The 56,539-nt window shown below is 67.8% G+C and carries 46 protein-coding genes and 1 riboswitch (1 of these 47 running past the window's edge); of the genes, 27 read left to right on the top strand and 19 right to left on the bottom strand.

Features of this window, described 5'->3' with window-relative positions; all coding sequences use genetic code 11:
* Positions 1 to 289: 289 nt before the first annotated feature.
* From BN1263_RS02245 to hemH, 4 genes are all read right to left on the bottom strand, one after another.
* On the bottom strand, positions 290 to 2,395 hold the full coding sequence (locus BN1263_RS02245; protein ID WP_058979281.1) for a methyl-accepting chemotaxis protein: 2,106 nt from the start codon (positions 2,393 to 2,395) through the stop codon (positions 290 to 292).
* Between the two features lie 14 nt (positions 2,396 to 2,409).
* A complete protein-coding gene (locus tag BN1263_RS20660; RefSeq protein ID WP_186008946.1) occupies positions 2,410 to 2,559 on the bottom strand; it encodes a hypothetical protein in 150 nt (49 codons plus the stop codon).
* Between the two features lie 126 nt (positions 2,560 to 2,685).
* Positions 2,686 to 3,540, bottom strand: a complete 855-nt coding sequence (locus BN1263_RS02240) for an alpha/beta fold hydrolase (RefSeq protein WP_058979279.1) — start codon at positions 3,538 to 3,540, stop codon at positions 2,686 to 2,688.
* Positions 3,537 to 4,499 (bottom strand): ferrochelatase, encoded by a 963-nt coding sequence (gene hemH, locus BN1263_RS02235; RefSeq protein ID WP_058979277.1) that lies wholly within the window; start codon positions 4,497 to 4,499, stop codon positions 3,537 to 3,539. The genes BN1263_RS02240 and hemH overlap by 4 nt, the downstream gene beginning before the upstream one ends.
* A gap of 165 nt (positions 4,500 to 4,664) precedes the next feature.
* On the opposite strand from hemH, the gene BN1263_RS02230 reads away from it, so the two are divergent.
* From BN1263_RS02230 to tatC, 4 genes are all read left to right on the top strand, one after another.
* Entirely contained in the window at positions 4,665 to 5,555 is an 891-nt protein-coding gene (locus BN1263_RS02230) for a lipid-binding SYLF domain-containing protein (protein ID WP_058979275.1), read from the top strand.
* A 75-nt stretch (positions 5,556 to 5,630) separates the two neighbouring features.
* A complete protein-coding gene (tatA, locus tag BN1263_RS02225) occupies positions 5,631 to 5,858 on the top strand; it encodes a Sec-independent protein translocase subunit TatA (RefSeq protein ID WP_058979273.1) in 228 nt (75 codons plus the stop codon).
* A gap of 15 nt (positions 5,859 to 5,873) precedes the next feature.
* The gene (tatB, locus tag BN1263_RS02220) at positions 5,874 to 6,335 is read left to right on the top strand and encodes a Sec-independent protein translocase protein TatB (protein ID WP_019661771.1); all 462 of its coding nucleotides are present in this window, start codon (positions 5,874 to 5,876) and stop codon (positions 6,333 to 6,335) included.
* Complete coding sequence (tatC, locus tag BN1263_RS02215; protein WP_058979271.1) at positions 6,332 to 7,081, top strand: twin-arginine translocase subunit TatC; 750 nt, start codon at positions 6,332 to 6,334, stop codon at positions 7,079 to 7,081. Before tatB ends, tatC begins: the two co-directional genes overlap by 4 nt.
* 107 nt (positions 7,082 to 7,188) lie before the next feature.
* On the opposite strand, the gene BN1263_RS02210 is transcribed toward tatC, so the two are convergent.
* From BN1263_RS02210 to BN1263_RS02200, 3 genes are read right to left on the bottom strand one after another with little or no spacing between them, the layout of a single operon-like run.
* Positions 7,189 to 8,100: a BPSS1780 family membrane protein gene (locus BN1263_RS02210; protein ID WP_058979268.1), complete on the bottom strand. Its 912-nt coding sequence runs from the start codon at positions 8,098 to 8,100 to the stop codon at positions 7,189 to 7,191.
* A 49-nt stretch (positions 8,101 to 8,149) separates the two neighbouring features.
* Positions 8,150 to 8,896: a glutamine amidotransferase gene (locus BN1263_RS02205; protein ID WP_058979266.1), complete on the bottom strand. Its 747-nt coding sequence runs from the start codon at positions 8,894 to 8,896 to the stop codon at positions 8,150 to 8,152.
* Complete coding sequence (locus BN1263_RS02200) at positions 8,868 to 10,703, bottom strand: GspE/PulE family protein (protein ID WP_058979262.1); 1,836 nt, start codon at positions 10,701 to 10,703, stop codon at positions 8,868 to 8,870. The genes BN1263_RS02205 and BN1263_RS02200 overlap by 29 nt, the downstream gene beginning before the upstream one ends.
* A gap of 83 nt (positions 10,704 to 10,786) precedes the next feature.
* Between BN1263_RS02200 and glyQ the strand changes: the two genes are divergently transcribed.
* From glyQ to BN1263_RS02180, 4 genes are all read left to right on the top strand, one after another.
* Positions 10,787 to 11,698, top strand: coding sequence for a glycine--tRNA ligase subunit alpha (glyQ, locus tag BN1263_RS02195; protein ID WP_019661767.1), 912 nt, complete (start codon positions 10,787 to 10,789; stop codon positions 11,696 to 11,698).
* A gap of 73 nt (positions 11,699 to 11,771) precedes the next feature.
* Positions 11,772 to 13,847 carry a glycine--tRNA ligase subunit beta gene (glyS, locus tag BN1263_RS02190; RefSeq protein ID WP_058979259.1) on the top strand — a complete coding sequence of 692 codons (2,076 nt, stop codon included), beginning with the start codon at positions 11,772 to 11,774 and terminating at the stop codon, positions 13,845 to 13,847.
* Between the two features lie 206 nt (positions 13,848 to 14,053).
* Positions 14,054 to 15,850 (top strand): autotransporter assembly complex protein TamA, encoded by a 1,797-nt coding sequence (locus BN1263_RS02185; protein WP_019661765.1) that lies wholly within the window; start codon positions 14,054 to 14,056, stop codon positions 15,848 to 15,850.
* On the top strand, positions 15,847 to 19,701 hold the full coding sequence (locus BN1263_RS02180; RefSeq protein WP_058979257.1) for a translocation/assembly module TamB domain-containing protein: 3,855 nt from the start codon (positions 15,847 to 15,849) through the stop codon (positions 19,699 to 19,701). Before BN1263_RS02185 ends, BN1263_RS02180 begins: the two co-directional genes overlap by 4 nt.
* 51 nt (positions 19,702 to 19,752) lie before the next feature.
* Here BN1263_RS02180 and BN1263_RS02175 read toward each other — a convergent pair whose 3' ends face one another.
* A complete protein-coding gene (locus BN1263_RS02175) occupies positions 19,753 to 20,853 on the bottom strand; it encodes a hypothetical protein (RefSeq protein WP_058979255.1) in 1,101 nt (366 codons plus the stop codon).
* Positions 20,850 to 21,626, bottom strand: coding sequence for a hypothetical protein (locus BN1263_RS02170; protein ID WP_058979253.1), 777 nt, complete (start codon positions 21,624 to 21,626; stop codon positions 20,850 to 20,852). The genes BN1263_RS02175 and BN1263_RS02170 overlap by 4 nt, the downstream gene beginning before the upstream one ends.
* A 122-nt stretch (positions 21,627 to 21,748) precedes the next feature.
* Between BN1263_RS02170 and BN1263_RS02165 the strand changes: the two genes are divergently transcribed.
* Positions 21,749 to 23,896, top strand: coding sequence for a S46 family peptidase (locus tag BN1263_RS02165; RefSeq protein ID WP_058979251.1), 2,148 nt, complete (start codon positions 21,749 to 21,751; stop codon positions 23,894 to 23,896).
* A gap of 206 nt (positions 23,897 to 24,102) precedes the next feature.
* The gene (locus BN1263_RS02160) at positions 24,103 to 27,549 is read left to right on the top strand and encodes a hybrid sensor histidine kinase/response regulator (protein ID WP_058979249.1); all 3,447 of its coding nucleotides are present in this window, start codon (positions 24,103 to 24,105) and stop codon (positions 27,547 to 27,549) included.
* Positions 27,550 to 27,705: 156 nt separating this feature from the next.
* On the opposite strand, the gene mntP is transcribed toward BN1263_RS02160, so the two are convergent.
* From mntP to acs, 3 genes are all read right to left on the bottom strand, one after another.
* A complete protein-coding gene (mntP, locus tag BN1263_RS02155; RefSeq protein WP_058979247.1) occupies positions 27,706 to 28,281 on the bottom strand; it encodes a manganese efflux pump MntP in 576 nt (191 codons plus the stop codon).
* A gap of 88 nt (positions 28,282 to 28,369) precedes the next feature.
* A riboswitch (yybP-ykoY riboswitch) is annotated at positions 28,370 to 28,459 on the bottom strand.
* Positions 28,460 to 28,691: 232 nt separating this feature from the next.
* Complete coding sequence (locus tag BN1263_RS02150; protein ID WP_006477308.1) at positions 28,692 to 29,357, bottom strand: response regulator transcription factor; 666 nt, start codon at positions 29,355 to 29,357, stop codon at positions 28,692 to 28,694.
* A 79-nt stretch (positions 29,358 to 29,436) separates the two neighbouring features.
* Positions 29,437 to 31,380 carry an acetate--CoA ligase gene (acs, locus tag BN1263_RS02145; RefSeq protein WP_058979245.1) on the bottom strand — a complete coding sequence of 648 codons (1,944 nt, stop codon included), beginning with the start codon at positions 31,378 to 31,380 and terminating at the stop codon, positions 29,437 to 29,439.
* Positions 31,381 to 31,625: 245 nt separating this feature from the next.
* Between acs and BN1263_RS02140 the strand changes: the two genes are divergently transcribed.
* From BN1263_RS02140 to xth, 4 genes are all read left to right on the top strand, one after another.
* Positions 31,626 to 33,053 (top strand): DcaP family trimeric outer membrane transporter, encoded by a 1,428-nt coding sequence (locus tag BN1263_RS02140; RefSeq protein ID WP_058979243.1) that lies wholly within the window; start codon positions 31,626 to 31,628, stop codon positions 33,051 to 33,053.
* 113 nt (positions 33,054 to 33,166) lie between these two features.
* Complete coding sequence (locus BN1263_RS02135) at positions 33,167 to 34,828, top strand: MFS transporter (RefSeq protein ID WP_058979241.1); 1,662 nt, start codon at positions 33,167 to 33,169, stop codon at positions 34,826 to 34,828.
* Between the two features lie 214 nt (positions 34,829 to 35,042).
* Positions 35,043 to 36,452 (top strand): coniferyl aldehyde dehydrogenase, encoded by a 1,410-nt coding sequence (locus tag BN1263_RS02130; RefSeq protein WP_058979239.1) that lies wholly within the window; start codon positions 35,043 to 35,045, stop codon positions 36,450 to 36,452.
* Between the two features lie 109 nt (positions 36,453 to 36,561).
* A complete protein-coding gene (gene xth, locus BN1263_RS02125) occupies positions 36,562 to 37,329 on the top strand; it encodes an exodeoxyribonuclease III (RefSeq protein ID WP_058979238.1) in 768 nt (255 codons plus the stop codon).
* Positions 37,330 to 37,399: 70 nt separating this feature from the next.
* Here xth and BN1263_RS02120 read toward each other — a convergent pair whose 3' ends face one another.
* Positions 37,400 to 37,651 carry a GlsB/YeaQ/YmgE family stress response membrane protein gene (locus BN1263_RS02120; RefSeq protein WP_005411656.1) on the bottom strand — a complete coding sequence of 84 codons (252 nt, stop codon included), beginning with the start codon at positions 37,649 to 37,651 and terminating at the stop codon, positions 37,400 to 37,402.
* A gap of 84 nt (positions 37,652 to 37,735) precedes the next feature.
* On the opposite strand from BN1263_RS02120, the gene BN1263_RS02115 reads away from it, so the two are divergent.
* From BN1263_RS02115 to BN1263_RS02080, 8 genes are all read left to right on the top strand, one after another.
* Positions 37,736 to 38,335, top strand: a complete 600-nt coding sequence (locus BN1263_RS02115; protein ID WP_058979236.1) for a 4'-phosphopantetheinyl transferase family protein — start codon at positions 37,736 to 37,738, stop codon at positions 38,333 to 38,335.
* Positions 38,336 to 38,374: 39 nt separating this feature from the next.
* Positions 38,375 to 39,013, top strand: coding sequence for a 16S rRNA (guanine(527)-N(7))-methyltransferase RsmG (gene rsmG, locus BN1263_RS02110; RefSeq protein ID WP_014648885.1), 639 nt, complete (start codon positions 38,375 to 38,377; stop codon positions 39,011 to 39,013).
* Positions 39,014 to 39,125: 112 nt separating this feature from the next.
* A complete protein-coding gene (locus BN1263_RS02105; protein WP_019661751.1) occupies positions 39,126 to 39,923 on the top strand; it encodes a ParA family protein in 798 nt (265 codons plus the stop codon).
* A complete protein-coding gene (locus tag BN1263_RS02100; RefSeq protein ID WP_005411652.1) occupies positions 39,923 to 40,846 on the top strand; it encodes a ParB/RepB/Spo0J family partition protein in 924 nt (307 codons plus the stop codon). Before BN1263_RS02105 ends, BN1263_RS02100 begins: the two co-directional genes overlap by 1 nt.
* An 85-nt stretch (positions 40,847 to 40,931) precedes the next feature.
* Positions 40,932 to 41,897 carry an NAD-dependent epimerase/dehydratase family protein gene (locus tag BN1263_RS02095; RefSeq protein ID WP_019661750.1) on the top strand — a complete coding sequence of 322 codons (966 nt, stop codon included), beginning with the start codon at positions 40,932 to 40,934 and terminating at the stop codon, positions 41,895 to 41,897.
* A 90-nt stretch (positions 41,898 to 41,987) separates the two neighbouring features.
* Positions 41,988 to 42,710: a glycosyltransferase family 2 protein gene (locus tag BN1263_RS02090; RefSeq protein WP_049415938.1), complete on the top strand. Its 723-nt coding sequence runs from the start codon at positions 41,988 to 41,990 to the stop codon at positions 42,708 to 42,710.
* On the top strand, positions 42,710 to 43,057 hold the full coding sequence (locus tag BN1263_RS02085; protein WP_058979230.1) for a lipid-A-disaccharide synthase N-terminal domain-containing protein: 348 nt from the start codon (positions 42,710 to 42,712) through the stop codon (positions 43,055 to 43,057). Before BN1263_RS02090 ends, BN1263_RS02085 begins: the two co-directional genes overlap by 1 nt.
* 252 nt (positions 43,058 to 43,309) lie before the next feature.
* On the top strand, positions 43,310 to 45,082 hold the full coding sequence (locus tag BN1263_RS02080; protein WP_058979228.1) for a DUF885 domain-containing protein: 1,773 nt from the start codon (positions 43,310 to 43,312) through the stop codon (positions 45,080 to 45,082).
* A 133-nt stretch (positions 45,083 to 45,215) separates the two neighbouring features.
* On the opposite strand, the gene BN1263_RS02075 is transcribed toward BN1263_RS02080, so the two are convergent.
* The 5 genes from BN1263_RS02075 to BN1263_RS02055 form a co-directional block, all read right to left on the bottom strand.
* A complete protein-coding gene (locus tag BN1263_RS02075; RefSeq protein ID WP_058979226.1) occupies positions 45,216 to 48,425 on the bottom strand; it encodes an efflux RND transporter permease subunit in 3,210 nt (1,069 codons plus the stop codon).
* Positions 48,426 to 48,435: 10 nt separating this feature from the next.
* Positions 48,436 to 49,641, bottom strand: a complete 1,206-nt coding sequence (locus tag BN1263_RS02070) for an efflux RND transporter periplasmic adaptor subunit (RefSeq protein ID WP_058979225.1) — start codon at positions 49,639 to 49,641, stop codon at positions 48,436 to 48,438.
* Positions 49,638 to 50,891: a TolC family protein gene (locus BN1263_RS02065; RefSeq protein ID WP_058979224.1), complete on the bottom strand. Its 1,254-nt coding sequence runs from the start codon at positions 50,889 to 50,891 to the stop codon at positions 49,638 to 49,640. Before BN1263_RS02065 ends, BN1263_RS02070 begins: the two co-directional genes overlap by 4 nt.
* Positions 50,892 to 50,947: 56 nt before the next feature.
* Entirely contained in the window at positions 50,948 to 51,286 is a 339-nt protein-coding gene (locus BN1263_RS02060; protein WP_058979222.1) for a hypothetical protein, read from the bottom strand.
* A 233-nt stretch (positions 51,287 to 51,519) separates the two neighbouring features.
* On the bottom strand, positions 51,520 to 51,918 hold the full coding sequence (locus BN1263_RS02055; protein WP_058979220.1) for a RidA family protein: 399 nt from the start codon (positions 51,916 to 51,918) through the stop codon (positions 51,520 to 51,522).
* A gap of 108 nt (positions 51,919 to 52,026) precedes the next feature.
* Between BN1263_RS02055 and BN1263_RS02050 the strand changes: the two genes are divergently transcribed.
* Positions 52,027 to 52,920 carry a LysR family transcriptional regulator gene (locus BN1263_RS02050; RefSeq protein ID WP_058979218.1) on the top strand — a complete coding sequence of 298 codons (894 nt, stop codon included), beginning with the start codon at positions 52,027 to 52,029 and terminating at the stop codon, positions 52,918 to 52,920.
* Positions 52,921 to 53,087: 167 nt separating this feature from the next.
* On the top strand, positions 53,088 to 53,597 hold the full coding sequence (dnaQ, locus tag BN1263_RS02045; RefSeq protein WP_058979216.1) for a DNA polymerase III subunit epsilon: 510 nt from the start codon (positions 53,088 to 53,090) through the stop codon (positions 53,595 to 53,597).
* Between the two features lie 13 nt (positions 53,598 to 53,610).
* Here dnaQ and BN1263_RS02040 read toward each other — a convergent pair whose 3' ends face one another.
* Positions 53,611 to 54,825: a glycosyltransferase gene (locus tag BN1263_RS02040; RefSeq protein ID WP_058979213.1), complete on the bottom strand. Its 1,215-nt coding sequence runs from the start codon at positions 54,823 to 54,825 to the stop codon at positions 53,611 to 53,613.
* Positions 54,826 to 55,103: 278 nt separating this feature from the next.
* Between BN1263_RS02040 and rpmB the strand changes: the two genes are divergently transcribed.
* The 3 genes from rpmB to cls form a co-directional block, all read left to right on the top strand.
* The gene (rpmB, locus tag BN1263_RS02035; protein WP_005411638.1) at positions 55,104 to 55,340 is read left to right on the top strand and encodes a 50S ribosomal protein L28; all 237 of its coding nucleotides are present in this window, start codon (positions 55,104 to 55,106) and stop codon (positions 55,338 to 55,340) included.
* 10 nt (positions 55,341 to 55,350) lie between these two features.
* A complete protein-coding gene (gene rpmG / locus BN1263_RS02030) occupies positions 55,351 to 55,518 on the top strand; it encodes a 50S ribosomal protein L33 (RefSeq protein ID WP_169411268.1) in 168 nt (55 codons plus the stop codon).
* Positions 55,519 to 55,818: 300 nt separating this feature from the next.
* Positions 55,819 to 56,539 carry the 5' portion of a cardiolipin synthase gene (gene cls / locus BN1263_RS02025; RefSeq protein ID WP_058979211.1) on the top strand. Its footprint extends 698 nt past the window's final position, so 721 of the gene's 1,419 nt are visible here — the first part of the coding sequence; the start codon lies at positions 55,819 to 55,821; its stop codon lies beyond the right edge, outside the window.

Below are 56,539 nucleotides of genomic sequence, written 5' to 3'. Positions count from 1 at the left end.
AAAACCCCGCTGCTCACGCAGCGGGGTTTTTCTTTGTGCGCGGTAAACACCGGGTAGTGCCGGCCGCTGGCCGGCAACCCGACGGTGTTACATCGCCCGGTAGATCCACGCCATCCGTGGATCCCCCTGCGAGGAACAGCGGCGCCAACCAAGGTTGGCCGCTACCAACAGCAGGCCCACACAGCAATCGGTTGCCGGCCAGCGGCCGGCACTACCAGGGGCAGGTTACGCATAAAAAGACGGCGCCCTGCGGGCGCCGTCTTGATCAGGATCGAATGGAAGGCCTGGATCAGGCGGCCCGCGAGACCCCATGTGCTTCCTGCTGGCGGAAGACCGACACCGCTTCAGTCAGCGTCCCAGCCTGCGACTGCAGCTCACGTGCGGCAGCGGTGGCCTCCTCCACCAGCGCCGCGTTCTGCTGCGTGGCCTGATCCATCTGCACGACGGTCTGGTTGATCTGCTCGATGCCAACCGACTGCTCCTGAGAGGCCGCCGAGATCTCGTGCATCAGGTGGCTGACATTCTCAACGCCCCCGACAATGCCCTGCATCCGCTGGCCCGCATCGGCCACCAGCTGGGCACCTTCGCCCACCTGGCGACCCGCCTCATCGATCAGCTTCTTGATTTCCTGTGCGGCGGCGGCGGAGCGCTGCGCCAGCACGCGCACCTCGCTGGCCACCACCGCGAAGCCGCGGCCCTGCTCGCCGGCACGGGCGGCCTCCACTGCCGCGTTGAGCGCGAGGATATTGGTCTGGAAGGCGATGCCATCGATCACGCCAGTGATGTCGCCGATCCGCTTCGAGGCTCCCTCGATCGCCTGCATGGTGTCGACGACCCGCTGCATGGCGACGTTGCCGTCGCTGGCGGCGCTCTGGGTGGTGATCGCCAGCTGGCTCGCCTCGCGCGCATGGGCAGCGTTCTGGCGCACGGTGGCGGTCAGCTCTTCCATCGAAGCGGCGGTTTCCTGCAGGTGCGCTGCCTGGCGCTCGCTGCGCTCGGACAGCGCGCCATTGCCCGCAGCGATTTCGCTCGCAGCGGTGCTGATCGAGGACGCGCACTGCTGGATACGGCCCACCATGCGCGCCAGCTGGCCGGCGGTGGCGTTGGCATCGCGCTGGATCGCGGCAAAGGCGCCGTGATACTCGCCATGCATGCGTCGATCGAGATCGCCGCTGGCCAGCGCCGAGAGCATCTGCCGCACCTCGTCAACCGTACTGCCCAACGTATCCAGCAACTGGTTGATGCCACCGGTGAGGCCATCGAGGAAGCTGGCACCTTCGGTTGCCTGCAGGCGCTGGTCGAGGTCGCCGGCGGCGGCGGCCGCGACGATGCCGGCGACGGCGTTCTCCAACGCGAGCTCATGGGTACGGTCATGCCACTCCACGGCGAAGCCCAGGCGCACGCCCTGTGCGTCGAAGACCGGAGTAACCACCTGTGCGAAGTGCACCGGGCCGATCTGTACCTTGCCGTTGTGGCTGACCTGCAGGCCATTGAGGATGGCGCGGATCCGGTCCGGGTTGGCGTGGAAGCGATGGATGCTGCTACCGACCAGGCGCTCGGCATCGAAATCGGGGAAGGCCTGGCGCAACGTTGCCTGCTGGTTACGCAGCAGGGCCACCACCGAGCGGTTCACGTAGCGGATCACGTGATCGTTGTCGGCAATCATCATCGCGGTGCGCGAGGCATCGAGGGCCTGGCGGATCTGCGCGTTCTCGGCGTGTGCCTCCGCTTCGCGCCCACGCTGGGCCTGCACATGGCGTGCGGTGTCGGCCAGCGCATGGGCCAGCGAACCTGGTGCGTAGGCGGTGGTGTCAGCATGTGCACCAAGATCGGCGCCGGTGGCGATGTCGCGCGCCAGCGCGGCCAGCCGGCGGGGACCGTGGCCGAGTGCTTCGGTCTGCTGGCGGAGCCGCAGTGCGACCTGGCCAAGGAACAGGGTCAGGCCGGCCAGCATCACGGCCTGCAGCAGCGCCGGCCACAGCGCAGTACCGTCCAGCAGCGGTGCCAGCAGGGAGAGCGTACCGACGCCACCGGCCAGCCACACCGGAAGGCGATCACGGTGGCCCAGCAGCACGCCCAGCAGCAGGGCAATCGGCAATGCCGGTGACAGGCTGATGATCGCGCACAACACGGCCAGTTGCAGCGACAACAGCAACGCCAGACCGTTGCGGGCGACGGCCCGGCCCGCCTGGGGGCCGCCCAACCACGCGGCTGGCAATACGGCGACGGCCGCCAACGCGGCGGCTTGTGCCTGCGGCCCACGCAGCGCCAGCACCAGGGCAGCCATAGCCAATATCCCGCTGCCGATCAGCAGGCGGCGGTCAGCGCGGCGCGCGAGCTGCTGCAGATGCGACAGGCGGGCGGTATCGGGGGGACGGGAGGATGCAACGGACATCGGCGACTCCTGGGTCAGCTAAAGACAACGGCCACGCCGCAACGCACGCAGCAGGGCGTGACGAGGGCGGGTGCCGGGAATTCGGGGAATGCGACGCGATAAGCGACGCGCAGACGGGGCACCGTGGCCACATCCTGTGGATGACGGTGCAGCAGAGCGGGCATGCGGACTTCCTTGCAGGACCAGACACACGCCGCAGGCCCGACCGGGTCCGCGCGCGGCGGGCGCAGGGGCCCGCAACTGATGTATCGGCCGCAACTGCGCGGAGTGAAGTGCGCGGACGCCGCGACTCAGCCGGAGTTGTCGTTGCTGAAGAAGTGCAGGATCACGTCTGCGATCTGTTCCGGATCTTCCATGTGCAGGTGATGGTTGCCGGGAAACACCGCCAGACGGCCATCGCGCAGATGCTGCAGGCGATCGCTGCGCATCGGCTCGGGATAGTACGACTGTGCCGGCGTGGCATAGATCACCTGCGTCGGGCAGGCGATGGCCTGCAGCAGGTTGTCGATCTGGCCTTCGCTGAGGCGGATCGCGGTGGGCAGCATCAGCCGCGGATCGCTGCACCAGCGGTAGCCGCCCTCGACCGGTTCCACGCCCCGCTCGACCAGCAGCCTTGCGCATCCTTCGCTGAGCTGGTTGGTCATCATCCGCGCACGGATCGGCGCGGCCAGGTCGGGGAACACGCGCAGCTGCTTGCGTGCCAGTCCCCGCGTGGCGTTTACATGTTCGCGCAGACGGTTGGCCGTGTCTTCCTCGGGGCCACGCAGGCCGCCCAGTGCTTCGATCGCTACCAGCCGCTCCACGCGGTCGCTGACCGAGGCGGTGAGACTGGCGATGCCGGCGCCCATTGAATGACCGAGCAGGCTGAAGCGGTCCCAGCCCAGCGCGTCGGCCACATCAAGCACGTGGCAGATCGCGGCCGCCGTGGTGTAGCTGGCACCGGCCGGCAGGTGCGCGCTGTGGCCATGCCCGGGCAGGTCGATGGCCACCAGCTGCAACGGCGACAGGTGCGGCGCCAGCGGCACGAAGCTGGCCGCATTGTCGAGCCAGCCATGCAGGGCCAGCACGCGCGGGCCGTCGCCGTGATTGCGCAGGCCGGCGACGCGCGCGCCACCGACCTCCAGTTCAAACGGCTGCAGACTCATGCCAGCGAGGCCACGGCCAGCCGCGCCAGGGCGCGAGCGTGTTCCGGATCGGCGTTGAGGCAGGGGATGTAGCGCATCGTCGCGCCGCGCTCGGCCAGCGTCTCGGTGAAGCCCAGCGCCACTTCCTCCAGCGTTTCCAGGCAATCGGTGGCAAAGCCCGGGCAGACCACGTCGATCTGCTTCACGCCGGATTCGGCCAGCGCCCACAGGCTGGGCTCGGCATACGGCTGCAGCCAGCGCTCGCGGCCGAAGCGCGACTGGTAACCCATCTGCCAGTCGTCCCTGCCCAGGCCCAGTGCGTGGGCGATGGCCTGCGCGCTTGCCTCGCAGCGCTGCGGATACGGGTCGCCCGCGTCGGCCAGGCGCTGCGGGATGCCGTGGAAGGAGAACATCAGCTTCTGGCCACGGCCGTGCTGTTCCCAGTACCGGCGGATCGAGCCGGCAACGGCGTCGACCCAGCCCGGATCGACCGAATAGTCGCGCACCAGGCTCACCGTCACGCCCGGATTGCGGCGCTGCCACGCATCGACGCGGTCTTCGACCGAGGCGGTGGTGGTGGTGGAGTACTGCGGGTACAGCGGCAGCACCACGATGCGGCGCGCGCCGTCGGCTGCCAGGCGGTCGAGCTCGCTGGCCAGCGCCGGTTCGCCGTAACGCATCGCATGGCGCACTGTCAGGGTCGGCAACAGGGCCTGCATGGTCTGCGCCAGCTGGCGTGTATGCACCATCAGCGGTGAGCCGTCGGGCAGCCAGACCTGGGCGTACTTGGCCGCCGAACGACTGCTGCGCAGGGGCAGGATCAGTCCGCGCAGCAGCGGCTGCCACAGCAGTGGCGGGATCGCGACCACGCGGCGGTCGGACAGGAATTCGGCCAGGTAACGGCGTACGGCGGGGGCCGTCGGCGTCTCGGGCGTGCCTAGGTTGACCGCCAGCACGGCGGTATCGGGTGCGTCGAGCATGGGCGGTATTGTCGCCGATCCGGCGCCGTGCCGGGATGCAGGGTTCGGATTGCAGGCATAGCGCGCATCAATGTGAGCAGGGAACGCTCATTGGGGATTCATGACAACGCTACTAATTTCAGTCACTTGCTATATCTTCCTATGGACTGACTTCTGGAGCCTGCCATGCGTCGCCCGATCCAAGCCCTGCTGATCGCCGCCAGCCTGCTGTCCAGCCAGGCCATGGCCGGACCGCAGGAAGACCAGCGTGCGCGCAATGCCGTGCGCGTGCTTGCTGAAATCCAGGAAATCCCCGAACAGGGCATTCCGGACAAACTGCTCGACGAAGGCCGCGCGGTCATCGTCATTCCCGACACGATCAAGGCCGGTCTGGTCATTGGTGGTCGTCGTGGCCACGGCCTGATGTCGGTGCGCATGCCCAACGGCGCCTGGTCCAATCCGGTGTTCGTGAAGCTGACCGGCGGCAGCATCGGCTTCCAGGCCGGCGTGCAGTCCTCGGACGTGGTGCTGGTGTTCCGCAACGACCGCAGCCTGGACAACCTGGTCAATGGCAAGTTCACGCTGGGCGCCGATGCCGGTGTCGCCGCCGGCCCGGTCGGCCGCAATGCCGCCGCTGCCACCGACGGCCAGCTGAAGGCCGAGATCTGGTCCTGGTCGCGCGCGCGCGGCCTGTTTGCCGGCGTCGCGCTGGATGGTGCGGTGCTGCAGATCGATGATGCCGCCAATCTGGATGCCTACGGCAGCAACACCACGCCGCGCATGATCTTCGAAGGCCGCGCTGCCGGTTCGCCGTCGATGGATGTGGTGGCCTTCCGTGACCGCCTGGAAGAGGCCACCTACGCTGCACGCAACAACCGCAGCGGCAACGGCAGTGCACCGCGTCCGGCAGCGGCCCCGGCGGTTGCGCCGGCGCCTGTTCAGGCAGCACCGGCCGCCCCGGCGGAAGCCACCACGGCGCCGCTGCAGAACGTGCCGCAGACCCCGCCACTGCAGCAGCAGGGCTTCCAGCCGGTCAATGACGGCGAAATCCGCACGGAAACGCTGGGCGGGAACTGACTTTCGTCACGCGCGCCGGCTTACAGCCGGTGCGCTATGCTCGACAGCCTGATCACTAACGTAACGAGCGTCTTTATGGGCAGTTTCAGCATCTGGCATTGGTTGGTCGTGCTGGCCATCGTCCTGCTGGTGTTCGGCACCAAGCGCCTGACCAGTGGCGCCAAGGACCTCGGCTCGGCGGTCAAGGAATTCAAGAAGGGCATGCGCGACGACGACAAGGCGAACGCGCAGCTGGGCGACGAGTCGCGCAGCCAGGATGCCTCGCGCACCGTGCAGGACGAGCACGACCGCAACCCACGCTGATCCGGAGCGGTCGCGGTGTTCGATATCGGCTTCAGCGAACTGCTGGTGATTGCCGTGGTCGCTCTGGTGGTGCTCGGTCCCGAGCGCCTGCCCAAGGCGGCCCGCTTCGCCGGCCTGTGGGTGCGTCGTGCCCGCAACCAGTGGGATTCGGTGAAACAGGAACTGGAGCGCGAGCTGCACGCCGAAGAGATCAAGCGGCAGATGCAGGACGTGCGCCAAGGCATGCAGGACACCGAGAACCAGCTGCGCGCCAGTGGCGAAGCGCTCCGTCGCCAGGCCCAGCAGGCGCGGCAGCAGGGCGACGATCTGGCGCAGGAAGTGCGAGCACCGGCGCAGGCCGATCTGCCGCCGCACATGATTGCCCAGCCCGGCGTGGACCCACCGGCCCAGGCTGGCGCCGTTGCCGGGGCGGCTGCAGACGCGCCCGCTGAAGCAGCCGCGACACCGCCGCCGCAGAGCACGGAGCGCCAGCCATGAGTGAACAGGATTTCGGCGAAAGCTCGCTGGTCGAACATCTGGTGGAACTGCGCGGCCGCCTGGTGCGCGCATTGCTGGGCCTGGGCGTGGTGCTGCTGGCGCTGCTGCCGTTTACCCAGAAGCTGTACAACGCACTGGCCGAACCGCTGGTGTCGCAGCTGCCGAACGGGCAGACGATGATCGCCACCAACCCGGCCGGCGCCTTCTTCGCCCCGCTGAAGCTGACCTTCTTCGTCGCCCTGTTCGTGGCGGTGCCGTGGCTGCTGTACCAGTTGTGGGCGTTTGTTGCCCCGGGTCTGTACGCGCGTGAGAAACGCCTGGCCGTACCGCTGCTGGTGTCGTCGGTGCTGCTGTTCTACATCGGCTGCGCCTTCGCCTACTTCCTGGTGCTGCCGGCGGTGTTCCACTTCCTCACCACCTTCAGCCCGGACGTGATCGCGATCACCCCGGATGCGAACGCCTACCTGGATTTCGTGCTGGCGATCTTCTTCGCCTTCGGCGGCAGCTTCGAACTGCCGGTGGCGATGGTGATCCTGGTGCTGCTGGGCTGGGTGACGCCGCAGCAGTTCAAGGAAGGCCGTGGCTACGCAATCGTCGGCATCTTCGTGGTAGCCGCAGTGCTGACTCCGCCGGACGTGGTCTCGCAGCTGATGCTGGCGATCCCGATGTGCCTGCTGTACGAGCTGGGCATCCACGCCGCGCGCTGGCTGGTGCCGTCGTCGGTAGTGAAGAAGCCCGCCGCCTGAAAGACAAAAAGGGGACGGAGGGGATTAAGTCGTTAAAGGCAAAAACGACTTAATCCCCTCCGTCCCCTTTTCTATCCACGCATGGCGTGGATCTACCTGCGTTCTGGTCAGGCGTGGAACACGTCGCTCGAGGTCGGCGTGGTCGGGATCGGCGGCGCTGCACGGCTGCCGCGATGCACGAACATCTGCTTCCACGCGGCGTAGACCGCACCGACATACAGCGGCATCAGCACCGTGGTCAGTACCAGCTGGGCGATGAAGGCCGCGGCCAGCGGGCCACCGATCAGCATCGCGATCTGGATCACGATCACGAACAGGATGTACATGCAGAACGCGGCGATCAGGCCGAGTGCGGCGAACACGATCATCGCGCCGATGTTTTCGATGCAGCCCTGCAGGCTCAGGCGCAGCGCATGCATGCCGCTCTGCTTGTCGAACACCACCAGCGCCGGCTGGGTGAACATCGCCAGCGACAGCGCCACCGTGCTCAGGAACACCAGCAGCATCCACAACGCAATGCGCTTTGCCGGCAGGTTGGCGACCAGCGCGGCGGCATCGTCCGGCTTGATCTGCTGGCCACTGCGGCTGATCTCTTCCATCTTGGTCATGACCTCGCTGAAGGCGGTGAAGCCCTCGCGACCGATCATCATGAACAGCAGCGCGCCCAGCAGCAGTACCGCCAGCACCTGGATCGCCAGCGGCACCAGCAGGTGGCTGACGCGGTGGTCGCGGATCGGCTGCAGCAAGTGCGAGGCCAGGCCCGGGCGGCCTTCGTCGATCTCGCCCACGGCGTAGAGCATGCCGCCGAACATGATCGGCGAGATGGCCAGGGTCATCAGCTGCACGGCCATGCCTGCCGCGCCGGGAATCAGCGTGGACAACAGGGTGACCAGCCAGCTCACCAGCAGCCAAGCCAGGCCGATCCGGGCCAGCTGCAGCGGCGCACGCCGGTACAGGGAGAACGTATCCAGCAACCACTGGGCGCCCGCCGAAGCCGGCAGCTTGCGAATCTCTTTCATGGACATCCGGGAGGGACAGGAGGGGCCGGGCGGCTGCCCGTGCCGCCGATTATCCCTGTTTTGCCATCGGCTGGGCTGAAGACAGCCGCGCCTGGCGCACGAAACGGCGCAACAGCTGGCGGGCCAGCGGCGCGGCGCTGACTGCGCGCTCGATGGTGCGGGCGCAGCCGCCGTGGCGACCGATGCAGTCGGCGCGGGCACGCACGTAGCCGCGCATGTGGTGGGTGGCGAATTCCGGATGGAACTGCACCCCCCAGGCGTGGCGGCCCCAGCGGAATGCATGGCAGCCATCCAGCGGCGAGCGTGCCAGCACCTGGGCACCCTCGGGCGCACGCAGCACGGTCTGCAGGTGGGTGGCGTGGGCGGCGAAATGCTGCGGCAGGCCCTGGAACAACGGGTCCTGTGCCGCCTGCGGCTGCAGTTCCAGTTCGATCGTGCCGGACTCGCGGCCAGCCGGGTTGTAGGCCACCTCGCCCCCCAGCGCATGGGCCAGCAACTGATGGCCATAGCAGATGCCGAACACTGGCAGACCGGCGTGGGCAGTCTGGCGCAGCCATGCGGCGCTGCGCTCGCTCCAGTCGGCGTGGTCGGTGACGAAGGCGGCCGAGCCGGTCACCAGCACGCCAGCAAAGGCATGCGGATCGGGCAGGGCGCCACCGTGCTCGACATCGACCACCACCGTCTCGTGTTCTTCCAGCCCGGCGGCGACGCGAATCCAGTGCGGAAAGCGCCCGTAGCGGCGCAATGACGGCACCGGTCGGCCGGTTTCAACGATCAGGAACGGGGCTGGATTCATCCGGGGGCGGCAGTACTGACAGGACTTCCTCGATTGTAGTCAGCCCCTGCGCCACCTTTTCAAGCCCGGCCTGGCGCAGGGTCCGCAGCCCTTCAGCACGTGCGGCACGGCTGAAACCGGCCAGATCCATGTCGGCGCGGATCTGCCCGCGCAGCCGCGAGCCCAATGGCAGCAACTCATACAGGCCGATGCGGCCAAGGAATCCGGTGCGCCGGCACTCCAGGCAGCCAACCGGCCGACAGGGCGTGGCGGCATCTGGATATGCGCCATCGCTATCAGCCAGCACCGCCCAGTCGGCAGCACCAAGGGTGTGCGGCTGCTTGCAGTGCGGGCACAGCGTGCGCACCAGGCGCTGGGCGAGGATGCCGTTGAGGGTGCTGGCGAGCAGGTAGTGCGGCACGCCCAGGTCGAGCAGGCGGGTGACCGCCGAGGGCGCGTCGTTGGTATGCAGGGTGGACAGCACCAGGTGGCCGGTCAGCGAAGCCTGCACCGCCATCTGCGCGGTCTCCAGGTCGCGGATCTCGCCGATCATGATGATGTCCGGGTCCTGCCGCAGCAGGGTGCGCACGCCGCTGGCGAAGTCCAGGTCGATGTTGGCCTGCACCTGCATCTGGTTGAACTCCGGCGCGATCATCTCGATCGGGTCCTCCACCGTGCACACGTTCACGTCCGGCGTGGCCAGCCGCTTCAGCGTGGAATACAGGGTGGTGGTCTTGCCCGAGCCGGTCGGGCCGGTGACCAGCACGATGCCGTGCGGCCGCTCGACCAGCGCATTCCAGCCGGCGGCCTCCTGCGGGCTGAAACCGAGCTGGTCGATGCTCTTGAACGCAGCATCCGGGTCGAAGATGCGCATCACGCACTTCTCGCCGAAGGCGGTGGGCATGGTCGACAGGCGCATCTCGACCTCGCGGCCACCCGGCGAGCGGGTCTTGATGCGTCCATCCTGCGGGCGCCGCCGCTCGGCCAGGTCCATGCGGCCGAGCACCTTGATACGGCTGACCACCGCGGTCATCACCGCTGGCGGCACCTCGAACACCTTGTGCAGCACGCCGTCGATGCGGAAGCGCATGCGGCCCATCTCGCGACGCGGCTCCAGATGGATGTCCGAGGCGCGCTGTTCGTAGGCGTACTGCAGCAGCCAGTCGACGATGTGCACGATGTGCTGGTCGTCGGCATTGACGTCGCCGGTGCGGCCCAGCTCGACCAGCTGCTCGAAGCTGGGCAGCGTGGTGCTGGCCTCGCCGCGCACGTCGCTGCGGGCACCGCGCACCGAACGCGTCACCCCGTAGAACTCCATGGTGTAGCGGTGCAGGTCCAGCGGGTTGACCACCGCCAGTTCGATGCGGCGGCGGGTCAGGTGCTGCAGGTCGCGGCGCCATTCCTGCACCAGCGGCTCGCTGGTGGCCACCAGCACGCGCTCGGCGTCCACCGCCAGCGGCAGGAAGCGGTGGCGGCGGGCGTAGGCGTGGGAGACCAGCGCGGTGACCGCGGCGACGTCGACCCGGGTCGGGTCGATGCGCAGGTAGCGGCTGCCGGTGCGCTGCGCCAGCCACTCGGTCAGCCGTTCAAGGGTCAGCTCGCCACCGCCGTTGGCGGCCAGCTTGAGGTTGGACAGCAGCACCAGCGGGTGCACTTCACTGGCATTGCGCGCGCCCTGCGCGGAAAACCGCATGCGCTCGCGGTCCTGCTCGGCCACCAGGTCATCGGCGACCAGAGCCGCGGCAATCTGCTCGAAATGCAGCCGTCCCCAAGGCAGCGGGACGCCGCCCGCCTCGCCGGGCGTGCCTGCCGGCAGCCGATGTTCCATCTGCCTGCTCCTCCCGGGTACGGAATGCCCCGCAGGTCGGCCGTTATACTAGCGCACCCCCTTGCCGGCCAAGACTCGTACGCATGTCCGCGACCCCGACCGTTCCGATCACCTTCCAGGGCCTGATCCAGACCCTGAACCAGTTCTGGGCCCAGCAGGGCTGCGTGCTCATCCAGCCGCTCGACCTGGAGGTGGGCGCCGGTACCTTCCACCCGGCCACCTTCCTGCGTGCGATCGGTCCGGAAAGCTGGAATGCGGCCTACGTGCAGCCGTCGCGGCGCCCGACCGATGGCCGTTACGGTGAGAACCCGAACCGCCTGCAGCGCTACTACCAGTACCAGGTGGCGATGAAGCCGGCGCCGGACAACATCCAGCAGCTGTACCTGGATTCGCTGAAGGCACTGGGCATCGATCCGCTGGTGCACGACCTGCGCTTCGTCGAGGACAACTGGGAATCGCCGACCCTGGGCGCGTGGGGCCTGGGCTGGGAAGTCTGGCTCAACGGCATGGAAGTGACCCAGTTCACCTACTTCCAGCAGGCCGGTGGCCTGGAATGCCGCCCGGTGCTGGGCGAGATCACCTATGGTCTCGAGCGCCTGTGCATGTACCTGCAGAACTGCGACAACGTCTACGACCTGGTCTGGACCTACGGCCCGGACGGCCAGCCGGTGACCTACGGCGACGTCTACCACCAGAACGAGGTGGAGCAGAGCACCTACAACTTCGAATACGCCGACGTGGAAGAAATGTTCCACCGTTTCGACGCCTGCGAGCGCGAAGCGCAGAAGCTGGTGGAAGTAGGCCTGCCGCTGCCGGCCTACGAGCAGGTGATGAAGGCCAGCCACACCTTCAACCTGCTCGATGCGCGCCGCGCGATCAGCGTGACCGAGCGCCAGCGCTACATCCTGCGGGTGCGCGCACTGGCCCAGGCGGTGGCCAAGGCGTATTACGAACAGCGCGAGAAGCTGGGCTTCCCGGGCGCGAAGAAGGCCTGAAGGCCGCGCTCTCCCCCTTACTCCGGGGCGCCGGACGCGTCGCGCGCTGCGCCCCCACCACAGGATTGAAACGATGAGCCAACTGTCCCCCCTGCTGATTGAACTGGGCACCGAAGAGTTGCCGGTCAAGGCGCTGCCGGGCTTGGCCCAGGCCTTCTTTGACGGTGTTGTCGAAGGCCTGCGCAAGCGTGGCATCGCGCTGGAACTGGGCGATGCGCGCCCGCTGTCCACCCCGCGCCGCCTGGCCGTGCTGCTGCCGGGCGTCGGCCTGGAACAGCCGGAACAGCACAGCGAAGTGCTGGGCCCGTACCTGAACATCGCGCTGGACGCCGAAGGCCAGCCGACCAAGGCCCTGCAGGGCTTCGCCGCCAAGGCCGGGATCGACTGGACCGCGCTGGAGAAGACCACCGACAACAAGGGTGAGCGCTTCGTGCACCGCGCAGTGACCCCGGGCGCGAGCACCGCCAGCCTGCTGCCGGAGATCCTGCGCGAGGCGATCGCGGCGATGCCGATTCCCAAGCCGATGCGCTGGGGCGATCACGCCTGGGGTTTCGCGCGCCCGGCGCACTGGCTGGTGCTGTTGCACGGCGCCAACGTGGTCGAAGCCGAACTGTTCGGCCTGCAGGCTGGCCGCGTCAGCCGTGGCCACCGCTTCCACCACGACCAGACCGTGTCGCTGGCGCAGCCGCACGACTACGTTGAAGCCCTGCGCGCTGCGTTCGTGCTGGTCGATCCGAGCGAGCGCCGTGCGCGCATCGTCGCCGAGGTCGAGGCCGCTGCGGCCAAGGCCGGTGGCAGCGCCCGCATCACCGACGACAACCTGGAGCAGGTCGTGAACCTGGTCGAGTGGCCGTCGGCGGTGCTGTGCAGCTTCGAGCGCGCGTTCCTGGCGGTGCCGCAGGAAGCGCTGATCGAGACGATGGAGATCAACCAGAAGTTCTTCCCGGTGCTGGATGCGGCCGGCACGCTGACCGAGAAGTTCATCGGCATTGCCAACATCGAGTCGAAGAACGTGGCCGAAGTGGCCAAGGGCTACGAGCGGGTGATCCGCCCGCGCTTCGCCGATGCCAAGTTCTTCTTCGACGAGGATCTGAAGCAGGGCCTGGTGTCGATGGGTGAGGGCCTGAAGACGGTGACCTACCAGGCCAAGCTGGGCAGCGTGGCCGACAAGGTGGCGCGCGTGGCCGCACTGGCCGAAGTGATCGCAGCCCAGGTCGGTGCCGATCCGGCGCAGGCCAAGCGGGCTGCCGAGCTGGCCAAGAACGACCTGCAGTCGCGCATGGTCAACGAATTCCCGGAACTGCAGGGCATCGCCGGCCGCCACTACGCCGTGGCAGGTGGTGAATCGGCCGAGGTTGCGCTGGCCATCGACGAGGCCTACCAGCCGCGCTTCGGTGGTGATGACATCGCGCTGTCGCCGCTGGGCAAGGTGCTGGCCATCGCCGAACGCGTGGATACGCTGGCCGGTGGTTTTGCTGCAGGCCTGAAGCCGACCGGGAACAAGGACCCGTTCGCCCTGCGCCGCAACGCGCTGGGCCTGGCCCGCACGATCATCGAAAGCGGCTTCGAGCTGGACCTGCGCGCGCTGCTGGCCAGCGCCAACGGCGGCCTGGCGGCGCGCAACGTGCAGGCCGACGTCGGCGAGCTGTACGACTTCATCCTCGACCGCCTGAAGGGCTACTACGGCGACAAGGGCGTGCCGGCTTCACACTTCAACGCTGTGGCCGAGCTGAAACCGGCCTCACTGTACGACTTCGACCGCCGCTTGGATGCGATCGGCATCTTTGCGACGCTGCCGGAAGCCGAAGCGCTGGCCGCGGCCAACAAGCGCATCCGCAACATCCTGCGCAAGGCCGAGGGCGAGATTCCGGCGCAGATCGACGCGGCACTGCTGCAGGAAGATGCCGAGCGCGCGCTGGCCGAAGCGGTCACCGCCGCCATCGATGACACCGGCGCCAGCCTGCACCAGAAGGACTATGTGGCGGTGCTGGCACGCCTGGCGCGCCTGCGTCCGCAGGTCGACGCGTTCTTCGATGGCGTGATGGTCAACGCGGAAGATCCGGCACTGCGTGGCAACCGCCTGGCGCTGCTGACGATGCTGGGCGAGCGCCTGGGCAAGGTGGCGGCGATCGAGCATCTGTCGAGCTGACGCCCGTATCGGTAGTGCCGGCCAGCGGCCGGCACTACCGGAACATCGCCGGCGGATGTCCATCGGGATCATCGCCGTTGCCGCACGCGACGTCGGCATCCTCGCGTGCGATCCCGATGATCGCCACAAAGGCGCGTATTTTGACCGCCACTTAACAACCGATCTCCAACGACGTGATGCATTTCGCATCGTCACCTCCGGTCGGTATGCTGTGCCGCATGCAGCCAAAGAAATACGCCCTGCCGCTGATGGTCCTGTCGCTGGCCGCCACCTCCGTGGCCCACGCGCGCGGCACCATCGACAAGGTGGACATCAAGGGATTGGACAAGGGCGACGACGCCGCAATCATCGAAAACATCCAGGAATCGCTGTCGCTGTTCGACACGATCGGCAAGGAGCAGGGTGAATCGCGCCTGGAGTACCTGCTGTCGCAGGCCGAGCGGCAGACCCGCCAGGCGCTGGAACCGTTCGGGTACTACAACCCGGTGATCAAGGTCGAGGCGCCGCGCCAGGATGAGCACGTGCGCGTGCTCATCCATGTCGACAAGGGGGCCCCGGTGACCGTGCGCCGCGAGCACATCGACATCACCGGCCCGGCGATGTACGACCAGTACCTGCAGGACGACCTGGCCGCATTCAAGCCCCGCAAGGGCCAGCGCTTCGAGCACACCCAGTACGAAGCCAGCAAGATCACCATCACCCGGCGCCTGGCCGAGCGTGGCTACTTCGATGCCGACTACACCCAGCGCCAGGTGCAGATCACCCGCGCCGACAACGCGGCCGACATCGACCTGACCTGGGACAGCGGCCGCCGCTACAACATGGGCCCGGTGCGCTTCCAGCAGGACTACTTCGTCGACAAGCTGTTCGACCCGCTGGTGTACTGGGAGCAGGGCAGCTACTACCACGAGGGCAAGCTGGACCGGCTGCGCGAGTCGCTGACCAAGCTGGACTACTTCAGCGTGATCGACATCCAGCCGCGCCCGGACCAGGCCGACGAAAACGGCGAAGTGCCGGTGGACGTGAAGCTGACGCGCGCCAAGCGCACCATCTACACCGCGGGCCTGAGCTACGGCAGCGAGAGTGGCCCGGGTGTGCGTGGTGGCATCGAGCGGCGGTTCCTGAACAACCGCGGCCACAAGATGAACACGCAGCTGGACTATGCGCAGAAGCGCAAGAGCCTGATCACCAGCTACCGCATTCCAGCCTTCAACTGGCTTGATGGCTGGTACACCTTCGCTGCCAGCGCCTACGACGAGCAGACCGACTACATCGACCTGCGCAACTTCAAGCTGATCGCCAGCCGCAGCGGCGAGATCAACGAACACTGGACCGCGATCGCCTCGATCAACGCGCTGCGCGAGCGCTGGCGCTATGCCTCGGGCACCGAATTCACCGACGCGGTCTACAACACCTCGACGCTGGTCTACCCGCAGCTGGTCGCCGACTACGTCGACGTCGATGACGAGCTGTTCCCGCGCAAGGGCGTCAGCGGTACGGCAACGATGCGCGCCGGTGTGGAAGGTGCGGGTTCGGACACCAGCTTCGTGCAGGCCAATGCCGTGCTGCGCTGGTACATCCCGGTGGGCGATAGCAATCGCCTGATCCTGCGCGGCGAGGGTGGCACCACCTGGACCAGCGACCTGGTGGCGATGCCGCCGAGCCTGCGCTACTTCGCCGGTGGTGACCGCAGCATCCGCGGCTACGCCTACCGTGAGGTTGGCCCGCGTACGCCGAAGCCGGACAAGTATGCGCTGGGTGCCAAGAACCTGGTGATCGGCTCGGCCGAGTACGAGCACTACTTCAACGGTGGCCCCTGGGGTGCGGCGGTGTTCGTCGATACCGGCAGTGCCTTTGACAACACCATCGACCTGCATACCGGCGTCGGCTTCGGCGTGCGCTGGAAATCGCCGGTGGGCCCGGTGCGGGTGGATATCGCGCACGGCCTGAACAACCCGGATTCGCAGTTCCAGCTGTACCTCAACATCGGAGCGGACCTGTGAGTGCCCCCGCACCGACTCCGAACAGGCCGCCGCGCGTGCGTTTCTACCGGCGCCGCCGCTTCTGGGCCTGGTCCGGCGTGGGCGTGCTGGGCCTGGTGCTGCTGGCCCTGCTGGCGGTGTACTGGCTGCTGCAGACCGTGGCCGGCCGTGACGTACTGCTGGCCCAGGTGGTGGCGCGCCTCCCGGTGGGTGCCAGCTTCACCTGGGACAAGGTGGACGGCCCGGTGGCAGGGCCGCTGACCCTGTACAACGTCGACTTCCGTTACGACGACATCCATTTCCACGCCGAGCGCGCCTACCTGGAGCCGGACCTGCGTCCGCTGCTGGGCCGCAAGCTGCTGCTGGACAAGCTGGAGCTGAGCAACGCGACGTTGAACCTGGCCAAGAGCGATGAGCCGTTCAAGCTGCCGTCGTGGCCCGATTCGCTGCCGCAGATCGAGATGCCGCTGGCGATCCAGGCCGACGCCATTGCCATCGACGGCTTCCGCATCAGCCAGGCCAACGAGCCGGTGATCGACATCAGTCGCGTGCGTGGTGGCATCGAGATCGCCAATGGCGAGTTCCAGGCACGCAGGCTGGCGGTGGACAGCGACATGGGCAACTTCACCGCCCAGGGTCGCTACATCCCGGCCAAGGACTACGACACCGACGTGACCGTCACTGCCGTGCTGCCGGCACCGCGTGGGCGCACGGCCGCCACGGTGGGCCTGGTCGCCCGCGGAGACCTGTCGCACATGGAAGTGGCCGTAGCCGGGCGCGCGCCGAAGCCACTGCACGCGATGCTGGTGTTCGATGGCCGCACCGACCCGACCTGGAACGCCAGCGTGCGCAGCGACGAGCTGGATCTGGCGCTGCTGTCGCCAGCATTGGCGAGCTCGGCGATCGCGCCGTTGTCGCTGGACTTCACCGCCGCCGGCAAGGGCGGCAATGCCAACCTGCGTGGCAAGGTAAAGCAGGGCGATCAGGAACTGGAACTGGCACCGTCGGTGGTGTCATTGCAGGACCAGGTGCTGAAGGTCTCACCGCTGCTGGTGAAGGGCCTTGGCGGTGAGGCGCGGCTGGAAGGTACCGCCGATTTCAGTCAGGAAGACCAGCAGAAGCTCAACTTCTCGGTGGTCGCGCGTGACCTGACCTGGGTGCCGGCACCGGACCCGAACACCGCCGGCAGCGCACCGGTGCCGGTCACCCTGAAGGAAGCACGCTTCGGCCTGGCCGGTACCCTGAAGGCCTGGGCGGCGATCGGCCGCGCCGATGTCGAACGCGAAAAGCAGAAGGCCCAGCTGCGCTTCGACGTACGCGGCAACGACCAGGCCGCGTCGATCCACCAGTTGCAGGCGCAGACGCCGGGTGGACAGCTGCAGGTGGAAGGCCAGGTGGCGTGGGCACCGCAGCTGGACTGGGATGCCAAGGCCACGCTGAAGGACTTCGACCCTGGCTACTTCGTGCCGGGCTGGAACGGCCGCCTGTCCGGCAACCTGGCCTCCAAGGGCCGCCAGCTGCCGCCGCCGGCAAACGCACCGCCGGGTACCACCGGCACACTGGAAGCCACGGTCGATCTGCCGTCGCTGAAGGGCGTGCTGCGCCAGCGCAATCTCGATGCGCAGGGCAAGTTCGCGCTGCAGGGCGCGCAGGGCCAGGGCGACCTGAAGCTGTCGCTGGGCAGCAGCCGGGTGACCGCGTCGGGCAAGGTCGGCGACCGCCTCGATATCGATGCGCGTTTCGAACCGCTGCAGCTGAGCGATCTGCTGCCGGGCGCCGATGGTGGCCTGCGTGGCCAGGTACAGGTGAAGGGCCCGCGCGACGCGCCGGACATCACCGCCGACCTGGTCGGCAACAACCTCAACTGGGACGGCTACGGCGCCGAAAGCGTGAGCATCAAGGGCCGCCTGCCGTGGCGCGGCGACAGCGGCACGCTGGCGATCCAGGGCCAGCAGGTCAACGCGGGCATGCTGCTGGAGCGCTTGAACGTGGATGCGCAGGGCAGTGTCTCCAACCTGCGCCTGGCTGCGCAGACCCGCAACGAGATGGGGGCGATCGAGCTGCAGGGCAGCGTGCGCCAGCAGGGCACGCAGTGGCGCGGCGAGCTGGCCTCGCTGCGCATCGCACCGGTGAAGGGTGATGCGTGGTCGCTGCGTGCACCGGCGGCGTTCGCGATCAACGGCAGCACCTACACCCTGTCCGAAGCCTGCCTCGCCGCCGCCAGCAGTGGCGCGCTGTGCGCAAGGGCCAACTGGCCGCGCGAGGGCTTGGTGGTGCGCAGCGATGCGCTGCCGCTGGCGCTGGTGCAGCCGTGGCTGCCACCGCAGTCCGGCCGCCGCATCTACCTGCGCGGCGACGTCAGCCTGGACGCGCAGATCCGCCCGCGTGGCGCGGCCTGGGAAGGCCATGTGGAAGTGCGCTCGAAGGAAGGCGGCGTGCGCCTGGGCGAGAACCGCAACACCGTGGGCGATACCACCCGCGGCGAGCTGGTGCGCTATGACCAGTTCTCGCTGAAGCTCGACATGACCCCGGCCAGCATCAAGGGCTACCTGGGCATGGGCTTCCAGGGCAATGGCTTCGTCGACGCGAAGATGCAGACCGGCTGGGAAGCCAGTGCACCACTGAACGGTGAGCTCTATCTGAACATGTCGCGGCTGTACTGGCTGGAGCTGTTCTCGCCGGACATCGTGCGACCGACCGGCCTGATCGAAGGCCACGTCAGCCTGCGCGGGACGCGAGGCCAGCCGTCGCTGGGCGGTGACGCACAGCTGAGCAACTTCAAGGGCGAATTCCCGGCGCTGGGCCTGACCTTCGACCAGGGCAAGGGCAGCTTCGTGGCCCAGCCCGATGGTTCGGCCAAGATCACCGCGCAGGCCAACTCGGGCCAGGGCACGCTGTACGTGGACGGTGGCCTGTCGTGGTTCGGCGATGCGCAGCCGCTGCAGCTGAAGATCCATGGCGAGAACGTGCTGCTGTCCAACACCAGCGAACTGCGCATCGTCGCCAACCCCAACCTCGACTTCACCCTGGCCAAGGCGGCGATGGAGCTGCGCGGCACCGTGCACGTGCCCGAGGCCGACATCGATCTGGAACGCTTGGACCGCGGCACCTCGGTGTCCGAAGACGTGGTGGTGCTCGACCCGGCCGATCCGGAAGAGTCGCGCACCTCGCCGCTGGACATGGACCTGACGGTCAGCCTGGGCGACAAGGTGAAGATGACCGGGTTCGGCCTGAAGGGCGCGCTGACCGGCAAGATGCAGGTCTGGGCCAAGCCCGGCCGCGAAATGACCGCCAATGGCGGCCTGGAAGTGAGCGGCCGCTACAAGGCGTATGGGCAGGACCTGACCATCACCCGTGGCAACCTCAACTGGAACTACAACGCGGTGTCCGACCCGCGCATCAACATCCGCGCCGAGCGCCGCATCGGTGATGTCACCGCCGGCATCGACGTGACCGGGCGTGCCCAGCAACCGCGTGCCGACGTGTGGTCCGATCCGGCGATGTCGCAGTCCGAGGCACTGGCCTATCTGGTGCTGGGACGCAGCCTGACCGGCGCCAGCAGCGACCAGGCGCAGCAGGTCAACGCTGCCTCGGCGGCGCTCTCAGCTGGCAGTGGCCTGCTCGCCTCGCAGCTGGGTGCCAAGCTGGGCCTGGATGATGCAGGCGTGAGCCAGTCGCGCGCGCTGGGTGGTTCGGTGATCGGCGTCGGCAAGTACATCTCGCCCAAGCTTTACGTGGGTTACGGCGTGTCGCTGGTGGGCGCCGGTTCGGTGATCACGCTGAAGTACCTGCTGCGCCGCGGGTTTGATGTGGAAGTGGAATCGAGCACGGTGGAAAACCGTGGTTCGATCAACTGGCGGCGGGAGAAATGACCGGGTCGGGGGCGGCGCCCTTTCGTTGAAAGGGTCCGACCCCCGGCTTCTTCAGCTGCGGCGCAGCCGCTGGCGGTGCCCGGACAGGTCCATGCTCCACAGCAGCAGCGCACCCAGCAGCGCCGGCAGCACGCTGAGCACGGACAGCATCATCAGGAATGACACTGGCAATTCCATGCGGACGGGCTTGCCCCGGCGCAGCTGGTAGCGGATCCATGCCGTGGCCAGCACGGTCCAGGCCAGCAGCCAGCACAGCGGTGCCAACCACAGCGAAGGCGAGGGCACCCACAGGTACACGGCGGTACCGACCACTGCGATGGCTGCGCAGGCGACCGGCAGGGCCAGCCAACGCAGCCGGGAAGGCGGCACGGACGGGTCTTCAGGGGCGCTCTGCCAGACGAACAGATGACGCAGGCCAATGGCCAGCAGCGTGCCGAGCAGTGGCGCCAGCGCTGCCGTGCCCAGCACGATCGCCCTGCGCTGCTCTTCCGACTGGTAGGGCAGCAGCGTGTTGGCGATCTGGGTGGTGGCCAACGCGATGAAGGCCATCAACGTCAGCGCCACGCTTGCCAGCAGTGCACGCAGCAATGACAACTGTGCCGCGGTGAGGCGGGTGACATCGCTGGCGCCGGCCCAGAAGCGGGCTTGGCCCGCATCGATGCCGGGCGGCAGAGGACGGTCCTCCTGGCAGCCCAGTACGTCCATCAACGCTGCGGCCTGGCGCGGCACGCGCAGCGGCAGCGCGGACATCAGGTTGCGCAGGTGCGAACGCGGTTCGCGCAGCTGCTGAAGGCGGCTGGCAGCGTCATCGTGGCTGGTCCAGCGTCCGCCACGCGCCTCCATCTGCTGGGCCAGCAGATCGGTCTGCGCGGGCAGTTGCAGCCAGTCCTGCCAGGCGTGTTCGGCCAGCTCGCGCAGTTCGCCTGGTGCCAGGCCGCAGCCCGCGTCGTCCCAGCCGAAGGCCTGGTAAAGCGCCGCGGCTTCGGACAGGTTCATGGGCGCCTGCCGCGCGCGCAGCGCCTGCAGCACCCTAGCACTGGCTTCAGCGCGCTCGTTCAGGGACCACTGGCTGCGCAGACCCTGCAGGTACACCGCGAAAGGTTGCGGGTCGGTGGATTTGGCGCGCTGCAGCAGGTCCATCCAGTTGCTCATGGGTTTGCCTCGTGTGGGGGCTGCAGGCTTGAACGATCACTGTCTGCATTGCCGGGGGAGCTGGAAAATGCCCCGCGGAGGATTGCGATGGCGGCCAGCAGGGCGCACGTCAGAAGCAGTGCCAAAGCGACCGTTCGCCGCGTGAAGCGTCTGCGTGACGGCACGGAATGGTGCAGGGCGTCGCATGCGGCCGCCCAGAACATGACCTGCCTGCGCTGCAATGGCGGTGGGAGCGCCACGTGCTCCATCACAGGCACGCCGACAAGGTAATGCAGCGTTTCACGCATTTCGTGCCGCGTGCGCGCGGACAGCGCCTGGATGCGCGCGCGCAGTGGGTGCCAGGGGCCACTGAGCCGGGCGACACGGGTGCGGGCCTGCACCACCGAAACCGGCGCATTCTCAAGATGCATGTAACGGGCGAGCGCGGTCTCGTTGCCTGGCACCAGCAACCAGCACAGGTGCATGCTGTGGCCGAGGGCGGCCATGTCGTAGCACTCGCGGATACTGTCCCGGTCATACCACTGGAAGCGGTCGGCCAGCTGCTCGAAGTTCGCTTGCGGGAACGGCGTAGTGCCCTTCATCAGCCGTTGCCAGGTTGCCAGGTTCACCGCGCCAGCATCCGCAGGGGGCTGCAGTTCCGGGGACTGCTGCAGCCAGGCTGCGAAGTCTGCCGGATCGCGTTGCTGACCGTTGCGGACGATGCGGTCGGCAAGCGCCTCGGCGGCAGATGGCCCTGTCGAATGCGTGGTGCCCAGATCGATTCCTGCGATCATCGGTCCTTCCCTAGTATCCGTGCCTGATTCTAGCCAGCATCGGTGCCCCCAACCATCAGCCGTTGCCCCATCCGGCCCCAGCGGCTATGGTCCCGGGCTGTTCTGTCGTACCGGATTGCCTCATGTCACCACGCAAAGCCCTTCCCGCCGCCCTGGCCCTAGGCCTGACCCTCGCTGCCGGCGCCCACGCCGATGAAGGCATGTGGATGCCGACCCAGCTGCCGGAACTGGCCAAGCCGCTCCAGGCCGCAGGCTTCAAGGGCAATCCGGCCGACCTGGCCAATGTCACCGCGCCGCCGCTGAGTGCCGTGGTGCGTGCCGGTGGTGGCACCGGCTCCTTCGTGTCCTCCGACGGCCTGCTGCTGACCAACCATCACGTAGCGATGGGCGTGATCCAGTACAACAGCTCGCCCGAGCACGACCTCATCAACGGTGGCTTCATCGCCAAGGACCGCGCCGACGAGCGCCCGGCCAACCCGGACTTCCGCGTGCTGGTCACCGTCGGCTTCGACAAGGTGACCGACCAGGTGCTGGCGCAGGCCCGCGGCAAGACCGGCCGTGCCTACTTCGATGCCGTCGATGCCGCCAGCAAGCAGATCGTGGCCGAGTGCGAGAAGGACGGCAGCGTGCGCTGCTCGGTGGCCAACATGTACTACGGCACCGACTTCTACCGGATCGCCCAGCTGGAACTGAGCGACGTGCGCCTGGTGTACGCGCCGCCGCGTGCGATCGGCAACTATGGCGATGAGATCGATAATTTCATGTGGCCGCGCCACACCGGCGACTTCACCCTGCTGCGCGCCTATGTGGGCAAGGACGGCAAGCCGGCCGCCTACAGCAAGGACAACGTGCCCTACCAGGCACCGGCGCACCTGAAGATGTCGGTGGAAGGCCCGAAGGAAGGCGACTACGCGATGCTGGCCGGTTACCCGGGCATCACCTATCGCCACCGCACCGCGGCCGAATTCGCCGGCCAGATCGATGCCGTGCTGCCGCGCCGCGTGTCGGTGTTCCAGCAAATGATCGACACCATCGAGGCCGCCACCGCCAAGGACGCGCAGGCGCGTACCCGCTATGCCTCGCAGCTGCAGTCGCTGAAGAACAACCGCAAGCGCGCCGCTGGCGAACTGGAAGGCCTGCTGCGCAGCGACGCCAAGGCCCAGCGTGCCGCCGACGAGACCGCGATGCTGGCCGCGACCGACCGCAAGTACCAGGGCGACATCAAGGCGTTGCTGGCCAACCTGTCGCAGGGCGCGGCGGTGGGCGAGCGCGACCTGCTGCTGGACCAGATCGCCGCGCAGAGCCAGCTGCTGCGTTCGGCGTTGCTGCTGGAGCGCCTGCGCATCGAATCGGCCAAGCCGGACGCGCAGCGCGAGAGCGGTTACCAGCAGCGCGACCAGGCGATGATCGAAGGCGTGCTCAAGCAGGTCCAGCGCCGCTACGCGCCGGAGGTCGAGAAGGCCCTGCTGACCACCCTGCTGACCCGCTACCAGCAGCTGCCGGACGCGCAGCGCGTGGCCGAGTTCGACGCGGCCTTCGGCCGCACCCCGCAGCAGCTGGCCACGGCGCTGGACACCCTGTACGCCGGAACCCAGCTGGGCGATGAGGCGCAGCGCCTGTCGCGCTTTGCCGCCGCACGCGAAGGCAAGGCCCTGGCCGCCGATCCGCTGATCGCCGTGGCCGGCCCGCTGGTGGCCGCGCAGCTGCGCATCGAGAACGAGAGCAAGACCCGCGAAGGCGAGCAGCTGCGCCTGCGCCCGGCGTACATGCAGGCGCTGTTCGCCTGGCGCGCCAAGCAGGGCCGCGCCGTGTACCCGGATGCCAACCGCACCCTGCGCATCAGCTACGGCAAGGTCGAGGCGCTGCACCCGCGCGACGGCGTGACCTACTCGCCGGTGACCACCGTGGCCGGCATTGTCGAGAAGAACACCAACGCCTACCCGTTCGATGCGCCCAAGCCGCTGCTGGCCGCGATTGCCAAGGGTGACTTCGGCAGCACCGCCGACCCGGCGCTGAAGACCCAGACGGTCAACTTCCTGACCAACCTGGATACCACCGGCGGCAACTCCGGCTCGCCGGTGCTCAACGCCAAGGGCGAACTGATCGGCCTGAACTTCGACAGCAACTGGGAATCGGTCAGTGCCAGCTGGTGGTTCGACCCGCGCTACAAGCGTGCCGTGCACGTGGACATGCGCTACCTGCGCTGGCTGCTGGCCAAGGTCTACCCGGCACCCGAGCTGCTGAAGGAAATGGGCGTACCGGCCCAGTAAACCGGTACCTGGCAGGCGCCCACCGCTTCCTGGTGGGTGCCCATTGATTCCCGGTAGGTGCCCACTGTTAGTGGGCACGGATGTCCCCGTCACGACCAACGGTCGTGACCCACCAGACGGACCAATGGTCGTGACCCACCGCCATGACCTACCCGCACGACCAGCGGTCGTGATCTACTGACCCCTGTCCTGACGGAAACGCACGCGTGGTCTCCAGCTGGATCCTGCTGCTGGTCTCGGTTGCCTATGCTGCGCTGCTGTTCGGCGTGGCGTGGTGGGGCGACCGTCGGCCGATGTATCCCGACCGGCCGTGGCTGCGGCCGGTGGTCTACAGCCTGGCGTTGGCGGTGTACTGCTCGTCGTGGACCTTCTACGGCGCGGTCGGCACCGCCGTGCGCAACGGCGTGGGCTACCTGCCGATCTACATCGGCCCGCTGCTGCTGCTGCTGTTCGGCTGGCGCATCATCGAGCGCCTGGCGCTGATCGCGCGCAGCCAGAACGTGGTCTCCATCGCCGATTTCATCTCCTCGCGCTTCGGCCGCTCGCGGCGGCTGGCCGCGCTGGTGGCGATCATCGCGCTGATCGGCATCATTCCGTACCTGGCGCTGCAGTACAAAGCGGTGGCGATGAGCCTGCAGGTGCTGACCGGCAACACCGGCCCTACCGGCTTCTTCACCGACCCGGCGCTGTACGTGGCGCTGCTGATGGCGTTGTTCGCCACCCTGTTCGGTACCCGCCAGGTCGATGCCACCGAGCACCATCACGGCATGATGCTGGCGATCGCCTTCGAATCGGTGATCAAGCTGCTGGCGATGCTGGCCGTGGGCGTGTTCGCCTACCTCTGGCTGAGCAATCGCACCGACGCGGTGGTCGAGTCGGTGCATACGCTGTTCACCGGCCTGCCGCCGGTGGGCTTCATCTCGCAGACCCTGCTCAGTTTCCTCGCCATCATCTGCCTGCCGCGCCAGTTCCACGTGGCCGTGGTCGAGTGTGGCGATGTGCGCGACGTGCGCCGCGCGCGCTGGATGTTCGGCGGCTACCTGGTGCTGATCTCGGGCATGGTGCTGCCGATCGCCACCGCCGGCGTGACCCTGTTCGGCACCGGCGGCAGCGTCGCCGACGACTCGATGGTGCTGGCCCTGCCGCTGGCTGAAGGCCGCAACGCGCTGGCACTGATCGCCTATGTGGGCGGCTTCTCGGCCGCCACCGGGATGGTCATCGTCTCGTCCATCGCGCTGGCCACCATGGTCAGCAATGACCTGGTGATGCCGGTGCTGCTGCGTCGCAGCGGCGACCACCAGGAGGCGGCCGACGTTGCCTCGCGCGTGCTGTGGATCCGCCGCCTGGCGATCCTGCTGCTGGCGCTGATGGCCTACAGCTACTACCGCACCAGCAGCAACGACAGCACGCTGGCCTCGTACGGCCTGATGGCGTTCGCCGCGGTGGCGCAGTTCGCACCGGGCCTGATCGGCGGCCTGTACTGGCGTGGTGCCAGCCGGCGTGGCGTCGAGATGGGCATGCTGCTCGGTTTCGCCACCTGGCTGTACACGCTGCTGCTGCCGGCGATGACCATGGCCGGCTGGGTTGATGCCGGCTGGGTGCAGCACGGTCCGTTCGGCATCGAATGGCTGCGTCCGCAGCAGCTGTTCGGCATGACCGGCTGGGATCCGCTGACCCACGGCACGTTCTGGTCGCTGCTGGTCAACGCGGCGACGATGATGCTGGTGTCCGCGCGCTGGCGCCCCGGTGTGGACGAGCGGCTGCGCGCCGCGCCGTTCCTCGACCCGTATGCCGAGCGCCCGTCGGTGGCCGGTGGCTGGCCCGGTCATGTGCACGTGGGCGACCTGCTGGCACTTGCCTCGCGCGTGGTCGGCGAGCGCCATGCGCGGCGCTCGTTCTTCGAGCAGGCACAGTCGCTGGGCCGCGAGCTGCAATCCTCGGCGCCGGCCGACCGGCCGTGGGTGCAGTTCACCGAACGCCTGCTGGCCGCCTCGATTGGTGCGGCCTCGGCGCGCCTGCTGCTCACCAGCCTGCTGCGTGGCTCGGGCATGGACCTTGGCGAAGTGGTGGCGGTGCTGGACGAAGCCGGGCAGGAACTGCGCTTCAACCGCGAGATCCTGTCGACCACGCTGGAGAACATCAGCGCCGGAGTCAGCGTGGTCGATCCGGACATGCGCCTGACCGCGTGGAACCGCCGCTACCAGGACATGTTCGGTTACCCCGACGGCATGCTCTACGTGGGTCGCCCGGTGGCCGACCTGATCCGCTACAACGCCGAGCGCGGCGAGCTGGGCGAGGGCGATATCGAAGTGCAGATCAACCGCCGCATCGGCTACATGCGCGCCGGTTCGCCGCACGTGTTCGAGCGCACCCGCAGCGACGGCAAGGTGATCGAGATGCGCGGCCAGGCGCTGCCCGGCGGCGGCTACGTGACCAGCTACAACGACATCACCGATTACAAGCACGCGGAAAAAGCACTGCTGGAAGCCAACGAGACGCTGGAACAGCGCGTCGCCGAGCGCTCGCATGAGGCCGAGGTCGCGCAGCAGTCGAAGACCCGCTTCCTGGCGGCGATCAGCCATGACGTGCTGCAGCCGTTGAATGCTGCGCGCCTGTTCGCTTCCGCGCTGCGCGACAGCGATCACGTGAGCGACGAACAAAAGCATCTGGCCGAACGCGTGGACGCGTCGCTGCGCGCAGCCGAAGAACTGCTTGATGGCCTGCTGGACGTGTCGCGGCTGGATGCCGGTGGCCTGCACCCGGTGATCGGCGAGTTCGACGTGAGCGCGCTGATGCGCGAGCTGGCCGCGCAGTACACCCCGGTCGCCGCCGGTCGTGGCCTGCGCCTGGACCTGTTCGCACGCGCGGCCTGGGTACGCAGCGATCGCCGCCTGCTGCGCCGCGTACTGCAGAACTTCCTGGCCAATGCGCTGCGCTACACGCGCCAGGGGCGCATCGTGCTGGCCGTGCGCCAGCGCGGCGACGAGGTGGAACTGCAGGTGTGGGACACCGGCCCGGGCATTCCCGAACACCACATGCGGCAGATCTTCGACGAGTTCCACCGCTACCAGCAGCCGTTCGACTGGGGCGAGCAGGGGTTGGGCCTGGGCCTGTCGATCTGCCAGCGCATCTCGCGCCTGCTCGACCATCGTCTCAATGCACGCAGCCGCGTTGGCAGTGGCTCGATGTTCTCGATCATCCTGCCGCGGGTTGCGCCCTTGCCCGGCTACACCGAGCCTGCCAAGGCGACCCAGGCCGTGGCCACACCGGTGCGCAGCGATTCGCTGGCGGGCCTGCGGGTGCTGTGCGTGGACAACGACGAGGAAATCCTCGACGGCATGCGCGCACTGCTCGGCCGCTGGCAGGTGCAGGTGATCACCGCCGCCACCGTCGACCAGGCGCTGGAGAAGATTGCCGAGCGTCCGCAGGTGATGCTGGTGGACTACCACCTGCACGATCGCATGGATGGCCTGGATGCGCTGGTGGCGCTGCGCGAGGCGGCCGGCTACCCGCTGCCGGGTGCGCTGCTGACCGCCGATGGCCGCGACGAGTTGAAGCGGATGGCACGCGAGCGCGGCTACCGCGTGCTGACCAAGCCGATCAAGCCGGCCTCGCTGCGCGCCTTCCTGGGCGCGCTGCGCGACGCGCAGTAGTGCCGGCCGCTGGCCGGCAACCACGACGTGAAACCATGCCAGGCAAGCCTGGCATCGACCAGAGCTTCATCAGCCTGGCAGTAGATCCACGCCATGCGTGGATGTGACGTCAGGTAGTGCCGGCCGCTGGCCGGCAACCACGTAATCGCGGAAGCGTTACCCCACGCCGTGCAGGTGCTCGTACAGGATCGTCGCGCCGATGATCACCAGGATCACGCCACCGATGATCTCGGCACGCTTGCCGACCATGCTGCCCAGCACACGGCCGAGCATGATGCCGACGGTGACCATGGTGAGCGTGCACAGGCCGATGACCGCGGCCATCACGCCGATATGGACGTCCATGAAGGCCAAGCCGATACCCACCGCCATCGCGTCGATGCTGGTGGCGAACCCGGTCAACGCCAGCTTCCAGAAGCCATGGTGCTGGGAGGGGTCTTCGTCTTCGTCGGCACTATGCGGGCGCAGGCCGTTGTAGATCATGTGGATGCCCAGCGCGCCAAGCAGGCCAAAGGCAATCCAATGGTCAAAGGCCTCTACGTACTGCAGGGCGGCACGACCGAGCAGCCAGCCGATGATGGGCGTGATCGCCTCGATGGCGCCGAAGATGATGCCGGCACGCAGTGCATCGCGGAACACCGGCTTGCGCATGGCCGCACCCTTGCCGATCGCGGCGGCAAAGGCATCGGTGGACATGGCAAAGCCGATCAGGAGGATCGAAATGGGGGACATGGACAGCGACTGAGGTCGGGCAAGGACGGACGCACGGCTCGCGCTCGCGCCCAACCTGACGTTGCGCGCGCGGGCCGCTGGTCTCGCCAACCATCATGGTTGTCCACGCCACGGCGCACTGGCCGAGTATGTTGACGTGGACGATTCCTGCGAAGGAATCCGGCTACTCCCCAAGGGGACGCGAAGCTTAGCATCGCGATTCGCGCGTGGCGCATTTCCAGCGAAACGCGCAGGCAGGGCTGGTTTGTATAGCGATGGCTATATCGCGAGCGCAGCGGTGCCGGGTAGTGCCGGCCGCTGGCCGGCATGCGCAGCGGCGAGAGCGTGCCAAGCAAGCTTGGCACCTACCGAAGCGGTTTCGGGTGATTTCAGGAGCTGAAGGCGATTGCCGGCCAGCGGCCGGCACTACCTCAATCTTCTTCCGGCGGCAGCACGATGGCGTCGTCGTCGATCGCCAGCTTGCCGGCCATCAGCACGGCCTGGGTGCGGTTGGTCACGCCCAGCTTGCGCAGGATGGCGGTGACATGGGCCTTGATCGTCGCTTCGGAGACGTTGAGGTCGTAGGCGATCTGCTTGTTCAAGCGCCCGGCGCCCAGCATCTGCAGCACGCGGAACTGCTGCGGGGTCAGCTCGCGCAGGCGCTGGCCGACTTCGCGTTCTTCGCTGCCGGTGGGCGGCACGTTGTGCGCTTCCGGCGGCGCCCAGGTCTCGCCATCGAGGATGGTGCCCAGTGCATGGCCGATGGTGTCCGAATCCGCAGACTTCGGAATGAAACCCAGCGCGCCGTGGTCGAGCGCGCGGCGCATCACCGTGGCTTCTTCGCGTGCGGACACCACCACCACCGGCAGGTGCGGGTGCAGCGAGCGCATGTGCACCAGCGCGTTGAAACCCTGTGCGCCAGGCATGTTGAGGTCCATCAGGACCAGGTCGGCGTCGTTGTGCTGGTCGGCCAGCGCATACAGCGCTTCCACGCTGTCGGCCTCGAACAGCTGCACGCCGGGGATGACCCGCTGCACGGCGCCGCGCAGGGCTTCGCGGAACAGCGGGTGGTCATCGGCAATCAGGAGGGTGGTCATGGTCGGGGGGAACCGTGGGGGAAAGCAGATGGGGTCAGAGCCCTTTCCTTGCGGAAAGGGATCCGACCCCGGTCGTACATCAGCGCACCTTGCGCTCGTCCACCAGTGACGCCACCACCGACGGATCAGCCAGGGTCGAGGTGTCGCCGAGCTGGTCCGGCGCGTTCTCGGCGATCTTGCGCAGGATGCGGCGCATGATCTTGCCCGAGCGGGTCTTCGGCAGGCCCGGCGCCCACTGCAGGTGGTCCGGCGTGGCGATCGGGCCGATCTCCTTGCGCACCCAGGCAACCAGTTCCTTCTGCAGCTCATCGCTCGGTGCCTCTTCGGCCACCAGGGTGACGTAGGCGTAGATGCCCTGGCCCTTCACGTCGTGCGGGAAGCCGACCACGGCCGCCTCGGCCACCTTCGGGTGCGAAACCAGCGCGCTTTCCACTTCGGCGGTGCCGATGCGGTGGCCGGACACGTTGATCACATCGTCGACGCGGCCGGTGATCCAGTAGTAGCCGTCCTCGTCGCGGCGGCAACCGTCGCCGGTGAAGTAGCTGCCCGGGTAGGTGCGGAAATACGTATCGATGAAACGCTGGTGGTCGCCGTACACCGTGCGCATCTGGCCCGGCCAGGAATCACGGATGATCAGGTTGCCCTCGGTCGGGCCGTCCTGGATCTCGCCATCGGCATTGACCAGCGCCGGCTGCACGCCGAAGAAGGGCAGGGTGGCCGATCCCGGCTTGAGGTCCATCGCGCCGGCCAGCGGCGAGATCAGGATGCCGCCGGTTTCGGTCTGCCACCAGGTATCGACGATCGGGCAGCGGCTGTCGCCGACCACTTCGTAGTACCAGCGCCAGGCTTCCGGATTGATCGGCTCGCCGACGCTGCCGAGCAGGCGCAGCGACGCGCGCGAGGTCTTCTTCACCGGCTCCTCGCCTTCGCGCATCAGCGCACGGATCGCGGTCGGGGCGGTGTAGAAAATGCTCACCTTGTGCTTGTCGATCACGTTCCAGAAGCGCGAGGTGTCCGGATAGTTCGGCACGCCTTCGAACATCAGCGAGGTCGCACCGTTGGCCAGCGGTCCGTACACGATGTAGCTGTGGCCGGTGACCCAGCCGACGTCGGCGGTGCACCAGTAGATGTCGTCCTCGCGCAGGTCGAACACCGCTTCATGGGTGTAGGCCGCATACAGCAGGTAGCCGCCGGTGGTGTGCAGCACACCCTTCGGCTTGCCGGTGGAACCGGAAGTGTAGAGGATGAACAACGGGTCTTCCGCGTTCATGCGTTCCGGTTCGCAGGTGGACGGCTGGCTGTCCACCACATCGTGGAACCAGCGGTCGCGCGGGGCCTGCATGTCCACCGCGCCGCCGGTGTGGCGCACCACCAGCACGGTTTCAACCGTGTTCGTGCCCGGTAGCTTCAGCGCGGCATCGACGTTGGCCTTCAGCGGAATCTTTCGACCACCACGCAGGCCCTCGTCGGCGGTGATGATCAGTTTGCTCTGGCAGTCGCTGACGCGGTCGGCGATCGAGTTCGGTGCGAAGCCACCGAACACCACCGAGTGGATCGCACCGATGCGCGCGCAGGCCAGCATGGCCACCGCGGCGTCGACGATCATCGGCAGGTAGATGGTGACCCGGTCGCCCTTCTTGACGCCGAGGTTGCGCAGCGCGTTGCCGAGGCGGCAGGTGCGCTCGTACAGCTCGCGATAGGTCACATGCTGGGCCGGTGCATCCGGGCCGTCCGGCTCGAACAGCAGGGCGGTCTTGTCGCCGCGCGTCTCGAGCTGGCGATCCAGGCAGTTCACGCTGGCATTGAGCTCGCCATCCTCGAACCACTTGATGCGGAAGTCGGACAGGTCATAGCTGACGTTCTTGATCTTCGTCGGCTTGCGCATCCATTGCAGGCGCTCGGCGGCCTTGCCCCAGAATCCATCCGGATCGGCCACCGACGCCTGGTACTGCTGTTCATAGGTCTTCTTGTCGATGCGTGCCTTGGCGGCGAACTGCGGATCGACGGGGTAGATATCAGCCATGGCACCCTCACTTGCACGTTGACTTTGTATGTGCGGTCGCAGCATCGCAACGACCGATCCCCCTCAGTTTGCCCCATCCACCCCCGGCCGCGTCACCACCCTGGTTAGACCATGGTCGAAAGTGAGCGCCTTGCAGGCCCGGGTTCGACCAATGGCGAATAGCCGCTATACATAATCGCCCCGCAGTCTCGGCTCGACCGTGCCCCACGCGCGGCATCACCTTGCCACTTGGGAGAGAGGGCAACATGAGCCACCGTACGTTGAAAGCCGTGCGCACACCTTTGGCGGCCTGCCTGCTGGTCGCCCTGGTCGCACCGGGCATGGCGTTCGCAGAGACCGCCAAAGAGAAGGCACTGGAAGCACGCGTTGCCGAACTGGAACGCCAGGTCCAGCTGCTGCTGTCTTCGCAGCAACAACAACAGACCCAGATCAGCCAGACCCAGCAGGCCGTGACCGAAGTGCGCACGGTGCAGGCCGAGCAGAAGCCGGTCGCACAGGTGCCGGCCGGCAAGCAGCCGATCCAGGTCACCACCCTCACCCCGGGCGCCGCGCCGGGCACCACGGTCAAGATCGGCGGCTTCATCAAGGCCGACTTCCTGGCCACCCAGACCAGCGATGGCCAGCTGGCCGACGACGCCACCGGCCGTTCGCTGTACCTGCCGGGCCAGACCCCGGTCGAAGGCGCTGGCGGCAGCGGCAAGCGCTCGGGCACCGATTTCAACGCCCATGCCAAGTTCTCGCGCTTCAACCTGGGCATCGACAACGTCAGCGAATCGGGCAACAAGGCCGGTGCGTTCTTCGAGATGGACTTCTTCGGCAACTCGCTGGGCAACCAGACCGCCACCAACACCTACGGCGTGACCCTGCGCCACGCTTACATGTACTGGAACAACTGGCTGGCCGGCCAGACCTGGTCCAACTTCATGGACGCGGCCGCACTGCCCGAAGCGGTCGACTTCGTCGGCCCCACCGACGGCGTGATCTTCGTGCGCCAGGCGCAGGTGCGCTACACCCAGGGCGGCTTCAGTGTCGCACTGGAGAACCCGGAAACCACCACCCTCACCGGCACCCGCAACCCGGTCACCGGTGCCTGGACCAACGCCAGCGCCAACTCCGACCGTGGCAGCCTGCCCGACCTGACCCTGCGCTATGGCTGGAAGGGCGACTGGGGCACCTTCGGCGTCGGCGGCATCGTCCGTCAGCTGAAGGTCGACAACCAGGCCACCGGCGCGAAGGCCGACAAGGTGGCCGGCGGCCTGACCCTGGGCGGCAAGTGGGTGATGGGTGACAGCGATTCGCTGCACTACCAGCTGACCGGCGGCGAAGGCATCGCCCGCTACATCGGCCTGGGCATCACCGCCGACAGCGCCTACGACGTGGCCCGCGATGAGCTCAACCCGACCGGCGTGCTGGCCGGCTACGTGGGCTGGCGGCATGCGTTCTCGCCGAAGCTGCGCACCAACCTGATCTACGCGCGCAGCGACTACGACAACGACAGCATCCTCGGCCCGCTGGTGACCAAGAGCGTGCAGAGCGTCCGTGGCAACATCTTCTATTCGCCGCTGCCCAAGGTCGATATCGGTGCGGAGCTGATGTACGGCCGCCGCGAAGTGGAGAACGGCAACAAGGGTGACATCACCCGGTTGCAGTTCACCACGAAGTACAGCTTCTAAGAGCGTGCCGGCCAGCGGCCGGCACCTACCCAAAGCGGGGCCGGTCCAGTGACCGGCACCTATCGAGATTGAGTGCCGACCGGCGGTCGGCACCTACAGAGGGAAAGCGTCCCATGTCCAGTACACCCAGCACCGCACACAAAGCGGGCACCCTGACCAAGGGCCACAAGAAAGTCATCTTCGCCTCGAGCCTCGGCACGGTCTTCGAGTGGTATGACTTCTTCCTGTACGGCTCGCTCGCGGCCATCATCGCCAAGCAGTTCTTCAGTGGCGTCAATGAAACCACGGGCATGATCTTCGCCCTGCTGGCGTTTGCCGCCGGCTTCTTCGTGCGTCCGTTCGGCGCGGCCTTCTTCGGCAGCCTCGGCGACCGCATCGGCCGCAAGTACACCTTCCTGGTCACCATCCTGATCATGGGCATCTCGACCTTCCTGGTCGGCGTGCTGCCCAACTACGCCTCGATCGGTTTCGCCGCACCGGTGATCCTGATCATCCTGCGCCTGGCCCAGGGCCTGGCGATGGGCGGCGAGTACGGCGGTGCCGCCACCTACGTGGCCGAGCACGCGCCGGACGACAAGCGCGGCCTGTACACCAGCTTCATCCAGTGCACCGCCACGCTGGGCCTGTTCCTGTCGCTGCTGATCATCCTGGCCTGCCGCATGACGCTGGGCAACGAGGCCTTCGAGGCCTGGGGCTGGCGCATCCCGTTCCTGGTGTCGATCCTGCTGCTGGGCATTTCGGTATGGATCCGCCTGCAGCTGAGCGAATCGCCGCTGTTCCAGCAGATGAAGGCTGAAGGCAAGGGCTCCAAGACCCCGTTCCGCGACAGCCTGAAGGGCGGCAACCTGAAGCTGATGTTGCTGGTCCTGCTCGGTGCAGCGGCTGGCCAGGCCGTGGTCTGGTACGGCGGACAGTTCTACGCGCTGTTCTTCCTCAGCAGCATGCTGAAGGTCGATGCCACCACCTCTTACCTGCTGATCGCCGCAGCGCTGGCACTGGGCACGCCGTTCTTCATCTTCTTCGGCTGGCTGTCCGACCGCATCGGCCGCAAGAAGATCATCCTGGCCGGCTGCCTGCTGGCGGCCATCACCTACATCCCGATCTTCAAGGGCCTGACCCACTTCGCCAACCCGGCCATCGAAGAAGCGCGCAGCAGCTCCCCGGCACTGGTCGTCGCCGACCCGGCCACCTGCTCGTTCCAGTTCGATCCGGTGGGCCTGCGCAAGTTCACCAGCTCCTGCGACGTGGCCACCGCTGCGCTGACCAAGGCCGGTGTGCCGTACGACGTGCAGCCCGCCGTCGCCGGCTCGCTGGCGATGGTGAATGTGGGCAGCGCCAGCGTCACCTCGTATGAGGCCGCCGGCCTGACCAAGGAAGAAGGCAAGGCCAAGGCCGATGCGTTCGGTGCGGAACTGAAGACCGCCCTGACCACCGCCGGCTACCCGGCCAAGGCCGATGGCGCCCGCATCAACATCGCCGGCACCATCTTCATGCTGTGGCTGCTGGTGCTGTACGTGACCATGGTCTATGGCCCGATCGCCGCCTACCTGGTGGAACTGTTCCCGACCCGTATCCGCTACACCTCGATGTCGCTGCCGTATCACATCGGCAACGGCTGGTTCGGTGGCTTCCTGCCGGCGATCTCGTTCGCGCTGGTGGCCGGTACCGGCAACCTGTACTACGGCCTGTGGTACCCGATTGCGATCGCACTGATGTCGGTGGTGATCGGCGGCCTGTTCCTGCGCGAAACCAAGAACGTGGATATCACCAAGTAACCGGCGTGCCGACCAACGGTCGGCACCCACCGCGTTTCAGGGGCCGCGGTGCAGACCGCGGCCTTTCTGTTTTCTGCGCCGTGTCATTTCGGCTCGCATTCCGGTAGTGCCGGCCGCTGGCCGGCAACCCCATGAATCTCCGCAGACATGAACCCATTGCCGGCCAGCGGCCGGCACTACCATGGCGTTGCGCGGCACCCCGTATAGTCGGCCCATGACCACCATCACCCCGGCCGAGCTCCCCGCCATCCTGCACACCCTGCGCAGCGCCTGGCAGGCCCAGCGGCCCACGCTCGACCAGCGCGAAGCCGACCTGCGCCGCCTGCGCGAGGCGCTGAAGGCGCGGCTGGACGAAATGGCCCAGGCCATCGCCGAGGACTTCGGCCACCGCGCCCACGTTGAATCGAAGCTGGCCGATGGCATGAGCGTGCTGTCGGCCATCGACCACCTGCGCCGCCACCTGCGGCGCTGGTCGAAACCGCAGCGGGCATCGGCGGGATGGAAACTGTGGCCGGCGCGCGCGCAGTTGCGGCCGACGCCGCTGGGCGTGGTCGGGGTGATCTCGCCCTGGAACTACCCGGTTACGTTGGCGCTGGTGCCGCTGGCTACCGCCATCGCCGCCGGCAACCACGTGTTGCTCAAGCCCTCCGAACACACGCCCCGCACCAGCGCGTTCCTGGCCGATCTGCTGGCCAGCGTGTTCCCGCCCGATCGCGTGACGGTGGTGCAGGGCGGGGCAGACGTGGCCTCCGCGGTGTCCTCGCTGCCGCTGGACCATCTGTTGTTCACCGGCTCGACGGCTGTTGGCCGCAAGGTGATGGCCGCCGCCGCCGAGCATCTGGTGCCGGTCACCTTGGAACTAGGCGGCAAGTCGCCGGCGATTGTCTGCCGCGATTTCCCGCTGGACAAAGCCGCCGCGCGGCTCGCCACCGGGAAATGGTTCAACGCCGGGCAGACCTGCATTGCGCCGGATTACGTGCTGATCGACACCGTGCGCCAGCGCGAGTTCGTACAGGCGCTGCAGCAGCAGGTGCGCGAGCGCTATGGCGGCTTCAGCGATGCCGACGACTACACCCGCATCATCAACGAGGGCCAGTACCGGCGCCTGCAGGGCTATCTGGCACAGGCGCGGCAACGCGGCGTGCCGGTGATTGCGCTGGCGCAGGTGGATGACGCGCGCGCCGACCGCGAGCGCCTGCTGGTGCCGACCGTGGTGCTGGACCCGCCGGACGACCTGGACCTGATGCGCGAGGAGATCTTCGGGCCGATCCTGCCGGTGCGGGCCTATCCGGATCTGGAGGCGGCGCTGGCCGACGTGCTGTCCCGTGACCGGCCGCTGGCGCTGTATCCCTTCAGCCACGACCGCGCGACGGTGGAGCGCATCCTCGGCCAGGTGGTGGCGGGCGGGGTGACGGTGAATGACACGCTGCTGCACTTCGCCGCCGATGGCCTGCCGTTTGGCGGGGTAGGGGCCAGCGGCATGGGCGCGTACCACGGCCGCGCCGGGTTCGATGCGATGAGCAAGCGGCTGCCGGTGCTGTGGCAGTCGCGCTGGGCGGCCAGCGACCGGCTGCGGCCGCCGTATTCGAAGATTGCGGGGTTGTTGAAGCTGCTGTTTGGGTAGTGCTGGCCGCTGGCCGGCAACTGCAGGGTCTCGCCGACGGTTCATCGGGTTGCCGGCCAGCGGCCGGCACTACCGGGGCATGGGCGGCCCACCCGGGTAGAATGCCCCCATGAAGATCGCCTCGTGGAACGTCAATTCGCTCAATGTCCGCCTGCCGCACCTGGAGCAGTGGCTCAAGGACTTCGGCCCGGACATCGTCGGTATCCAGGAAACCAAGCTGGAGGACCACAAGTTCCCCGATTCGGCGCTGATCGCCGCGGGTTACCGCAGCGTGTTCGCCGGCCAGAAGACCTACAACGGTGTGGCGCTGCTGTCGCGTGAGCCGGCGCAGGACGTGCAGATCGGCATTCCCGGCTTCGAGGACGAGCAGAAGCGCGTCATCGCCGGCACCTTCGGCGACCTGCGGGTGATCAACCTGTACGTGGTCAACGGCCAGGACATCGGTACCGACAAGTACGACTACAAGCTGCGCTGGCTGGAAGCGGTGCATGCCTGGATCGCCGAAGAGCTGCAGCGCCACCCGAAGCTGATCGTGATGGGCGACTTCAACATCGCCCCGGACGCGCGCGACGTGCACGACCCGGAGGTGTGGAACGACAACCACATCCTCACCTCCACCGCCGAGCGCGGCGCATTGAACAAGCTGCTGCAGCTGGGCCTGCACGATGGCTTCCGCCTGCACAATGACGAGGCGGGCACCTTCAGCTGGTGGGACTACCGTGCCGCCGGCTTCCGCCGCAACCTGGGCCTGCGCATCGACCTGACCCTGGTCTCCGATGCGCTGAAGGGCGGTGCAGTGGCTTCGGGCATCGACCGCGAGCCGCGCACCTGGGAACGCCCGAGCGACCATGCGCCGGCGTGGGTGCAGATCGGTTGAACGAACGGGGCCCGGCATCGCCGGGCCCGTTCTGGAGGGCCGCCGGCCAGCGGCCGGCGCTACCGCCGCGTCAGCGTATGCTCTTGCGGGTGAACAGGTTGACGATCGCCAGCAGGATCACCGCACCGATCAGCGAGAACAGGAAGGTGCGAATGGTGATCGCCTCGTTGATGCCGCCGCCGAACAGCCAGCCGGAAATCAGCGCGCCGACGATGCCTACCACGATGTTGAGGATGATGCCCTGCTGGGCATCGCGCTTCATGATGATGCTGGCCAGCCAGCCTACGATGCCGCCGACGATCAGCCAGATGATGATGCCCATGATCGAACCTCCGGTGGGGAACAGTGACCAGTTGACGCGCAGGGCCGTGAACCCGTCGTGCAATCGTGTGACGGGCGCGTGCGCATGAGCCTGCCAGCCACCCTCGACGGCCCGTGGCGCTTCGGTCCGGTGACGGTCTGGCGGCGCCCGCACGTGCCCGGCCACCGCGGCGAACCGCAGGCACGCCAGGTGCTGGCGCAGGCCCTCGGGGCCGATCCGGAGACGCTGCCACTGGTCCGCGATGACAAGGGCCGGCCGGAACTGAGCGGCCCGTTGGCCCACTACGGCACCGGCTGGAGCCACAGCGGTGAGGTGCTGCTGGTGGCGCTGGGCGAAGGCGTCCGGCTGGGCGTGGACCTGGAGCTGCTGCGGCCGCGACCGCGCCTGCTGGAAATCGTGCGGCGCTTCTTCCACCCGCAGGAGGTGGCCTGGCTGGAACGCCTGGATGAGGCCGGGCGCGAGCACTGGTTCTTCCGCGTGTGGTGCGTCAAGGAGGCTATCCTCAAGGCGCATGGGCAGGGCATCTCGTTCGGCCTGCACCGCCTGCAGCTGGCGCCCGGGCCCGATGGCGCCCTGCACCTGCGCTGGTGTGACCCGGAACTGGGCGAGGCCGCGCGCTGGCACCTGCACGAGTGGCAGGCCAGCGGCCAGTTCCGCGCCGCATTGGCCTGGTATCCACACTGAAGCGGGGAATCGGCGCGCAAAACCGGCGATAATGCCGGCATGAGCGAACACCCACTTCCCGCCAGCGTGTCTGCCACGCTGGAACAGGGCCTGGCCAGCATGGGCCTGGACGCCGCGCTGGCGCCGCCGTTGCTGCGCTACCTGGCCCTGCTGCACCGCTGGAACGGCACTTACAACCTCACCGCCATCCGCGACCCGCAGGAGATGGTCACCCGCCACCTGCTCGACTCGCTGGCGATGCAGCCGTTCGTGGCCGACGGCAGCCTGGCCGACCTTGGCACCGGCCCCGGGCTGCCCGGCATCCCGCTGGCGATCGCCTGCCCGGGCCTGCAGGTCACCCTGGTCGAGAGCAACGGCAAGAAGGCGCGCTTCATGCGCGAAGCCGTGCGCCAGCTCGGCCTGGGCAACGCCCGCGTGGCCGAGTCGCGCGCCGAGGCGCTGGACGAGGCCGGCCGCTACGACCAGCTGACCGCGCGCGCGATGGACACCCTGGCCGGCATCGTCCGCGTCGGTGGCCACCTGCTGCGCCCCGGCGGCGTACTGCTGGCCATGAAGGGCGTCTACCCGCATGAGGAGATCGCGGACCTGCCGGCGGGCTGGCAGGTGCGTGAGGTGACCCCGTTGAGCGTGCCCGGCCTGGCCGGCGAACGCCACCTGGTCACTGTTACAGGCCCCTGATTCCCGCCGCCAGCCCCTTGTGGAACAACGGGTTGGCGATCCACGATTTCCGCAAGGGGCCGGTTGTACGCATAATGACCGGTCCCAGCACACGTCGACGAGGCACACCCGCATGGCCCGCATCATCGCCATCGCCAACCAGAAGGGTGGCGTCGGCAAGACCACGACCGCCGTCAACCTGGCCGCTTCCCTGGCCAACGCACCCAAGCGCGTGCTGTTGGTCGACCTGGACTCGCAGGGCAACGCGACCATGGGCAGCGGCGTGGACAAGCGTGAGCTGGCGGCCTCCACCTGCGATCTGCTGCTGGGCGAGAACAGCGCCGCCGATGTGCGCGTGCAGACCGCCGAAGGCTACGACCTGCTGCCGGGCAACATCGACCTGACCGCCGCCGAGATCCAGCTGATGGGCCAGAGCGAGCGCGAGCAGCGGCTGAAGCGCGCGCTGGCGCCGATCCGCGACGAGTACGACTACATCCTGATCGATTGCCCGCCGGCGCTGTCGCTGCTGACGCTCAACGCGCTGGCCGCCGCCGATTCGGTGATCGTGCCGATGCAGTGCGAGTACTACGCACTGGAAGGCCTGAGCGCGCTGGTGGAAACCATCGAAGCGCTGCGCACCAGCCTGAACCCCGCGCTGGAGATCGAAGGCGTGCTGCGCACCATGTTCGACGTGCGCAACAACCTGGCCAACGCAGTGTCGGCCGAGCTCACCGAGCACTTCGGCGACCGCGTGTTCCGCACCATCGTGCCGCGCAACGTGCGCCTGGCCGAGGCACCCAGCCATGGCCAGAGCATCGTCGGCTACGACCGCGCCTCGCGCGGTGGCGTGGCCTACCTGGGCCTGGCCGGCGAGATCATCCGCCGCAACAACGAACGCAACAAGGCCGGCAAGGCCGTGGAGACCGTCTGATGACCAGCAGCAAGCCGGCAGCCAAGAAGCGAGGCCTCGGCCGTGGCCTGGACGCGCTGCTGGGCCCGAAGGGCGCGGTCAGCCAGGTGCAGGCCACCACCGCGGTGATCGAGCCGCTGCCGGGTGAAGTGCTGCGCAAGTTGCCGGTCGGCCAGCTGCAGCCGGGCAAGTACCAGCCGCGCCGCGAGATGGACGAGGGCAAGCTGTCCGAGCTGGCCGACTCGATCAAGTCGCAGGGCGTGATCCAGCCGATCCTGGTGCGCCAGCTGCCGGCGGGCAACTACGAAATCGTCGCCGGTGAACGCCGCTGGCGCGCATCGCAGCTGGCCGGCCTGGACGAAGTGCCGGTGGTGGTGCGCGAGCTGGAAGACCGCACCGTCATCGCGATGGCGCTGATCGAGAACATCCAGCGTGAAGACCTCAACCCGCTGGAAGAAGCCGAGGCGCTGCAGCGCCTGATCAGCGAGTTCACCCTGACCCATGCCGAGGCCGCCGAGGCCGTCGGCCGCTCGCGCGCGGCGGTGTCCAACCTGCTGCGCCTGCTGGAGCTGCCGGTCGCGATCCGGCTGCTGCTGGAAACCCGCCGCCTGGAAATGGGCCACGCCCGCGCGCTGCTGACCTTGGCTCCCGAGCTGGCTGGCAAGCTGGCGCAGGAAGCGGCCGATGAAGGCTGGTCGGTGCGCGAGGTCGAGCGCCGTGCGCAGGCCTTCGCCGCCGGCAAGGTGCCGAGCAACCGCCCGGTGGCGACGCCGAAGGTGCAGCAGGCCGACATCGCCTCGCTGGAAACCGAACTGTCCGAAGCGCTGGGTGCCAAGGTGGCGATCAACCACGGCCGTGGCGGCAAGGGCAAGCTGATCATCCACTACACCGATCTGGACACCCTGGACGGCGTGCTGGAAAAGCTGCGTACGCGCCAGGGCTGAACCCGGCGCCACATCACGCCGGCCGACGCATCCCCGCGACGTCGGCCACGCCGATGGCAGCGGGGTGCTTTGATCGAGACCCGCGATGACCATCCTGCTTACCGGCGCTGCCGGCTTCATCGGTGCCTACACCGCCCGCGCGCTGCTGGAGGCCGGCCAGGCCGTGGTCGGCCTGGACAACTTCAACGATTACTACGACCCGCAGATCAAGCGTGACCGCGTGGCCGCGCTGTGCCCGGCGCTGGACCTGCGCACGCTGGACCTGACCGATAACGAAGGCCTGGCCGCGCTGTTCGACGAAGTGAAGCCGACCGCCGTGATCCATCTGGCTGCACAGGCCGGCGTGCGCTATTCGCTGGAAAACCCGCAGGCCTACGTCGACAGCAACCTGGTCGGCTTCGTCAACATGCTCGAGCTGTGCCGCCACCGTGGCGTGCAGCACCTGGTGTATGCCTCCAGCAGTTCGGTGTATGGCGACTCGGCCACGCCGCCGTTCTCCGAGGACCAGCGCGTGGACCAGCCGCGCTCGCTGTACGCGGCGACCAAGGCGGCCAACGAGCTGATGGCCTACACCTACGCACAGCTGTACGGCCTGCATGCCACCGGGCTGCGATTCTTCACCGTGTATGGCCCGTGGGGCCGGCCGGACATGGCACCGCTGCTGTTCTCGCGCGCGGTGCTGGCCGGTCGGCCGATTGACGTGTTCAACGAAGGCCGCATGCAGCGCGATTTCACACATGTCTCCGACATCGTGTCCGGTATCCTCGGCGCCCTCGCGCATCCGGCCGACGGCCCGGTGCCGCACCGGGTGTTCAACCTCGGCAACCATACGCCGGTCGAGCTGGAGCGCTTCATCAGCGTGATCGAGCAGGCGGCCGGCCGCCCTGCGCAGAAGGTCTACAAGCCCATGCAGCCGGGCGACATGGTGCGCACGATGGCCGATACCCGGCGCGCACATGACGCTTTCGGCTTCGATGCGGTGACCCCGATCGAACAAGGCCTGCCGCCTGTGGTGCTGTGGTGCCGCGAGTATTTTGGCGATCGCGCCTGAGGACGGATCCTCACGCCGCCGGGTTCATCTTCGGATAACCTCGGTTTCGGAGAATGCGCGGTCTTTGTCCCCCCTTTGGCCGAGTGCCTTATGAGCCAACCCGAGCTTTCCGTTGTCGTCCCGGTATTCAACGAGCGCGACAATGTCGCCCCGCTGGTCGCCGAAATCACCGCTGCGCTGCGTGGCCGGCTGCCGTTCGAGATCGTCTACATCGACGATCACTCGCGCGATGACACCCTGGCCGTGCTGCAGGGACTGAAGGCGACCACGCCGGAACTGCGGGTGCTGCACCACGTGAACCAGAGCGGGCAGAGCACCGCCGTGCGGACCGGCGTCAAGCATGCGCGAGCGCCGTGGATCGCCACCCTGGATGGCGACGGCCAGAATGATCCGGCCGATATTCCCAAGCTGCTCGCCGCACGCGACGCAGCCGATGCGCAGGTGAAGCTGTTCGCCGGCTGGCGCGTCAACCGCCAGGACAGCGGCAGCAAGCGCTGGGCCAGCAAGTGGGCCAACGCCATCCGTGCGCGCATGCTGCGCGACGACACGCCCGATACCGGTTGCGGCATCAAGCTGTTCGAACGCAGCGCGTTCCTCGACCTGCCGTACTTCGACCACATGCACCGCTACCTGCCGGCGCTGATGCAGCGTGCCGGCTGGAAGACCACCAGCGTGCCGGTCAACCACCGCCACCGTACCGCCGGGGTGTCCAAGTACAACAACCTCGGCCGCGCGCTGGTCGGCATCCGCGACCTGCGTGGCGTGGCCTGGCTGATCACCCGAAGCAAGCGCACCGCCGTGGAGGAGCGCTGATGGATCTGGAGCTGCATTGGCTCGACCAGCCGCTGACCTGGCTGTACTGGACCGGCCTGCATGTAACCGGCTGGAAGCTGATCGGTTACACCGGCGCACTGATGTTCGGCGGCCGCTGGCTGGTCCAGTTCATCGCCTCCAAGCGCGCCGGCAAGCCCGTCATCCCGCGCCTGTTCTGGTACATGAGCGTGATCGGCAGCCTGATGACGCTGAGCTACTTCCTGTTCTCGGCCAAGCAGGACTCGGTGGGTGTGCTGCAGAACCTGTTCCCGGCGTTCACCGCGCTGTACAGCCTGCACCTGGACATCAAGCACCGCGGCTGGAAGCGCGACAAGGCCAGCCACTGAAGCTGCGCCGGGATGCGGTCTGCCGTGGGTAGAGTCGACTGTCAGTCGACTTTCGCGCGGAGCGCGGGCTTTGCCACGTCTGGCCGAAGAGCAGCCGACTGACAGTCGGCTCTACCACGCGCCTGCGGCGCTGGGGCCCCGGCCTGCGGGCGGTTCCCGGTCCTGCCTGCTGCGCAGGCAGGACCTTCGTCCCATGCCGTGGGCGGTGGGCGGTGCCATCATCGGGGTCTGCCTTTCCGGGAACCTGTGCTCGTGAAAACCCGTCTTGCCGTTGCCCTGCTGATCGCCCTGTCCGCCCCCACCGTGGCCCTGGCCGCGCCGCCCGCCACCGCCGCGCCGGCCAGCGTGGCCACCGAATCGCCCGCCGACGCCGCCTTCCGCGCGCTGTACGAGAAGGAATGGAAGTGGCGCCAGGATGGCGGCGGCGAGGCCAGCGAGGACGAGGACGCCCCGGCCAATGCCACCCGCATGCCCGACGTCGGCCTGGCCGCGCAGCAGGCGCGCCTGAAGGTGTGGGACGAGACCCTGGCCGCGCTGAAGAAGATCGACCCGAAGACCCTGTCGCCCGACAACCAGGTCAACTACGCGATCTACCGCGACCAGGTGTTCAACCTCGCCGAAGAGGTGCGCCTGCGCGGCTACGAGATGCCGTTCAACGCCGACTCCTCGTTCTGGTCCAACCTGTCCTTCATGGCCCGGCGCGAGATGAAGACCATGCAGGACTACCAGAACTACATCGCACGGCTGAACGATGTGCCGCGCTATTTCGGGCAGCAGACAGAGAACATGCGCGCTGGGCTGAAGCGTGGCTTCAGCGTGCCGCGCGCGGTGCTCGATGGCCGCGAGGTGTCCATCGCCACCGTCGCCGAGTTGAAGGACCCGACCGAGTCGCCGCTGTACGCGCCGTTCAAGAAGCTGCCCAACACCATGCCGGCCGCAGAACAGGCCAGGCTGCAGGCGCAGGCGCGTGAAGCGATCAGCGGCAAGGTGGTGCCGGCGTTCCAGCAGCTGCGCACCTTCTTCGTCAACGAGTACGTGCCGCAGGCGCGCACCACCCTGGCCGCCGAAGCGATGCCCGACGGCAAGGCGTACTACCGGCAGCAGATCCACGAATACACCACGCTGGACCTGTCACCGGAGGAGATCCACCGCATCGGCCTGGAGGAAGTCGCTCGCATCCAGAGCGAGATGAACGACATCATCAAGCAGGTGAAGTTCAAGGGCAGCTTCGCCGAGTTCCTGGCCTTCCTGCGCACCGATCCGCAGTTCTATGCCAAGACACCGGAAGAACTGCTGTCACGCGCCGCGTGGATCTCCAAGCGCGCCGATGGCCAGCTGGGTAAATACATGACGTTGCCGCGCGCGCGCTTCACCATCGTGCCGGTGCCGCCGGACATCGCGCCGTTCTGGACCGCCGGCCGCGGTGGCATGGGCACCTATTGGCTCAACACCTACAACCTGCCGTCGCGCCCGCTGTACAACCTGCCGGCGCTGACCCTGCACGAGTCCGATCCGGGCCACGCGCTGCAGGGTGCCATCGCCGCCGAACAGAAGAACCTGCCCGAGTTCCGCCGCAACGCCTACATCTCCGCCTATGGCGAAGGCTGGGCGCTGTATTGCGAGAAGCTGGGCGTGGAGATGGGCATCTACGAAACCCCGTACGAGGATTTCGGCCGCCTGACCTACGAGATGTGGCGCGCCGCGCGCCTGGTGATCGACACCGGCGTGCACAGCAAGGGCTGGACCCGCGAGCAGGCGCTGGCCTACCTGCGTGACCACACCGCGCTGAGCGAGCATGAAGTGACCACCGAAGTGGACCGCTACATTTCCTGGCCAGGCCAGGCGCTGAGCTACAAGCTGGGCGAGATCGCCATCGTGCGCCTGCGTGCGCAGGCGGAGAAGGAGCTTGGCGACAAGTTCGACATCAAGGGCTTCCACGACACCCTGCTCAAGCAGGGCTCGGTGCCGCTGCCGGTGCTGGAACAGCAGATCCAGGCCTACATCGCCGAACGCAAGAAGGCCTGACCGCACCAGGGTAGTGCCGGCCGCTGGCCGGCAACCTGCATGGACCGCACTCGTTCGGCATTGCCGGCCAGCGGCCGGCACTACCCCGGATCGGAAAACGGGGTCGGATCACAGGAACCGACCCCGTGGTCTTTCACCCCACCGCCCGCGGCTTGGCCACGCGCGCGGCAAACGTCGGCAGCACCAGCAGGGTCAGCACGGTGGCGGTGATCAGGCCACCGATCACCACCGTCGCCAGCGGCTTCTGCACCTCCGCACCCGAACCGCTGGCAATCGCCATCGGAATGAAACCGACGATCGCCACCAGCGCCGTGGTCAGCACTGCGCGGATGCGGCTGGAGGCACCGTTGATCGCCGCCTGCAGCGGCAAGTCACCGGCGTCCAGGCGCTCGCGGATCGCCTGCATCAGCACCAGGCCGTTCAACGTGGCCACGCCGGATACCGCGATGAAACCCACCGCTGCCGACACCGAGAACGGCATGCCACGCAGCAGCAGTGCGAGGATGCCGCCGACCAGCGCCAACGGCACGCAGCTGAACACCAGAATGCCTTCCTTGCCGCTGCGCAGCGCCATGAACAGCAGACTGCCGATCAGCAGGAACACCACCGGTACCACCGTCGCCAGCCGCTTCTCCGCGCGCTGCAGGTTCTCGAACTGGCCACCCCAGGTCAGGTAGGCGCCCGGCGGCAGTGCCACGTCGGCCACCGCGGCCTGTGCCTCGCCGACGAAACCGCCCAGGTCGCGACCGCGCACATTGGCCTGCACCACCACGCGGCGGCTGCCGTTGTTGCGGCTGATCTGGTTCGGCCCTTCGCTCACCGTAATGCGCGCCACCGACGACAACGGAATCACCAACCCCGACGGCGTGGCGATCGGCAGCGAGGCCAATTGGTCCGGATCGTTGCGTGACGCGTCGTCCAGGCGCACTACCACGTTGAAGCGGCGGTCGCCTTCGAAGATCTTGCCCGCCGCCGTGCCACCAATGCCGGTGGACAGTGCATCACTCACGTCCGCAGCGGTCAGGCCGTACTGAGCCGCCGCCACGTGGTCGATCGCCACGTTGAGCGTAGGCAGGCCGGAGATCTGTTCCACCCGCACGTCGGCCGCGCCGTTCACCGCACGCAGCTTCAGCGCCACCTGGTCGGCCACCTTCTGCAGCTGGCTGAAGTCATCGCCGAAGATCATCACCGCCAGGTCGGTACGCACGCCGGAGATCAGCTCGTTGAAGCGCAGTTCGATCGGCTGGCTGAACTCGAAGCTGTTGCCCAGCTGCTGCCCGGCCAGTTTCTCGAAGCGTGCCACCAGTGCTTCCTTGTCCAGCTTCGGATCGGGCCAGTCCTTGCGCGGCTTCAGCACGATCACGCTGTCGGAGATGTTGGTCGGCATCGGGTCGATGGCCGCCTCGGCGGTACCGGTACGCGAGAAGACGGTTTCCACTTCCGGCTGCTTGGCGATCGCTTTCTCCAGCGCGAGCTGCATCGCCAGCGACTGCTCCAGCGAGGTCGACGGCACGCGCAGGGCCTGCATCGCCACGTTGCCTTCGTCCAGCGTCGGCATGAACTCGCGGCCCAGCAGCGAGAACGCGCCGATGCCCACCACCACCATCATCACCGCACCGGCCAGCACCGTGCGCGGATGCGCCACGGCCTTGCGCACCACCGGTTCGATGCGTGCACGCAGCACGCGGATCAGCTTCGTCTCGTGCTCGCCATCTTCGGCATGCGTATCGCCGTCCTTTACCTTCGGCTCGCACACCAGCAGCGCGGCCATCGCCGGCACGAAGGTGAAGGAGAACAGGAAGGCACCGACCAGGGCCAGCATGAAGGTCGCCGCCATCGGGTGGAAGGTCTTGCCCTCCACACCCTCCAGCGTGAGGATCGGCGCGAACACCAGCAGGATGATCAGCTGGCCGAAGGCCGCAGGGCGCGCCATCTTCAGCGCAGAATCGGCGGCCACGCGCAGCCGCTCCATCGCGGTCAACGCACGGCCCAGTTCGGCGCGGCGCTGGCCCAGCATCAGCAGCGTCGACTCGACCACGATCACCGCACCGTCCACCAGGATGCCGAAGTCCAGCGCACCCAGGCTCATCAGGTTGCCGCTGATGCCGAAGCGGTTCATGCCGATCACTGCGAACAGGAACGACAGCGGAATCACCAGCGCGGTGATCGTCGCTGCACGCAGGTTGCCCAGCAGCAGGAACAGCACCACCACCACCAGCAGCGCGCCCTCGGTGAGGTTCCTGGCCACGGTCTTGATGGTGGAATTGACCAGCACGCTGCGGTCCAGCACCGGCGCGGCCACAATGTCGGCCGGCAGCGATTTGTTCACCTGTTCCAGGCGCGCCGCAGCTGCCTGCGCCACGGTGCGGCTGTTGCCGCCGGCAATCATCAGCGCGGTACCCAGCACGGCTTCATGGCCGTTGCGGCTGGCCGCACCCAGGCGCGGCGCGCGGCTCAGTTCGACTTCGGCCACATCGGCCACGCGCACCACCACGCCATTGCGGGTCGCCACCGGCGCCTGTGCCAGATCTTCGGTGGTCAGCGCCAGGCCATCGGCACGCACCACCAGTCCTTCGCCGGCACGCTGCACGAAACCGGCACCGGCCTGCACGTTGGAACGCTGCAGGGCGGCGACCAGATCGGCCAGGCCGAGGCCGTGCGCGGCCAGCCGTACGCTGTCCGGATGCACGCCGTATTCCTTGACGTAGCCACCGACCGTATCGACGCCGGCCAGCCCCGGGCTGGAACGCATCTGCGGCGCGATGATCCAGTCCTGCACGGTACGCAGGTAGGTGGCACGTTCTTCCGGCGTGCGCAGCAGATTGCCTTCCGGCGTGCGGTAGACCTCGCCGGCCTGCCAGCCGGCTTCACCCGGCTTGGCCAGTTTGGCCGGATCGAACGCGGTGAAGTCCACCGTCCACATCAGCACCTCGCCGAGGCCGGTGGTGACCGGCGACAGCATCGGCGACGCACCATCGGGCAGGTCCTCCGATGCCTCGCGCATGCGTTCGGCCACCTGCTGGCGGGCGAAGTAGATGTCGGTGGCATCGGTGAAGATCGCGGTGACCTGCGAGAAACCATTGCGCGACAGCGAACGCGTGGTGGTCAGGCCGGGAATGCCGGCCAGCGCGGTTTCCAGCGGATAGGTCACCTGCCGCTCGATCTGCTCCGGTGTCAGCGCCGGTGCCACCGTGTTGATCTGTACCTGACGGTTGGTGATGTCCGGCACCGCGTCGATCGGCAGCTTGCCCAGCTGGAACAGGCCCACCGCGGCGATCAGCGCGGCCATGAACACCACCAGCCAGCGGTGGCGCACCGCTGTTTCAATGATCAGCTTGAACATGGTCGCCTCCTCAGTGGCCGTGCTCGGCTTCGCCCTTGGCCAGTTCGGCCTTGAGCAGGAAGGCATTGGCACCGACGATGCGCTCGCTGCCGGTCAAGCCACCAAGGATCTCGATGCGGTCACCGGCGCGGCGCCCGGGCAGCACCGGCTGCGCCTTGAAGCCGCCTTCGACGGCGACGAACACCGCGCTGCTGCCATCAACGTTCTGCACCGCATCGGCCGGCACGCTGAGCGAGCCATCCTGGCCTTCGGTAACGACCACGGCCGATACCGGCGAACCGGCCGGCGGCAGCGACGCATCCACCGGCGTGGCGCGGATCACCGCGACGCCGCCCTGCTGGCGCACATCGGCGGCCGAACCGGTGACGGTGGCGGTGAAGCTGCCACCCGGCGCGCTCACTTCCAGCGTCATGCCCGGCGTGACCTGTGCCGCCAGCGCCGGCGGTGCAGTGAACACCAGCTCGTTCATCGTCGGGTCGGCGACATCGGCCACCGCGCTGCCGGCGGCGACCACGCCGCCCGGCGTGACCTGCACGTTGCCGACGATGCCGGCCACCGGGCTGGTGATGCGCACGCGGCCACTGGCATCGGGCGCACCGTTGGCGGCGGCCTGGGCCTGCGCGGCAGCGGCCTGGGCCTGTGCCGCCATCGAACGTGCGCGCGAGGCTTCCAGCTCCTGGCGGGCGACCACGCCCTGGTCGACCAGGGCCTTGTCGCGGCCATAGGCCAGGCGTGCGGCCTCGGCTTCGGCGGATGCGGCCAGCGCATTGGCGCGGAACACCGCTGCCTCGCCACTGACCACGATGGCCAGCGCCTGGTTCTGTTTCACCGCCGTGCCCGGCGCGACCAGTACGCGCTCGACGCGGCCGGTCACGGTGGAGGCTACCGATGCACGCGCACCGACAGAGGGCTCCACCCGACCGGCGAGGCGGGTTGAACCGCCACCGCCACGGCCGACGGCAACCACTTCGATACTGGACGCCTTGATCTGCTCAGGAGTCAGCTGCACGACACCCTCATCGCCATCGGCGGGCGCCTTTGCGGATTCGGCCTTGGCCTCCTTGCTGTCGGCGGCATGGCCGTGGCCATCGTCGGTGCCGGCCTTGGCCGCAGCCGGGTCTTCATTGGCAGGTGTCTGCGCGTTGCCAGCGCAGCCGGCCAGCAGCGCGGCCAGCAGCACGCCGCCGATCAGCGGGAAAGTACGGGAGAGCGTCATGGGACCTCCACAAAAGGTGCGCGCCCTTCCAGGCGGGCAAGATCGATTTCCGCGCCGACGCGCGACAGGCGCGCATCCACGGCGGCGGCGCGGGCGGCGATAAGGGCGCTGCGCGTGCTGCGCAGTTCCAGCTGCGAGATGCGTCCGGCGTCGAAGCCGATGCGGGCCAGGCGATACGCCTCTTCGGCGGCGACCACGCTTTCATCGGCGGCGCGGGTGCGGCTGCCGGCCGCCTTCAGTCCGGCCACGGCGGAGAGGCGTGCGGCCTCGCTGTCGCGGCGCTGCTGGTCCAGGCGTGCTTCGGCTGCGCGCTGGTCGGCATTGGCGGCGCGGATGCCACCGCGGTTGCGGTCGAACAGCGGGATGCTGAGGCTGACGCCGAGGTTGTAGGCACGCTCGCCCCCCTCGCGGAAGCGGGTCTGCGCGGCGGTGACACTGAGGTCGGGCAGGGCACGCTTGCGCTCCACCTCGACCAGTTTGCCCGCCGCATCGGCTTCGGCTTCAGCGATGCGCACCGCCAGTGCGGTATCGGTGGCGCCGCGCGGCAGCGGCGGCGCACGGTCGAGCAGGCTGTCATCGATCGACTGCACCGGTGCATCCAGCAGTGCAGCACCGGCCAGGCGGGCCAGCGCGGCATCGCGGAACGCCTGCGCTTCATCCAGCGCGGCGCTGGCGTTGGCCACCTCGCTCTGCGCCTGCACCGCGCGCAGCTGCGGCTCGCGGCCCTGCTTGACCATCGCGTTGACGGCGTTGGCGTCAGCGCGGGTGAGGGTCAGCGCTTCTTCGGCCAGGGTGTAGCGGCGCAGTGCACTTTCCGCCTGTGCGTAGACCACCGCCAGCTGGCTGGCCACGTCGCTACGGCTTTGGGCACCACGCAGGTTGGCGGCCTGTGCTTCGGCCCGGGCTGCACGGACGCGCGCACCACGCTGGCCCCAGACCTCCAGCGGCTGGGACAGGGTGAGCACGCTGTCGGCCTTGCCCATGCCGCCATAGGAGCCGGTACCCCAGGCGTTCTCGGCGGAGTAGGAGAGTGAAGGGTTGGGCAACGCACGGGCCTGGTCGGCGCGCGCATCGGCGGCCTCGGCCAGCGCCGCACCGACGCGGGTGCCGGGCAGCTGGTCCAGGCGTTCAAGCAGGGTGTTGTAGGAAGGGGCGGCTTGTGCCGACGCCTGCATTGCCGGGGCCAGGCCCAGCAACACGGCGACGACCTGCCCGGCCGCACGCAGCGACCGAGGTGTCAGGATCGACATAGGGGGATTCCGGTTGTGAGTGAAACGGGAGCCCGCAATCGCGGGACGCGCTCAACTCACGCCCGGGGGGGACGCGTCAATTCATCCTGGGCGACCGCATAGGTCGCCGCGTCGCCGGCATTCATCCAGCGCGCCGGCAGTGGCGCACCGAAGGCGGCGAGGGTACTGGCCGGCAGGCTCAGATTGGAGTGGTGGCAGTGGTTGTGGCTGCAGGCACCGGTGTGCTTGCCGTCACTGTCACCCTCGGCATCATTGGCGTTGCTTTCCACGTGCACCGCCGTGGTGTCGTGCGGCTCGACCGCGCAGGCCAGCACGTCGGCCACCGGCACGACCACGAAGGCCGCCATCAGCAGCATCATCAGGTACGTACGCAGTTGGCGGGTGATCCGGCGCATGGACGGGAGGCTAGCAAGCGGTTTTCGCCGGATACAATATCAATGGCCGCTTCGGGAACTCGTCGGAATCTCCCGTTCAGGTGGGCCGGGCGCGGGGTCGGATCCCTTTCCTCCGGAAAGAGCTCTGACCCCACCACATCGTTCGGGTGCGCCGCGCACATGTGCTCTGGTAGGTGTCGACCTTGGTCGACACGCTTTTCGACCCCCGACACATTGCCGGCCAGCGGCCGGCACTACCGGTCTGCAGGCAGCTTCGCGATCACCTTGATCTCGAACTGGAACCCGTACAGCCAAGTCACACCGATGCCGGTCAGGGTCGGGTGCGGCGCCTCGCCCCAGTACTCGGGCACGATCGCCCAGGCCTTCTCGAAGTTGGTTTCCGGATCGACCAGGAACACGGTCACGTCGATCACGTCATCGAACGTGCAGCCCGCAGCAGCCAACACCGCATTGAGATTTTCGAAGGCGCGGCGCACCTGCGCCTCGAAGTCCGGCTCGGGCGAACCGTCCTCGCGGCTGCCGACCTGGCCGGACACGAACAGGAAGCCGTTGGAACGGATCGCCGGCGAGTAGCGGTTGCGCGCGTACAGGGCCTGGCGGCCGGCGGGGAAAACGACATCACGCTGTGACATGGGGAAGATCCCGTGGGAGAGAACGCCATCCTCCGCGCCAGTGCTGTCTGGATAAACCGCCATGATCGGCCTAGATTGATTGCCAATTCCAAACAATCATGGCCCGCCATGGACCGTTTCGAGGCGATGCGGGCGTTTGCCCGCGTGGTGGAAACCGGCAGCTTCACCCGCGCCGCGCACACGCTGCAGATCAGCCGCACCACGGCCACCCAGCTGGTGCAGCAGCTGGAGGCGCACCTGCGGCTGCGCCTGCTCAACCGCACCACGCGCCGGGTCAGCGTCACCGCCGACGGCGCGGCCTACTACCCGCGCATCGCCCGCCTGCTGGCCGAGCTGGAAGAAGTGGAGGGCGGGCTGGGCGATGCGGCCGCCCAGCCACGCGGGCGGCTGCGCGTGGATGTGCCCGGGCCGTACGCGCGGTTGCGGCTGGTGCCGGCGTTGCCGGATTTCCAGGCGCGCTACCCGGAGATCCAGCTGGACATCGGCGTCAGCGACCGCGAGGTCGACGTCATCGCTGACAACGTCGATTGCGTGATCCGGGGTGGCACCCCGGCCGACCCGGCGCTGGTAGCGCGGCCGCTGGCGGCGCTGCCGATCGGCTTCCACGCAAGCCCCAGCTATGTGCAGCGTTTCGGCCTGCCGACCGATCCGCGGGCGCTGGAAGGGCCCGATCACCACATGGTCGGCTTCCTCAGCCCGCGCAGTGGCCGCGCACGCGTGTTCGTTGCACAGCGCGGCGATGAGCGCATCGAAGTGCAGGGCCGCTACACGGTCGGTTTTGACGACGGCAATGCCTATCTGGCCGCAGCGCTGGCGGGCCTGGGCGTGGTGGCGCTGCCCAGCTACATGGCCGAACCGCACGTGGCGCGCGGTGAGCTGCTGCCGGTGTTGCAGGACTGGCAGCTGCCGCCGATGCCGATGCACGTGATGTTCCCGCCGAACCGGCACATGAGCCAGCGGCTGCGGGTGTTCATCGATTGGGTGGTGGAAGCGCTGGGCTGACGCACACGCTCCCGTAGCGCCGAGCCCACGCTCGGCTGCTTCTGACTCCAACGCTCAAGGCCTGCGCCTAGCGCGTGAGCCGAGCACGGGCTCGACTCTACAGGAGCGGCTTCCCGCTGCAGGCATGCGAAAATCACCACCGCACGCAACAGGACACATCGCCACGCATGAGTCGCATCGTCGCACTGGATACCGAAACCACCGGCATCTCCCACCGCCTGGGGCACCGGGTGATCGAAATCGGTGCCGTCGAACTGATCGATGGCCAGCTCAGCGGCCGCCAGTTCCACACCTACCTGCAGCCGCAGCGCAGGGTCGATTGGGGCGCACAGCGCGTGCATGGCATCAGTGATGCGATGCTGGTGGGCAAGCCACTGTTTTCCAGCAAGGCCGCCGAACTGCTGGACTTCCTGCGCGGCAGCGAGATGGTCGCGCACAACGCCACCTTCGATGTGGGCTTCCTGGACAACGAGCTGCGTCTGTCCGGTATCCCCGGCACGCTGGCCCAGCACTGCCGCATCACCTGCAGCCTGAAGCTGGCGCGCGGGCGCTGGCCGGGCCAAGGCAACAAGCTGGATGATGTGCTGCAGCGCCTGCGCATTCCCAGCCAGCGCGGCCTGCACGGCGCGCTCAAGGATGCCCATCTGCTGGCGCAGGTGATTCCGCACCTGCGCTGAGGTCTGGCCGCTGTTACACCGGCCGCAACCAGCGCTCGATCATTGCCACGCCACGTGCCACTCCGTCCTCATGGCTCATCGCCGCGCCCAGGGCCGCCGCGCGTGCGCGTGTTGCGTCGGTTTCAGCGAAGGTGATGGCTGCCGCCAGCGTTGCTGCATCCAGTCGCTTCGGTGACAACGGTGCCGGTGCCACGCCCAACCGATGCAGGCGATCGGCCCAGAAGAACTGATCCGCGGCGAACGGCATCACCAGCGAGGGAATGCCGGCGCGGCAGGCCGAATGCGTGGTGCCACTGCCACCATGGTGGATGGCGAGTGCGCAATGCGGGAACAGTGCTTCGTGTGGCGTCGGGCCGAGCACGAACACATCTGCTGGCAGCGCGCCCGTCGGCAGCCCGGCCCACCCCGGAAACAGCAGCACCCGACGCGGCGCCAGCGCCTGCAGCAGGGCCGGCAGCACGCGCTCGCGATCAAACCCGGTCATGCTGCCAAAGCCCAGGTACACCGGCGGCGGCCCGGCATCGAGGAAGGCCTGCAGATCGACCGGGGGCGTCCACGGCGCATCAGGAAGCCGCCATTGGCCACAGACGATGTGGTCGGCCGGCCAATCCGCCGGTGGCGGCAGCAGCTGCGGCGAGATGCCATAGAGCATCGGCAGGCCGGGCCACAGCGAGCGGCGCGGCGATTGCCCTGACTGCTGGCGTGCCGCGTTGATCGGCCGACGGAACTGGCGCCAGATCAGGCCGTTGACCCACCCATAGCTGGCGCGGTTCAACCAGCCCGGCGAGCGTCCCGGTGGCAGGAACGGAGAGCGGAAGGCCCGCGTCGGGGTGAGCGGGATCATGCCGGTGCCGATGACCGGCATTCCGCGGCGTTCGCCCACGCTCATGCCGACAAAGGCCGCCAGGCCACCGGTCAGAATCGCATCGCAGCCTTCTGCGGCCGCATCGGCCTGGCGCATCCAGCCGCTGACATGCTGCAGCGCCATCCGTGCCAGACCGGAACTGGCGGCGGCAACACCGTTGCCACGCGACACCAGGGCGACCACTTCGTCATGGATGTCACCTTCAAGGGCCGCATGGGGCACATCCAGGGCCTGCGCGCTGCCCAGGGTGCCGCCATCGGCAAGCAGTGTCACCTCGTGGCCTGCGCCGATCAGCCCATGGCAGAGCATGGCCAGGGGCCGCGTATCGCCTTCGGTTCCGTAGGTCAGGGCCAGCAGCCGCATGGAAAGCTCCGCAGTGATCCGGGCCAGTATGCCGGTTGGCGGGCTCCCGGCCCTGCCGGTTCAGCCGCAGCCTGTGGGTAACTTGCGCAAGTGCTTGAACCCGTGCATAATGCGCGGCTCGCTGTGTCCGGTTTTCTACCGGGCGGCGCCCCCGGGAGCACGTCCCCGGCCGCCCAACGCCAGCGTAACCCTTTGATTCTCTTGACGTGTGGTGGGCAACCATCGAGGCCGCCGTCGCCCGGGCTACGGGCTGACAACTACTACTATCGAGGTGCGCAATGTCCCGCGTATGCCAGGTTTCCGGCAAGCGAGTGCAGACGGGTAACAACGTCTCGCACGCCAACAACAAGACCCGTCGTCGTTTCCTGCCGAATCTGCACGAGCGCCGTTTCTGGGTGGCCAGCGAGAACCGCTGGGTCAAGCTTCGTGTTTCCGCGCATGCACTGCGCACCATCGACAAGAACGGCATTGATTCCGTTCTGGCTGAGCTGCGTGCGCGCGGCGAAAAGGTCTGAGGAGTAAAGCATCATGGCAGGCAAGCGCGATAAGGTCCGTATGATTTCCTCGGCCGGTACCGGCCACTTCTACACGACCGACAAGAACAAGAAGAACACCCCGGGGAAGATGGAATTCCTGAAGTACGATCCGGTCGTGCGCAAGCACGTCCTGTACAAGGAAGGCAAGATCAAGTAATCCGCAAGGATTGCTGGTCCCCGCGAAGAAACCCGCCATTGTGGCGGGTTTTTTCATGTCTGGCATCCAAGTGGTGGTGCCGATCGTTGGTCGGCACGCTGTTCCCACACCCGGTGGCTGCCAACCTTGGCCGACACGCTGTCCCCGTGCTCGGTAGGTGTCGACCTTGGTCGACACGCGGTCCCCACCCCCGGTAGGTGCCAACCTTGGTTGGCACGCTGCTTCAACGCAGTCGAGCGCGGCTCGACTCTATAAAGGCCGCTGGGCAGAATGGCCCATCACCTCCCGACGGGCGACACGATGCTGTTCGAGTGGTTGCTGGGTTCCTACCTGCTGCTGATCGACTGGCTGATCCGGCTGGTCGCGCTGTGCTGGATTCCCACCCGCACCACGCCTGGCGCGGCGCGCAGCTGGCTGCTGCTGGTCGGCTTCGTACCGCTGCTGGGCCTGCCGCTGTACCTGCTGTTCGGCCACCCGTGGCTATCGCGCGAGCGCATCCGCCGCCAGGCCGAGGCCTCGCAGGTCATCCGCGAGGAGCAGGCGCTGCAGCATCGCCTGCGCTGGACACCGCAGCCGGACACCGCCAGCGCCGAAATCGTGCCGCTGGTGCAGCGCCAGGGCGATTTCATGCCGGTGCACGGCAACGCCGTCGACCTGCTGACCGACTACGACGAATCGCTGCACACGCTGATTGCCGATATCGACCAGGCCGAAGACCGCGTGCACCTGCTGTACTACCTGATGTTCGACGACGCGGTCGGCGAGGCCATTGTCGAGGCCCTGCAGCGAGCGGCTGCACGTGGCGTGCAGTGTCGCGTGCTGCTCGACGCGGTGGGCGCCAAGCGTGGCCTGCGCGCCTATCGCAAGCGCCTGCAGGCGCGCGACATCGAAGTGCGTGCGATGCTGCCCGGTGGCCTGCGCTGGCGCCGTAGCGGGCGCATGGACCTGCGCAACCACCGCAAGATCGCGGTGATCGACAACGAAGTGGCCTATGTCGGTTCGCAGAACCTGGCGGGCCCGC

Origin of the sequence: Stenotrophomonas thermophila (genome assembly GCF_001499715.1) — a bacterium.
Lineage (GTDB): Bacteria > Pseudomonadota > Gammaproteobacteria > Xanthomonadales > Xanthomonadaceae > Stenotrophomonas > Stenotrophomonas hibiscicola.
The sequence above is the reverse complement of the archived record's forward strand: the minus strand, read 5'-3'. Positions and strand labels throughout refer to the sequence as shown.

Coding starts and splice junctions, on each gene's coding strand:
- BN1263_RS02240 (WP_058979279.1), bottom strand. CDS start 3,540: ATGAGTCTGCAGCCGTTTGAACTGGAGGTCGGTGGCGCGCGCGTCGCC.
- xth (WP_058979238.1), top strand. CDS start 36,562: ATGAAGATCGCCTCGTGGAACGTCAATTCGCTCAATGTCCGCCTGCCG.
- BN1263_RS02105 (WP_019661751.1), top strand. CDS start 39,126: ATGGCCCGCATCATCGCCATCGCCAACCAGAAGGGTGGCGTCGGCAAG.
- acs (WP_058979245.1), bottom strand. CDS start 31,380: ATGGCTGATATCTACCCCGTCGATCCGCAGTTCGCCGCCAAGGCACGC.
- BN1263_RS02210 (WP_058979268.1), bottom strand. CDS start 8,100: ATGAAAGAGATTCGCAAGCTGCCGGCTTCGGCGGGCGCCCAGTGGTTG.
- hemH (WP_058979277.1), bottom strand. CDS start 4,499: ATGCTCGACGCACCCGATACCGCCGTGCTGGCGGTCAACCTAGGCACG.
- BN1263_RS02150 (WP_006477308.1), bottom strand. CDS start 29,357: ATGACCACCCTCCTGATTGCCGATGACCACCCGCTGTTCCGCGAAGCC.
- BN1263_RS20660 (WP_186008946.1), bottom strand. CDS start 2,559: ATGCCCGCTCTGCTGCACCGTCATCCACAGGATGTGGCCACGGTGCCC.
- BN1263_RS02175 (WP_058979255.1), bottom strand. CDS start 20,853: ATGAGCAACTGGATGGACCTGCTGCAGCGCGCCAAATCCACCGACCCG.
- BN1263_RS02115 (WP_058979236.1), top strand. CDS start 37,736: ATGAGCCTGCCAGCCACCCTCGACGGCCCGTGGCGCTTCGGTCCGGTG.
- BN1263_RS02095 (WP_019661750.1), top strand. CDS start 40,932: ATGACCATCCTGCTTACCGGCGCTGCCGGCTTCATCGGTGCCTACACC.
- BN1263_RS02060 (WP_058979222.1), bottom strand. CDS start 51,286: ATGCGCCGGATCACCCGCCAACTGCGTACGTACCTGATGATGCTGCTG.
- BN1263_RS02075 (WP_058979226.1), bottom strand. CDS start 48,425: ATGTTCAAGCTGATCATTGAAACAGCGGTGCGCCACCGCTGGCTGGTG.
- tatA (WP_058979273.1), top strand. CDS start 5,631: ATGGGCAGTTTCAGCATCTGGCATTGGTTGGTCGTGCTGGCCATCGTC.
- BN1263_RS02170 (WP_058979253.1), bottom strand. CDS start 21,626: ATGATCGCAGGAATCGATCTGGGCACCACGCATTCGACAGGGCCATCT.
- BN1263_RS02245 (WP_058979281.1), bottom strand. CDS start 2,395: ATGTCCGTTGCATCCTCCCGTCCCCCCGATACCGCCCGCCTGTCGCAT.
- BN1263_RS02085 (WP_058979230.1), top strand. CDS start 42,710: ATGGATCTGGAGCTGCATTGGCTCGACCAGCCGCTGACCTGGCTGTAC.
- BN1263_RS02090 (WP_049415938.1), top strand. CDS start 41,988: ATGAGCCAACCCGAGCTTTCCGTTGTCGTCCCGGTATTCAACGAGCGC.
- BN1263_RS02185 (WP_019661765.1), top strand. CDS start 14,054: ATGCTGTGCCGCATGCAGCCAAAGAAATACGCCCTGCCGCTGATGGTC.
- BN1263_RS02140 (WP_058979243.1), top strand. CDS start 31,626: ATGAGCCACCGTACGTTGAAAGCCGTGCGCACACCTTTGGCGGCCTGC.
- BN1263_RS02205 (WP_058979266.1), bottom strand. CDS start 8,896: ATGAATCCAGCCCCGTTCCTGATCGTTGAAACCGGCCGACCGGTGCCG.
- glyQ (WP_019661767.1), top strand. CDS start 10,787: ATGTCCGCGACCCCGACCGTTCCGATCACCTTCCAGGGCCTGATCCAG.
- BN1263_RS02200 (WP_058979262.1), bottom strand. CDS start 10,703: ATGGAACATCGGCTGCCGGCAGGCACGCCCGGCGAGGCGGGCGGCGTC.
- BN1263_RS02100 (WP_005411652.1), top strand. CDS start 39,923: ATGACCAGCAGCAAGCCGGCAGCCAAGAAGCGAGGCCTCGGCCGTGGC.
- BN1263_RS02050 (WP_058979218.1), top strand. CDS start 52,027: ATGGACCGTTTCGAGGCGATGCGGGCGTTTGCCCGCGTGGTGGAAACC.
- BN1263_RS02130 (WP_058979239.1), top strand. CDS start 35,043: ATGACCACCATCACCCCGGCCGAGCTCCCCGCCATCCTGCACACCCTG.
- BN1263_RS02135 (WP_058979241.1), top strand. CDS start 33,167: ATGTCCAGTACACCCAGCACCGCACACAAAGCGGGCACCCTGACCAAG.
- mntP (WP_058979247.1), bottom strand. CDS start 28,281: ATGTCCCCCATTTCGATCCTCCTGATCGGCTTTGCCATGTCCACCGAT.
- dnaQ (WP_058979216.1), top strand. CDS start 53,088: ATGAGTCGCATCGTCGCACTGGATACCGAAACCACCGGCATCTCCCAC.
- BN1263_RS02165 (WP_058979251.1), top strand. CDS start 21,749: ATGTCACCACGCAAAGCCCTTCCCGCCGCCCTGGCCCTAGGCCTGACC.
- BN1263_RS02070 (WP_058979225.1), bottom strand. CDS start 49,641: ATGACGCTCTCCCGTACTTTCCCGCTGATCGGCGGCGTGCTGCTGGCC.
- BN1263_RS02055 (WP_058979220.1), bottom strand. CDS start 51,918: ATGTCACAGCGTGATGTCGTTTTCCCCGCCGGCCGCCAGGCCCTGTAC.
- BN1263_RS02065 (WP_058979224.1), bottom strand. CDS start 50,891: ATGTCGATCCTGACACCTCGGTCGCTGCGTGCGGCCGGGCAGGTCGTC.
- rsmG (WP_014648885.1), top strand. CDS start 38,375: ATGAGCGAACACCCACTTCCCGCCAGCGTGTCTGCCACGCTGGAACAG.
- BN1263_RS02120 (WP_005411656.1), bottom strand. CDS start 37,651: ATGGGCATCATCATCTGGCTGATCGTCGGCGGCATCGTAGGCTGGCTG.
- BN1263_RS02230 (WP_058979275.1), top strand. CDS start 4,665: ATGCGTCGCCCGATCCAAGCCCTGCTGATCGCCGCCAGCCTGCTGTCC.
- BN1263_RS02040 (WP_058979213.1), bottom strand. CDS start 54,825: ATGCGGCTGCTGGCCCTGACCTACGGAACCGAAGGCGATACGCGGCCC.
- glyS (WP_058979259.1), top strand. CDS start 11,772: ATGAGCCAACTGTCCCCCCTGCTGATTGAACTGGGCACCGAAGAGTTG.
- rpmB (WP_005411638.1), top strand. CDS start 55,104: ATGTCCCGCGTATGCCAGGTTTCCGGCAAGCGAGTGCAGACGGGTAAC.
- tatC (WP_058979271.1), top strand. CDS start 6,332: ATGAGTGAACAGGATTTCGGCGAAAGCTCGCTGGTCGAACATCTGGTG.